The organism is Natronorubrum marinum (assembly GCF_052040125.1).
In the GTDB taxonomy this organism is placed as follows: domain Archaea; phylum Halobacteriota; class Halobacteria; order Halobacteriales; family Natrialbaceae; genus Natronorubrum.
On record NZ_JBPPFV010000001.1, the window covers coordinates 892,334 to 947,708 of the forward strand.

Below are 55,375 nucleotides of genomic sequence, written 5' to 3' on the forward strand. Positions count from 1 at the left end.
GTCGACCAGCGCCGTTGCGCCCTCGTTCGTCGTCACCGCGGACTCGCGCGCGAACGGGAGCAGTTCCTCGTAGCGCCACAGCGAGTCGAACGGCCGGGCGGCGAGCGTCTCCCGATCCAGTTCGATCGCGTCGTAATCGTACGTCGGGTCCAGAAATCCGTCGCAGTCGGGACAGGTGTGGTGCTCCGCCGCGGCGTCGAAGGAAGCCCCGCAGTCGACACAGTCGAGACCGGTAAAAGCGTCCGTCGTCTCCATAGGTGAGTGTTCGCGGCCCGGGACTTGTAGCCACTGAAAGGCGATACGCGTTCGTCCGGGGAATGGCTGTGCTCGCTCGGTGTGGAGCACACCGACCGCCGCGTTCGAGTTCTGTCGATCGCAGACGTCGACAGTCGGGACTCGAGGTCGGTGGAAACAGAAGCGAAGACGGCAGAAACGTCGCGGTCAGTTGTCGCCGGTCTTCTTCTGCCACTCGTAGCTGCGGCGTTTGGCGGATTTGCCGAAGCCACAGGACGAGCAGACTTTCTTCTTCGTGTGGTACGATTTCTCTCCGCAGCGACGGCACTTCGTGTGTGTCGTCGTGTTCTTCTTTCCTTGGCTCGGGGTTCCTGCGCCAGTCATGGAGTGATCGAAACGACGTTATCGCCGCGTATAATGGTTGTGTCTTCGGCCGGCGTCTCTGCGTCCACTTCGCCCTCGAGGGGGATCGTCACGTCCTCGAGCACGAGATTCATGTGCTGATCGTAGCCAGCGAGGTCGCCGTCGTACTCGTCGCCACTCTTAAGTCGTACCGTGACACGTTCGCCGAGCGACGCCTCGAGGACATCCAGCGGTCGTCCACTCATACGAAAGAGCGCAGGTGATGGACACTTAATCGTACCGGTCCTGACTCCATCGAATCCCATTTCAGAGGCGACTAAACCTCGCTTTCCGACCGTGTTGAGAGCGATCGTACTGTCTCGTGCCAACCTTGCGCACACAGTGCGGTTCCGATCCGTAACACCCAGCAAACAGTTTGACATCCTCCTCCGCCTGAAGGCGGAGGAATCCCGAGTCACGCGAATCGGAGATTCGCGTACATCGCAAATCTCCGATTTGCTCAGCGTTGGGATATTAGGGTTTGCAGTCTCCCTGTTCTCTCGTTTTGAACGTCCCGCTCTCGCGGTCGAACAGGAAGACTCCCGGCTGTGCCAACCAGCCGTTACTCATATCCCCCGTCGGGGGACTCTGAGTTATCTTTCGTCGGATATTCACTGCACCGTTCACGTCCGCATTCATCGTCGTTTCGCATGATGAACAGACGTACAGACCACGCTCCACGCGGTTGCGGTCTCGAATCTGCCCGCAACACGAACACGTTTTGCTCGTATTCTCCTCGTCTACGCGGTCAACGAGGATCCCGTGTTCCTCGGCCTTGTATTCGAGCAGGTTCGTGAAGCGGTTGAACTCCCATCCGTGGAGTTTCTTGTTCCCCGACTGGCCCCAGTTCCGCGAGTCACCGTTCTCGTCTTCACGGATGTCGCTGAGGTCGCCAACTGCGATCTTCTCCACGCCTTCTTCGACACACCGATGGACAATGTGTTTTGAGAGCGTGTGGAGGAAGTGGTCTTTGCGCCGAGAGAGTTTCCTCCGGGCTTTCCGCGCACGCTTTGACGGCCCGTTCTCACCTTCGGTCTGGTACTCGTCGCGGGTGAAGTAGTGCTTGTCCTCTTTCAGCACATTCCCCGGATACAACTCCGAAGAGCCGTCTTCGTAGTCAATAGCGAGGTAGTTGCTGATACCGAGATCGATACCCGCCGTGTTGTCGCCGGGAGCGTCTTCGACTGGAATCTCTTTCTTACAGACGAGGTGCAGTTCCCACCCGCCTCCGTTCCAGACGGCACGCACCTGCTGGATGTTCTCGACTTCTACGTCGGGCCGAGTTTCGTACTCGGCGAGGATGAAGTCTGACCGCGACTCTTTCAGGTTGAATCCTTTCGAGAGTCGGAGTTGGCCGTGCTTGTCGTCGTGCTTGATCGCTCGCTTCTTCCAGGTGACGGTGGAGCGTGGGTGGTCGTCGCCACGTTTCCGGTAGCCCGGTGGGTTGTTGCCGTCGTCGGAGTTGTACCAGCCGGTGAACGCCTCAGCAAGTTCCTCGAGAACTCGCTGGCTTGACTGAGAATGTAGGTCACTGTAGCGTTCGTGGTCTTTCAACTCCGATTTTAATTCGGCTTCGTCGGGTATCTCGCCGTCTTCATCCCACCGGCCTTGAATGTAGTAGCGTCCGACGTTCCACAGTTTCGATGCTGCGAACCCGCACTGGTCGAGGTCGTCACGAACCTGACTGTGGTTCGTGATGCGTGCGACGTAGGTGCGGGTCGTCTCCAGCATTAGACTGTGTTCATAACCAGTTATGGAATAGTGTATGTTAAAATCTATGTTTAACGTGGAATATCCGGGTCTGTCGGTGCCGGAGGAATGTGTCACTGAGTGACGGCGCGTATCCACGGCCTGAAGGCCGTGGTATTGAGCCTGTCCAACCTATAAGTGTCCACTCGTCGAACACCGACGCATGGGAAACACCAAATTCACCCTCATCGAGTTGCATCTTGACGGCGACACCCAGTTCGGACTGGGTGCGCTCGATACCGCACTCCCGTTCGGTACCACCGAGGAGTCGACTGAGACGACGGAGTACGAGACCGAAACCGAGGACGAAGCCGACGAAGACGGCTCGGGTGGCAAGGCCATCGGCGCAATCGTCGCGCTCGTCTTGCTCGTCGCCGCCGGCGTCGCCGCCAAGAAGTTCCGCGGCGACGACGAGCCCGAACTCGAGGAGGAAGAGCAGCCGGACGTCATCGTTAACTAATACTGTCGGACAGAACTACGTGAAGATCGGTCGCTCTACTGCGGCCGTCTCCGACGGCGACGTCCGCAGAACGGATGCGTTCTGCTGGGCATCGCAACCCACGGGGTTGCTCAACGGCCGCGAATTCGCGACCGACTTCGTATTGAGTTCTGTCCGACAGTATAACACGATCGGGCGCCATCGATCCGACTCGGCCGAACGCTTTTGCGCGTGCTTCCCGTACCGACGAACGTGAACCTCTATCGTAGCGCCCGGGCCGTTGCCGGGGCGTCCGGTGACGACGTAATCGACTGGCAGTCGGCCGCCGACGCCGCGAAGGCGGTGACCGATCCCGGCTCGCTCGAGCTCGAGTCGGGTGAGCGCGAGGCCTATGCACGCGATGTTCGCGACGCACGGGAAGCCGTGCGAACGGTAGCAGACGTCGAGTTCGACGTCCCCGACACCGTCGAAATCCAGAACCGCCACCACTGGATCGACGCCAACATCGCGACCTTCGAGCGCGTCATGGGCACCCTCGAGAACCAGTTTCAGACCGGCGCCTTCCCCGGCGTCGCCCGGACCGTCAACACGGGGACGATGACCGTCCTCCTCGCCTTCCTCGGCCGGAACGTGCTCGGCCAGTACGATCCGCTCTTGCTCGCGGAGAACCCCGAGGAGAACCACGCGCTGTACTTCGTCCGCCCGAACATCCTCAACGCCGCCGAGAAACTCGACGTCGACGCCGACCGCTTCCGCCGCTGGATCGCCTTCCACGAGGTCACCCACGCCGCGGAGTTCGGCGCCGCACCGTGGCTGTCGGACCACCTCGAGTCGCGCATGGAAGACGGTATCGCCGCACTTTCCGACGGCTCGTTCGACCGGAACGCGTTCCGCGACCTCGACGCCGCGATGACCGTCGTCGAGGGCTATGCGGAACTCCTGATGGACCACGCCTTCGACGACGAGTATGAGGACCTGCGTCGGAAGCTCGACGCGCGCCGGCAGGGTCGCGGCCCGCTCCAGAAGCTGTTCCGCCGGCTGCTCGGACTGGGGCTCAAGGAGCGACAGTACGAGCGCGGAAAGAACTTCTTCGAGACGGTCGTCACGGGCCACGGTCTCGAGACCGCGACGCTGGTCTGGGAGGGGCCCGAGATGCTGCCGACGCAGGACGAACTCGACGATCCGACGCTCTGGCTCCAGCGGATCGATCGATAGTCGTCACCGCGAGCGGCCTCAGCTGGTGCTCGTCCGCATTCTCCCAGGCGAGTATCCAGCGTCGTCCCCGAAATCGAACCCTCGACCGATGCAACCGACGAAGGCGTCGATCAGGAGTTCACCGCTAACGAGGAGTGTGGGAACAGTAGAGTACGCTATCGGACGGATCGCCGATCACGTCCAATAATATCGGAGATAGTAGCCAATAATTGCGACACATAACCCGACACCAAGCCAGAGTACGATGTTTACATGAGCAATAAACAGACGGAGTGCGGTAGCTGCAATTATCACCCCTCCAAACAGTATGATAATGTAGCTAGCTATTTTCTCTGCACTCATAATGTTAGTTATATAACCGTCTCTGATAAACATTCCTATACTATCAATTGAGATATTCGATGCGTGTTATTCTTAACCCAGCCTATCGGTCGATACACGGATCACACTGTCCGGAGTGAACGCACACCCGGACGGTCTCGAGACAGTCTCTGAACGCGATGGCCGGCGAAGACGATGTTCAACGCGGGGTCAATCGCGTACGACTGCCGGCGCTGTGGCTCCAGTGCACCGACCGTCGTCGCTACTCGAGGATCCACAATACGTACCAGAGCAACGCGCCGCCGGCGACGATGCCGACGGTCGACGCCAGTCCGACGGCGGCCAGCGAGGCCCCGCCTTGTACCGCCATCATACCGCCGGAGAGTCCGACGAGCAGGACGAACACCACTTTGAGTCGGGCGGAGGGACTCGTGAATCCGTTCGACTCAGCGTGGCCGCGCTCGTCCGGGTCGCGGCCGGAACCGCGTCTCCCCTCTCTACGGGGGCCGCGTCCCGAACTGCGGCTCATAGTTCGCCGGCCGTGCTGACGTGCATCGTGGCGAACTGCCACTGGTGCTCGCCCGCCCGTGTCGATTTCTCCTCGAGCCGAACCAGCGTGCCGCTCCAACGCGTCTCGAACCGCCGACGGTCACCGCTTTCGATGTCCGTCCAGGCCATCGTCACCTCGTCGGCGAACGTGGCGGCCCCGTCTCGATCCGTCACGGTGAGAGATCGGCTCTCGACGGTCCACTCCGCCGTCGTCTCGGTCTGTTCCTGCAGCGCCTCGTGCACTTCGTCGTCGCCGAACAGCGCCTCGCTGATGCCGAACTTCACCGTCGACTCGTCGGCGAGGAAGTACGGCTCGAGGGGGTCGCCGTTCCGGAGCGCGTCGTAGTAATCGCGGACGACGGATTCGGGACCTTCGGTCATGGACGTACTGTGGTCGTCGTCACGCAAAGGCCCACCGGACGCAGACGCAACTCGCGACTCGAGAGGCTGCACGACCCGATGCGTTGCAGCTGCAGCGCAAACATCCAATTGACGGGTAGTCCGGAGTACCTACCGGAGCCAAGAGACATGTCAGCCACCGCTACCCGACGTCGCCTGCGAGATGTATCGATCAGCGTCGAACGCGAACACCAGCGGTCGATCTCTCTTCAGCGATGACCACGGAAACCGGAGCATTCGACATCGACGAACTGCCGGAACCGGAGTGGGAATCGTCAGACCGGTCCTTGCGGACGAACGTCGGCCGGTTCGAACGCGCGGTCTCCGCCGTCGTCGGCGGCGCGCTCGTGTGGCGCGGACTTCGGCGTCGGTCGCTCGCCACGACGCTCGCCGGCGGTGGGCTGGTCTTCCGCGGCATCAGCGGCCACAGTCGGCTCTATCGCCGACTCGGTGTCGATACCACCGATCACGAGCGGTTGGGCGGCGATTCGACGACCGACAGACCGACGATCACACGCTCGGTTACGGTTGGAAAACCGGCCGACGAACTCGAGGCGTTCTGGCGCGATCCGGAGGAATTGAGCCGCATCGTCGGCGAGTTCGCCGACGTCTCCTCGACGATGGGTGACGGGGATCACCACCACTGGCAGGTCTCGCTCCCCGCCGGTCGACAGCTCGAGTGGCAGACGCGACTCGTGGAGGAAGCGTCCGGCGAACGCTTGCGGTGGGAAACCCTCGGCGGAGCACCGATATCCTACGAGGCGACGATCCGATTTCAGCCGGCCCCCAACGACCACGGAACGGAGGTCACGCTCGAGATTCGGTACGACCCGCCGGGCGGGTCGCTCAGCGACGGCGCGATGCAGCGCCTCGGAATCGTTCCGGAGAGTCTCGCAGGCACCGTCCTCGATCGGTTCAAGAGCCTCGCGGAGACCGGCGGGATTCCGTCGCTCGAGACCAACCCCTCCGATCGCGGGGAGGGAGACCGCCTCTGAGTTCAGTCGGTGGGTCGTTCTTCCGGCCCCTCGAGTTGCTCCGACCGATCGCATCTGGTGGGTCGCTCCCCCGGCCCCTCGAGCGACCACCCCGACTCGGGGCTGCGTTCGCGCGGCCGGCTGGTATCGACCCTGCTACCGCCATCGGCTTCGCGACCGGTATCAGCGCCGCGGCCGATCCCGTATCCGCGTTCGGGTGACGCCTCGCGCGCCGGCGAATCCACGTCCAGCCCAACCCGACCGCTCGTCTCGTCGAAGACGTGGTGGGTGTGGGGATAGGCGATTTCGACGTCCTCGTCCTCGAAAGCGTCCCAGGCTCGCCGGTGGATCGCGGACCGAACCTTCAGTGGGAGATAAGGCGCTTCGATCCAGCACTTGAGATCGATCAGGATCCCGTGATCGGCGAACTCGCGGACGAACGCCTTCGGACCAGCGGGGAACTTCGAGCGACCAACGCGGATCGGCGGGCCGCCGCCGATGACGCCGTCGACGTCCCGAGCGGCGCGCTCGAGCAGTTCGCACGCCCGATCGAGATCGCCCTCGTAGGTGACGCAGACCTCGAGCGAGAGCCTGCTGCGCTCGTCCTCGGCGGAGAGGTTGCGCACGTCGCGCTCGCGCATGGTCTCGTTGGGGATGACTAGAAACGAGTTCTCGAGGGTGTAGACCCGCGTGTAGCCCAGCGTGATATCGTCGACGTAGCCGCGCTCCTCGCGGTCGACGAGTTCGATCATGTCGCCGACCTCGTAGGGCCGGTGGACGAGGATGAACAGGCCGCTGATGTAGCTCCGGCCGACCGGCGCGAGCACCGCACCGAGAACGAGCGAGATGACGGTAAACGAGAGAAAGACGTTCTGGGGCCGGAAGCCGAGCAGACCGGCGATGGGGACGAACGCGTACGCCACGATCGCGATGCGAGCGCCCAGCAAGACCGCGTTGGCGGTCGAGGGCCGGAGCACGCGCTCCTCGAGTCGCGGTCGGAGCCGCTCGGAGAGCAGTCTCGAGCCGAACCACGCGGCGATCACCGCGAAAATTGCGAGCAGCCAGGAGACGTCCACGAGATCGGAAACGCCGCCGAGAATGGCAACGTCGCCGGGGTCGGAGAGCGAGAGTGGGAGCGACGACACTATCCACCCTATCGTCGGCGGCTGAAAAAGGACGAGCGTGGCAACAGCCGGGTCCCTCCCCGTAGCTGATCTCGACCTGCCGCGGCTCCGCGTTCACATGAAGCCGCGGTCGACTTCGTCGGTCTCGATCAGCTCCTCGAGTTCGGCGCCCAGCAGCTCGTCGGCCTCTTCGAACCGGTCGCCGAGCTCCTCGAGCCGATCGGGACGGTCGTACTGGTCGTACTCCATCGGCCCGAACGCGGGGCTCTCGATGGCCTCCATCACGTCGTCGAAGAGATCCTGCGGCCGGGTCGGGGCGTCCGCGTGGGTCTGGAGGACGGTCTCGAGGCGCTTCGAAACCGTCTCGATCTGGTCTTCGTCCTCCGGCGGCGACTGGACGGCGAAGCGGCCGCCCGCGTCCTCTCTGGGGAGGAACGAGCCGATTTCGTCGTCCAGGTTGCGGGCGACTCGCGTGCCGACCCCGCGGACTTCGAACGGGTTCTTCGCGTAGGTCTTCAAGAAGAAGACGCCGGCGCGTGGATGCGCGAGGTACATGTCCTCGCCGACGCCGCCGGCTCGATCGCCGGCGACCGCACGCCACCCTTCGGGATCGACGGGCCGCTCCGTGACGTCCTCGAGTACGTCTTGCCACTCGCGAATCCGCATACGCGACCAATGTGGCGCGGATAGAATGAACGTATCGGTCGTGACGAACGATGCCGGCCACCCGACGCGTCGTCGTCGAAACTGGCCCAAACCGAACCAAAAGGAATAGGATGGTTCCCCCGACAGGATGGGTAACCGACGTTTGACCATGTCCGTCAGCCGACCACTCTCGTTCGTCGAACTGTTTCGGGCCACGCCAGCGACGAGTAGCCTCCTCGCGCTGGGACCGCTTGGGCTGGCAGTCGGGCAGCTCGCGAACGGCTACGTCAACGGCGTCTCTCCGGTCGTCTCGGTCGGATTCGCCGCGGTCATGGTCGCGTTCGCCGTCGTCGCAATGGGCCACCACGCCGCCGAGTACCGATTGCGGCGGCTCGAGACCGAGGGCGGCGGCGAGCGCGAGTCGGCGGGCGACGCGACGCGGTGATCGGCGGGCCGTCAGTTTTCCATCGGTTTCAGGCGCGCGAGGAGTCGGTCGCGACGCGTCGCGCGTCTCGTGCATCGTAGGCGTTGTAGCCGGCCAGCGCCGCGATAAGCAGTCCGGAGCCGAGCGTGCTCCAGAACGGACTTGTCGTCAGCCCCAGTCCCGCCTGCATCTCGAGGAGCGCGGGCGAGACGATCAACCAGATTCCTAGCAGCGCCACCAGCCCCGAGACGCCGACGCTGAGCGGGATATCGTTGACGACGCGGTAGTAGTTGTAGCCGGCCGCGAGGAAGACGACGCTGCCGACGAGGACGTTGTTCCAGAACGCCGCCTGCGAGACGTCGTAGAGGGCGACGACCGAGAGGACGACCCACGCACCGATGACGGCGACGATCGCACTGATCACCGAGACCTTGCGCCGCCGTTCCTCGTTCGCGATCTGCGTGGCGTCGTCGCGCGGGTCGCGGCCGGGATCGTCCCGGTCGCCGGCGCCGGTTCCGGAGTCGACGTCGTCGGCCGGCGCCTCCCCGCGCTCCTCGCGCCCGGTTCCGCCGTGGGTTCCGCTTGCGGTTTCCGGATCGCGGTCGTTGCTGTTCGAGTCGTTCATAGTGCACCCAGCTTCCCCCTCGCTGTCAAAAAACGCCGACGACCGTTCCGTCGCGCGATGGAGATACTCGTCGGTAATCGGCCGTTACGATGGGGCGAACTGCTACGCTGTTCAGTTCGCTAACGACCGGTGTTGCTCCATTTCGAACGGCGAACCCACACGCGACCGATAGCGTTTTTGACGACTCGCTCCTCACGAACACTCGTGCACGTACGCGGAACCGTCGCGGGCGACGTCGAAGTGAAGTCGGTATCGACGAGCTACGGCGAGAGCGATCTCGCCGAAGTGCCGCTGCGACTCGAGCGCGACGGCGACGAATCGACGCGATCGGAACCCGTGTCTCGAGACGCCGCGGGCCAACCCGACATCGCCGACGGCCACGACGTTACCACGGTGACGCTCTGGAACAAGTGGACGGAGTCGGCGGAGTACTTAGAACCCGGACTGGAACTGCTCGTCACGAACGCCGAGGAAAAGGAGTACCGGGGCGAGACCCAGTACTCGACGACAGGCGACTCCTACGTCGTCGTCGAGCCGACCTTTCTGGTGAACGTGACGTCGATCCGCAACTGGGTCGAGTGTCCCCGGCTCTACTTCCTGAACAAGCTCTCGGGGGTGCCGCTGAACTACCCCGTGGTGAAGGGGACGCTGGTCCACGAGGTCTTCGGCGACCTCCTCCGCGGGCGAGAGTTGGAGGAGTCCATCGACGCCCGCGTCGACGAACGCGGTCTCGAACTCGGTTTGCTCGGCGAGACGGCCGAATCCGTCACCGAGGACGTCCGGGAGAACGCGAAGGCGATCGAGAACTGGCTCGAGCAGGGCCGCTTGACCGAGGAAGATAGCTGGCGATCCGAACAGTTGCTCATCAGCGAGACGTTCGGGATCCGCGGTCGCGCGGACGCCATCCGGCGGGGCGCGCCGGTCGAACTCAAGACGGGGAAGAACCTGAAGAAGGAGCCGCGATTCAAAGACAAGGTGCAGGCCGCCTGTTACGCGCTCTTGCTTGAGGAACACGGCGGAAGCGTCGACACGGGAACCCTGCTCTACACCAAGAACTCGGCGCTCGACAGGAACGAGGAGACGGGCGACCTCACCCCCGCGAAGGACTTCTCGATGGGCGACGGCCTGCTGAAGTTCGTCGTTCGGCTGCGCAACGAACTCGCAGCCATGGAGATCAAAGGCGAGATTCCGACGGGCTACGAGGGCTCGGCGAAGTGCGAGTACTGCTTCGAGCAGGACACCTGTATGGTCGTCTCGGGACGGCTCGACCAGGAGTCCAAGGCCGGCCAGATCGGACAGGCCCTGCCCGAGGAGGAACGCGAATACTTCGACCGATTCTACCGCGCCATCGAGGAGGAACGACGAGAGGTCCACCGCGAGTACGCCAAACTCTGGGAGCAAGACGCCCAGGAGCGGGCCGACGACGACCGCGCGCTGATCGACCTCGAGTTCGTCGAGAAACGCCCGCTCGAGGGCGGCCGATGGGAACTGCGAGCGCGTCGGACGAGCGGCGCGAACTCGAAGATCCGGGAGGGCGACTTCGTGCTGGCGAGCGACGGCCACCCGGTCCGCGGGAGTTCGGAGCTCGCGATCATCGAGCGATTAGACGAGGAGGTCGTCCTCACGGCGGACGAGCCGGTCGAAGTGACGCGGCTGGACGTCTATCCCTCCGAACTGACGACCGATCGGCTGCTCGCCGCGATGCACGATGCGCTCTTGAAGGGGGACGAGCGGCGCAAGGACATCTTGTTCGGTCGTGCCGATCCCGAGTTTGACAACCCCGGAGAGACCTTCATCGACAACAACGCGGCCCAGAACGAGGCCGTCACGAAGGCCGTCGGCGCGCAAGACTGCGCGCTGATCCACGGCCCGCCCGGCACCGGGAAGACCTACACCATCGCTCGCGCCATCCGTGCGATGGTCGAACGCGGCGAGCGCGTGCTGCTCTCGGCGTTTACGAATCGCGCGGTGGATAACGCCTTGGAGGCCTTGCTCGAGCAACTCGAGGAACACGGTGAGATCGAAACGGACCGCGTAGTCCGCGTGGGTTCCGAAAGCGGCGTCCGCGAGGACATGCAACCGTATCGCCTCGAGCGCTCGGGCGACCCGGAGGACCGACTCGCCGAACTGCAGAACGCGCAGGTCGTCGCCGCGACGACGGCGACCTGCGGCTCGCGAGTGATGAAAGAGCAAGCGTTCGACGCCGCGTTAGTCGACGAGGCCGCTCAGCTGACGGAACCGGGGACCTGCGCGGCGATCAACCTCGCCGAGCGGTTCGTCCTCGTCGGCGACCACGAGCAGCTACCGCCCGTCGTTCGCGCCGAGAACGACCTCACCGAGTCGCTGTTCGAGCGTCTGGTCGACCTCCACCCCGACGCGGGCGTGATGCTCGATCGGCAGTACCGGATGAACCAGCGCATTCAGGCCTTCGCCTCGCGGGAGTTCTACGACGGCGAGCTTCGACCCGCAGAGCCGGAGGTCGCGGCGCGGACGCTCGACGATCTCGAGGGTGTCTCCCGCGCCGATTTGCCCGACGAGTTCCGAGATCCCGTCGCGTTCGTCGACGTCGAGGGCGACGGCAGCCAGTACACCGACAGCGAGGAGGCCGTGCGAATCGCCGACCTCGTCGACACCTACGCGGCGGCGGGCGTCGAGCGCAGCGATATCGGCGTCATCGCCCCTTTCCGCGCGCAGGTGTCCGAAATCACGAGACACGTTCCCGACGACGTCGCCGTCGACACCGTCGACCGCTTCCAGGGCTCGAGTCAGGAGATCATCATCGTCTCCTTTACCGCGACGGGGTCGCTCGAGGGTCCGATCTTCGAGGACTATCGACGAATCAACGTCGCCTTGACCCGGCCGAAACGCGCGCTTGTACTCGTCGGCGACCCGGCGGCGCTGGCGTCAGATCCGGTGTACGAGCGGATGCTCGAGTGGGCCCGCGGATAGTGGAAACCGGGTCGGGAACGCCGTCTCGATCTCGACCTTCTAGTGGCAGGGTATTTACCGTTCCCGGACAGAACTGAGCGTGATGCGACTCGAGGAGGAGAGTGCGGTCATCCGCGACGCTATTTCGGCCGAATACGCCGACATCGTCGTCGCCGTTACCGAACTCGGCAGTCCGACGACGCTCATGGTGATCCTCGCGGTCCTGTTCTGGTGTGGCAGCCGCCGCCGGAGCGCGCTCGTGATCAGCTACGGCGTCGCGGGACTCGGCTTTATTCTGGCCCTCGAGACGCTGCTCGGACTCCCGCGACCGCCGGAATCGGTCTACCTCACGTCGATCGACGTCGAGGGGTACGGCTTCCCGAGCGGTCACGCCTTCGCGTCGGTCGTCGTCTACGGCGGACTCGTTTCGGCGTACGACCGACTGCGAGATCCGATCGCGCTGCTCGGTGCCGGAACGCTCGTCGTCGCCGTCTCGCTCTCGCGGGTCGTCCTCGGCGTCCACTATCTCGGCGACGTGGTCGTCGGCGCGATACTCGGCGTCGCCTTCGTCACCGCGATGAGCCGCGTCAGCCGCGGCATGCCGACGGTCGGCTTCGCGGTCGCCCTCGCCCTCGCGATTCCCGCCGTCTACGTCACCGGCGCAGCCGCGTACGCGGTCCTCGCGCTCGGCGCAGCCATCGGCGGGCTACTCACTACGGGCTGGATCGATCGGCTACCGCGGCTTCGGTCCCGACTCGAGGGGGCCGTACTCGTCGCCGTCGGTATCGCAGTCATCGTCGCCCTTCGGATCGTCGAAACGATCCTCGACGTCACGCCCCTCCTCGTCGCACTCTACGCGGTGCTCGTGGCGTGGATCGTGTTCGCCCCCGCGCTCGTCGACCGAGTCGGAGAAACGATCCTCGGGCCTTCAAGGACGGATTCGTGAGACTGCGTCGGGGTACACGCCGCGGACGACGGTTCAGACGCGCTCGAGGCAGGTAGCGACGGTCTGTCTTCGCTATCCGATCACTCTTCGCTATCGGCTGCCGCCCAGAGCGGGTAGAGATCGTCTTCGACGGGATCAGTGATCGACTTTCCGTCGAGGACGAGTTCGAACGCTCCCTCGTGAACCGTGCCGATTTCGGCTCCCTCTAGCCCCGCGACCGCGAGCGCCTCGAGGCAGTCGTCGACCGCGTCGCTCGGAACGGTCGCGAGCAGTGCCCCGGAGCCGAAGATCCGGAGCGGATCGACGTCGGCCGCCTCGCACAGCCGTCTCGTCTCGTCGCGAACCGGAACGGCCTCGCGATCGATCTCGAGTCGGACGCCCGAGGCCCGGGCGATCTCGAGTGCGCCGGCTGCGACGCCGCCCTCCGTCGGATCGTGCATCGCGGTCGCGCGGTCCCGGATCGCGCGAGCGTCGGGGGCGACGCTGATCTCCTCGACGAACGTCCGGGCGCGCTCGCAGGTCTCCTCGTCGACCCCGAGTTCGTCGCCGAAATCGGCCGCGAGAATAGCTGTTCCCTCGATCCCTGCAGCCTTCGTCAGGAGAACGCTGTCGCCGGGTTTGGCCCCACCCGTCGGGACGAACGCTTCGGCCGTCCCCATCGCCGTCAGCGAGAGGATCGGTCGCTCGAGTTGGTCGACGTACTCCGAGTGGCCGCCGACGATCGACGCGCCGATATCGCGTGCGGCGGCGTCGAGGTCGCGCGTGATCGCCTCGAGATCGGTCTCCTCGTCGGGGAGCATGATCACGGCGGTCAGCCAGCGCGGATCGGCGCCGGAGGCCGCGACGTCGTTACAGGCAACGGGGACGGCCAGCGTGCCGACCCCTTCGGCCGCGAGCGAGATCGGGTCGGAGCTGACGACGAGCGTCTCGTCTCCCTCGGAGAGTGCGATCGCGGCGGCGTCCTCGCCGTCCGCCGGCCCCTGCAGGACCGTTTCGTCGTCGGCCGCCGTTCCCGTGCGGCCGAAGACGTGTGCGAGCAGGTCATCCGGACTCACCTTGCCGGGCATAGCAGGAACTGGGACGGTTCGATGTTTGTAGCTGTCGGGCCGTCGGCGTCGGTTTGGTTATCGCGATGGCGACACGTCGATTCTTCGTTCGGTAGGGGCGCTGCACATATCATCCAATGCCAAGTACAGTGATGATCCACTACTGTGAGGAACTCAAGAACCGTGTAATGAGTTTGTAGACAATGTAGAGCACGGCGAGATTTAGAATGGCAATGAAAGCAAGTATTAGCAGTTCAAATCCGATATACTCTTGAATATCCATATTATATCTAACATCTAGATGGTACTAATTGATAGGTTTTTTCGTCGAGATGGGTTTTGAGGAGCCAGTCGCTTCGCGTATACCGCGTTCACCAATTATCAGGGTCCGAAGGTCGCCATATCGGCACCCACCGTCGCCAGTGCGTCGGCGGGGTTCGGGTCGCTGTCGGCCAGATGCGTGTACCGGTGGACCGGGATGCTCGAGAGCGCCGTCGTCACGGCCTCGCTATACCTCTCGACGCCCGGTTCCGTCGGATCGTCGCCACCCCAGACGTCTCGGATGACCGTCATCGAATCGATGCGGACCTCCACCCTGCGCGGCTCGTAGCGAGCCAACAGCTCGGCGAGCCCGAGTTGGAGGGCGACGTACTCGGCGGTGTTGTTCCCCGTTCGGGAGCCGACGGGTCGGCCGAGGCGGGCGATCTGGTCCCCCGAAGCGTCCACGATGACAGCGCCCGCCCCCGCGGGGCCGGGATTCCCGCGCGAACTGCCGTCGACGTAGAGGACGAACGCGTCGCTCGTCGGCTCGGGGATGGGTGGCCGACTGAGTCCAGACTCTAAGAGGCTCTCGAGCGCACGACGCAGTTCGGACGAGGTGGTTTCGGGATCGAATAGGCCACCGTATCCGGGGATAGCGTCGTCGACGGCGTCGGTGGCAGCCGCTACCTCGTAGCCGACGCCCGCGAGCACCTCGTCTACGAGTGTAGCCAGCGGCGATCGGTGTTCGGCCGGGAGCGGATCGTTAGTCACGTCACTTCTCCCCTCGAGTTTCGGTTCCAGGAACTCACACTCTCGTTCCCGGGTGATCTCGTCGGCTTGTCGCACCACTGCATATCGGATCTCGGGGGTCGAGCGGGATAATTCCTTCAGGTAGTGTTAAGAAAAGGATGCTGGATATAGAGCAGTAGTGTAGCACAACGACCCGTTTGTTTCGCGCCGAAACTGATGAACTATCTGCTCACGACACCAGAGTACTTTTACACTCTATAGTTGGAAATTTTATATATTCCTGAAAGCACTGCTGAGACGGGAACCCCTCTTTTTCCATCCACCGAATTCTTGTCGCACTACTCACGATAGCGGGCCTCGCTGGACTCTATTTCGCAGTTGGTGTTCTTTTTGTAGGAAGTGGTCTCGTGGATACTCTGCTTGGTTTCGTTGGATTGGTGGTTGCAAGTTCTGCCGCCTACTGGATTTTTCACCTCTATACTAATTTGAAGAACGCCAAGAAGGACAATGTGTGTGCGGAATGAGACTCCTGTACTGGCGGATCACTAATTCTCGCGGATCTCGTCTCAGTCTATACCGCATCTGTGCCCAGTGTTCAGTACACTCGTTCGAATATCTATCAGCCCAAACAAATCGGCTACTCTCCAATGAGCCCCCTCGAGTGAACGCGAGAGTCAGTTCGGTCGTCGACTATCGAACCCGTGTTACCGGCTACGGAGAGGTATCGTATTCAAATTAGCCGTTACACACCGCCTCGAGTCGTGTTCACGACGACGGCGAGAACCGCTGCGTACCTGTCGACGCGGCCGAGCCCGTCGCGGGTGGACTGCCGATTCCGGCGTCAGGACGCGTCGGGTGCGACGGCTTCCATCGTCTGCTTGACCGTGTCTTCGTCAGCCCCGCGCGGGAAACTGATCGCGATCGAATCGAGCCCCTCGACGGCCTCGTAGGCCTCGAGTTGCTCTCGCGTCTCTTCGGGCGTCCCGAACGCACAGAGATCGTCGAGGATGCTCTCGTCGACCAGTTCGAGCGCGCGCTCTCGGTCGCCGTCCTGCCACGCGTCGTGGATCTCGGGAGCCTCCTCGTAGCCCTGGCGCTCTAAGGCGTCGCGGTAGAACGTGCCCATGCCGCCGATGTAGAAGCCGATGTGCTGGCGCGTGAGTTCGCGCGCCCGGTCGGCGTCCTCGAGGGCACAGCAGGTGACGCCGGTCGTGACGTGAACGTCGTCGGGATCTCGGTCCCCGAGTTCCGCACCGCGCTCGATGTCCTCGAGTCGGTCGGCCATTCCATCGGGCGTGAGCATGATGCCGTGCCAGCCGTCGGCGAAGCGACCGGCGAGTTCGACGGCCTTCGGTCCCATCCCGGTGACCTCGATCGGCGGGGACGGCTCCGGCGCGTCACAGCGCAGCCGGAAGCCCGAGAGCTGAAAGTCATCGCCGTCGTAGTTGACCGGCTCTCCGGAGAGCACCTCGCGGACGATTTCGACGGTTTCGCGGGTTCGCCGGAGCGGGTTGCCGTACTCCATCCCGTGCCAGTTCTCGATCACGACGGGGCCGCTCGGGCCGAGTCCGAGGCGGAACCGACCGTCGGAGACCTCCTGCATCGTTGCCGCCGTCTGGCCTAGCAGGGCCGGCGAGCGCGAGTAGGTGTTGAGAATGCTCGAGCCGAGATCGATCGACTCGGTCCGTTCGGCCATCGCGGTCAGGACGACCACGCCGTCTCGGCCCCACGTCTCGGGGAGCCAGGCGCAGTCGTAGCCGCCCTCCTCCGCCAGTGTGGTGTAGTCGACGATCGAGTCGACGGTCGGTTGGGCCGCGACCGGAAGGTGAACGTCTCTGTCTGTCATCGTCTTTCATAGACGAAACGCGGCCTTTTGGGTGTATGGGAACCGGTGGCGACGGAACGAGCGTTGTTTCGGGCTCGAGGCTCCGTTCGGCGCTCAGACGTCCCGCTCTTCGCTGATCTGCGGGACGCCCTGGACGGTGATCGTCTCGCCGACGACGTACGACGAGGCGGGGCTGGCGAGGAACTGCGTGACGTCGGCGATTTCCTCGACGGTGCCGATTCGGCGGGCGACCTCATCGCGGTCGATGTTGTCCGCGGAGACGCCCATCTGGCTCTCGACGCCGGGCGTGGCGACGAAGCCGGGCGCGATGCAGTTGACGCGAACGCCCTCGTCGGCCCACTCGTAGGAGAGCGTCGTGGTGAGGTTGATGACGCCCGCCTTGGAGGCGCCGTAGGGGCTCATCAGCGGCGAGCCGCGCTGGCCGGCGACGCTCGCGAAGTTGACGACGGTGCCGCCGCCGTCCTTGAGGTGCTCAGCGGCGGCGTGCGTGCAGTTGTAGGTTCCGTGGAGGTTGATGTCGACGATGGTCTTCCAGCCGTTCTCCGAGACGTCGTCGAAGTCGGCCATGAACGACGCGCCGGCGTTGTTAACCAGTACGTCCAGGCCGCCGAACTCCTCGACGGTGGCTTCGACGAGCGCCTCGACGGCCTCGCGCTCGGTCACGTCGCACTCGATGGCCAGCGCCTCGCCGGGGCTGTCGCTCGCGTTGATCTCTTCGGCGACGGGGTCGACGTTCTCCTGTTCGCGCGAGCAGACGACGACGTCGACGCCGTCGGCGGCGAAGCGTTCGGCGATGCCGCGGCCGATCCCGCTCGAGGAGCCGGTGATAATGGCGACGTCGCCGTCGACGCTGAACTGGGCGGTACTCATGCGCGGTCACCTGCTAACTGCGGGCGTCGGGTTACCATTGTTAGGTCCACTCGAGGATATGGAGACACTGTTAATAAAGATGGCCGTCGGTACCGAAGAGCGTAGGATTAAGTGAGTGGCAATCGCTGGCACAGATACACAGACAGCGACGGGCTCGCACCGACTATCGGCACGAATTGCCCGTCGCCGGAGCATCCATGACAGACGACACCCCAAAAGACACCCCGCAGTACGGACCAAAGCGACAACAGGACGTGTACCGCAAGGGCATGCTCGAGGGTCAGCCCCCCGAGTTCCCGGTCGCCTACGAGGAGCTGGTCGAGCGCGCCCGCGAGGAACTGAGCGACGAGGCGTTCGCCTACGTCGCGGGCGGCGCGGGCTCGGAGTCGACGGTGCGAGCCAACGACCGAGCGTTCGACGCCTGGCAGATCGTTCCCCGAATGATGCGGGACGTCTCGAGTCGCGACCTCTCGATCGAACTCTTCGGCCGCGAGTATCCGGCCCCGGTCATGCTTGCGCCGATCGGCGTGCAGGGCATCCTCCACGACGAGGCCGAACTCGCCGTCGCCCGCGCGGCCCGCGAGTTCGGGATTCCGATGGTCCTGAGCTCAGTCTCCTCCTACACCTTCGAAGAGGTGGCCGAGGAGCTGAGCGACAGTCCGGGCTGGTTCCAGCTCTACTGGAGTTCCGATCGGGCGGTTGCGGCCAGCTTCCTCGAGCGCGCCGAAGACGCCGGCTACGAGGCCGTCGTCGTCACCCTCGACACGCCGAAGATGGGCTGGCGCGAGCGCGACATCGAACTCGGCTATCTCCCCTTCCTGCAGGGTCAGGGCCTCAAGAACTACTTCGAGGATCCCGCTTTCTGCGACCGACTCGAGGGTAACGACCCGTGGGCCGACCCCGAGGCGTCGATCGAATCCTGGAGCGAGTGCTTCGGCGACGCCTCGCTCACCTGGGACGACCTCGAGTGGTTGGACGAGCAGACGGACCTCCCAGTCCTCGTCAAAGGCGTCCTCCACCCCGACGACGCCCGCGAGGCCGTCGAACGCGGCGTCGACGGCCTGATCGTCTCGAACCACGGCGGCCGACAGGTCGACGGCGCGATCCCCGCGCTCGATGCGCTGCCGGACGTGGTCGACGCCGTCGAGGATGCGACCGACGACGACGAGGACGTCCCCGTGCTCTTCGACAGCGGGATTCGCCGCGGGAGCGACGTCTTCCGGGCCGTCGCACTCGGCGCCGACGCGGTGTTGCTGGGCCGGCCGTACGCCCTGGGACTGGGCATCGGCGGCGAGGACGGCGTTCGGGCGGTCCTCGAGAACCTCCTGGCCGACGTCGACCTGACGGTCGGGCTCTCGGGCTGTGCGAGCATCGACGAGGTCGATCGGTCGACGGTACGGAGGGCGGAACGGTGAGTGATGACGCCCGCGAGAGCGACGGGCTGACTGGCGGCGAGGCCAACGAGACCAGCACTACAGCGTGGGACGCCGTCTTCTGGGACATCGGGGGCGTCATCCTCGAACTCGAGTCTGTCCAGGCCGCTCACGCCGCCTTTATCGAAGAGCTGGTCGAGGAACACGACCTCGAGCCGTCGGTCGAAGAGGCCGTCGACGCGTGGCGGACGGCCGTCGGGGACCACTTCCGGGAGCGCGAGGGCACCGAGTTCCAGTCGGCCCGCGAAGCCTACGCGACGGGCGTCGAGGCCCTCGTCGGCGAGGACCTTCCGCGCGAGCGGTGGGAACCCGTCTTCGAGCGACACGTCCAGTCGTCGATCGAGCCGATTTCGGGCGCCGTCGAGACGATCCGCGAACTCGCTCGGCGCGACGTCCACGTCGGCGTAGTGAGCGACGTCGACGACGACGCGGGCAAGGAGATGCTCGAGGCCTTCGGCGTCCGCAAGGCGTTCGACTCGATTACCACTTCCGAGGAGGTGGGTCGGACAAAACCGGATCCAGCGATATTCGAGACCGCACTCGAGAAGGCCGACGCCGACCCCGAATGGTCGCTGATGATCGGCGACCGCTACGACCACGACGTGAAGGGAGCGGACGAGATGGGCATCCACGGCGTCGCCTTCGGCGCCGAGGACGGTCCCGCCGTGGCGTACCGAATCGAGTCGCTCGAGGAGGTGCTCGAGATCGTCGAACGCGAGCGGCCGGACGGTTGAGGGGCGGACTCGGAACGGGATTCGACTCGAGACGCCGTCGACCGATACCCAAACCCTTTTTTGGATATTTTGCGACGGGAGATGTAACATGGGGGGAGATGCCGACGGCGAACCCGTCGACACCGAGGAGGCGATCATGCGAGCCACGTATCGCGCGCTCTGCAAACACGGCTACGCGAACCTGACGATGCAGGCGATCGCCGACGAGTTCGACAAGACGAAAGGCGTCCTCCACTACCACTACGACACCAAGGAAGCCCTGCTCGTCGCGTTTCTCGAGTATCTCCTCTCGGCGTTCGAGCAGAACATCGCCGTCGAGGGCCGCGGCGACCCCGCCGAACGGCTCGAGGCCCTGATCGATACGCTGCTGTTCGGCCCGCCCGAGCGAGGGACGTTCGACCACTGGGAGCTGACGACCGCGATGCTCGAGGTGCGTACGGAGGCCCCGCACAACGACGAGTTCCGCCGGCAGTTGAGCCGCAACTACGAGACCGTCGAGGCGACCGTGATCGCGATCGTCGAGGAGGGGATCGAACAGGGCGTCTTCCGCGACGTCGACCCGGAACAGGTCGCGACGCTACTGCTGGCCAGCATCAACGGCTCGCGGATCTATCAGGTAACTCTCGAGCGCGACGACGTCGCTGAGATCACCCAGGCGAGCCTCCGGGCGATCGTACACGAGTGGCTCTGTCAGCCCGACTCGGTGGGTGAGGGGACCCGCTGAGGGGGAACGTCGATTCGCCGGCTATTCGGACTCCCGTGGGTCTCGGTTCTCGCCGATCCAGTTCTCTGTTACGTCCTCGAGCGACTCGCCGATCTTGTGTCCCTGGTAGCCGAAGATATCGTCCGCACCGTCGGCGGACATGATGATCGGCCAGAACGGCTCGTCGGCGGTCAGCTCCTCCCCGTCGACGGTCGCGTAGACGGTTCCCTCGGGAACGCGTTCGAAGTTCTCGACGTGTAACTCGTACGACTCACCGTCGGGCTTCGGAACGGGCTCGCCCATGTGGAAGAAGTCCGGATCGGCCTCCGGTGGGTCACCGGGGAGCGCGTCCACACGCTGGAGGAACGCACGAGCCTGGTACTCGGCCGAATCGACCGCCTCCTCGGAGTTCTCCGCGGCGAGTTCGATCTCGACGGTGAAGCCACACGTCGTGATCGTGTGCTCGTTCACCCCCCAGTGATCGACGACGTGCGGAACCGGGAGCTCCGAGGCCAGTTCGAACTCGCGTTCCTGAGCGCTGTGTATCAGCGCGAACGGCGTAGGCCCGGCCTCGGTACCGTGCAGCGAGAGCGATGTGCGACCCCCGACCAGCTCGCAGAGACGGGCGGCGATGCGTTCCTCTCGATCGCCGTCCGGATCGCCGGGGAACACGCGATTGAGGTCCGAATCGAGGTAGCGTTCGCCGGCTTCAATGGCGGCCGGATTGGCGAGGACGAACGCGACGCCACGCTGGAGGTCGAGGTCGGCCTCGCGCAGGCGGCGCACCGCGCGGATGCCACTCATCTCGTCGCCGTGGACGCCGGCGACGATGATGACCTCAGGCTCTCCCGGTCCCCGAACGGTTACGTCGAGTGGACCGAAATCCTCGTCTGATGTACTCATTCTGGTCTCAGCTACAGTAGTCGACAGTCGGTAAAGACGCCGATGCTTGCGTCTGTCGGATACCGCTTCGACGGCCAAACCGTTCAATCGGCGTGTTCCGACGTTCGACTCGACGCGCGAGCGGACTCCTCGAGCACCTGCAGGTTCGGGAGATACCGGCCCGTCTCACGGTAGACGCCGCCGAGCAAGATTGCGCCGGCGACGACGGGGAGTATCGCACAGGCCACGTAAATCGGCCAGAAGCCGAACAGGTCGACGAGCGGGAGGGAGACGATCGGGCCGAGTCCGCCGCCGACGTCCCCGAGGACGTTGTTCGTCCCGACTGCACGCCCCATCCGCTCGTCGGGGGTGAGGTCGGCGAGCAGCGCCATCAGCGGGCCGCTGGTACCGCCCTGTCCGGCGCCGATCAGCAGACACGCTCCCGTAAGCGTGACGAGAGAGTCGGCCATCGCGAGCAGGATGAACCCGACGAAGGATGTTCCGAGAAACACCAGCAGCGTCGGAATCCGCGACTCCGTTCGGTCGCTGACGTAGCCGCCGAGGAACATGAAGATGCCAGCGGCGACGACCGTGACGGCCATGAAGATCCCCGACGAGGCCTGCGCGTCGAAGCCGAAGACGCCGAGACCGTTGTGATCGAGAAAGAGGACGAGCGTCGCGAACAGCGCGCCGATGTAGGCGAACAGCACGGCGAAGTTCACCAGTCCGACGGTCAGGGCCGGAACGCTCGTATCGACGTCCCACGGTGAGACCGAGCGGTGGTCGTCGCCCTCGATGTGGGTCTCCGGGATCGTTGCATAGGCGATCACGCTCGCAAGGACGGCGAACAGCGTCGCGACGGCGAAGGCCGAGACCGTTCCCGAGAGTTCGCTGATGATCCCGCCGACGACGACCCCGCTGGGAAACCCGAAGAGCATTCCCCCGCGGATGAGTCCCATGTTCGCGCCGCGCGAGCTCCCGTCGCTGACGTCGGACGCGATCGTGTACGCGGTCGCGAAGACGGCCGCGCTCCCGACGCCCCAGATGATCCTCGAGCCGAGGAACCACGCCGCGGGAACGTCCGGAAGAAACCACAGTTCGGGCCGTGCCGAGATCATGGCGAGGACGTAGCCGAACGTCGCGACGGACTGGACGATCATCCCGGCGACGAACGGTTTGCGCGTGCCGACGCGGTCGACGAGCACGCCGGCCGGCGCGTTCGCGAACAGCCGCGAAAAGCGGTTCGCGCTGAGGATGAGTCCAACGAGAAACGGCGAGATTCCGAGGACGATGCCGAGGTTCGGCAGGATCGGGAAGATCACGCCGCCGCCGAAGCCGACGAAGAACGTACTCAGGATGACCGCACCGATCACGACGGAGCGACTCGTCTCCGCGCCGCTCACGGCGTCGCGCAGTCGTCGAATGGGATTTGTCGATCCCACGACGCTACGACCTGCGGCTGTTGGTCGCGTTTGATCGATCGACGAGGGCTTGACAACCGGTCGGCCTCGAGTTGCTGGGACCGTCGCTGCGTTTCTTCGTCACTTGACTAACCAGTTAGTCAGTCTCGGTCAAAAGAGTTTGGGATGACGATGGCCGTGTGTAGCGTACTCAGTGAACACCCGTTCGACCGACCTGTCGAAGCGATTAGCGCCTCGACCGTGGACCGTCTCTAAAGCCAGATCGACCACACCGAGTACTTCCACTACGACGCTCCGACGGCCAACTCTACGTCACCGATCACGAGGAGATCGACGCCACCGACGACCGCGTTGCGTTCGAAGCGACAGGTGACGGCGTCCATCGCGTCCGATTCACACTCGAGAGCGCGAGCGGCCACGAGTTCACGGTCACCGAGCGCCTGCACGCGGTCTGACCGCGCACTGTCCGATCACGCGACCGTCCGAGCGGGCACGTCCGCCGTGGGCGACTACGCAGTCACGGGCGATACGCTCACAGACGCCCGACTCGAAACTGACGGGGACAGCATCGACGTGCCGGCCGTGATTGATCCCGACGAGAATCTCGGTGAGCTGCACGTCCAGCCCGACCCGGTACTCTCGGGGAACGACCACGAGTTCGATCTCTCGATCGTCGAAGGGCTATACGAGATGCCGGTCAACAGCAATGTGGCCGTGACGGTTCATCTCGAGAACTACGACCCCGAAAACGCGGTTCATTGGCGAAACGGGGATGCAATCGCCGTCAGCGGAGACGCACGCGACGGCGAAGTGCTCACACGAAACGACGGCGAAAGGCACGTGTTGATGGCCTACACGGACGGCAACGGGGAACGGGAATCTGTCGAGATCACCGAAGACGCCGGCTGGACTGACCGGGTGTGGAACCGACTAAATCGATACCGACGATCACGTGGTTCCCGGCGATCGGCAACGCACTCATAGTGCTCGTCGAGACGGTGCTTACAGTGGCCGCGGAGCCGGCAACGATGACGCGAAGATAATCAGTCGATTCAGTACGGTATAGATGCTACAGATAGTAGTGAGGCAGACCGATTACAATAGAGCATATCAATGGTCGGGTTGAATTATGCTCCGTCGTTATCATAGGGTTTCATAAAAGAATTATATCTGGCGATAACAAATCAGGTATGAGAGGATCATGGGTGCCAATACCATACACGATAATCGAACTGTACAGTACGATTTAGCATCGTGGCTGATAACAGCCGTTGGTGCAGTACTAGGACTCTTCGGGATTGGATATGTCGTTACGCACCCGGAGCCGATGGTCGTCTGGGTAACGGAACTCGCGCTTGTCAGTATACCGGCGGCAACAATTGTGTATGGTGGATACTGGATCGCAGCGCACCACGTTCCTCAAGAAGATGGGTGGAATATCGCAAAGTGGTGTGTTATTGGAGTCGCTGTTGCAGCACTGCTACTTTTTGGATACATTCGTGCTGAGCAAATTGGCGGAGAAGCTGTAATCAACCCCGAACTGCTTGTGATTCTCGGAGCACTCGGTGGAGGAGTAGTAGCACTGTTTGCGGCGATCTCTAACGAGCGATATCATTTAGATATCGCTACTAGCACCCACGATGACGTTCAACTGATCAGTGTTGATTCGGAGCCGTTCTCTACTGAGGCACAGACGCTCGCAAAGCTTGTATTGGATACCCGTTCATGGCATGTAATCCAGCTTCTGCAATTGGCGGAGAAACCTCTCGGGGTGGAATCAATTGCAGGACGCATCGCCTCAATAGAAAATACGGACAGGCAGGATGTGTATATCGATTTAGTTCACAAACACCTCCCAAAGCTGGCCGATGAGGGATTGCTTTACTATGATTCGGATGTTGAGATTGTTAAACTGAGCGACCGAATTGACGCTGTAGCGAACGCGAACAGTGAAATCTCTGAGGCGAGCAGGCAACTCGAGGAGATCGAACAGTAGTTACGCCGAGAACGGCCGTGCATCCGCGAGTTCGAACAGCGGCTGGACGTCCGTTTCGGCGTACTGTTTGAGCGCGGCGCGCATCTCCTCGAATGGCTCAAGATCCGTTGTCACGCTCGGCGAGGTTCGAGTGGTGAACGCGCTTGCTCGGCGTCTCACACTCCACACGCAGACGACGATAATTAGTGTAATAGATTCAACTCGGACGAGAACGTTGGCACCATCTGACACCCCAACGATGTTAGACTAAATCACACCCGAAACTACTTTCGTTAAGCAGAGAAGTAATGGTACCGTACACCATCAGTACGAACCAGCGTTCGAGAGACGACACTGCAGTCGTCCGATCGGACGGAGTTCACCAGCCACTATGAGCGAGAACTACTACGAACGTCTCGTCGACGAGGACGCGCTCGCCGCGCACCTCGAGGAGCATCTCGGTGAGGCGGACGAATACGACGTCGAGCGGCATCAAGAAGGACATTCGAACGAAACGCTGTTCGTCACGTGGGGTGACCGCGAACTGGTCATCCGCCGGCCGCCGCCGGGCGAGACCGCCGACACGGCCCACGACGTTATCCGGGAGTACAACGTCATAAACGCGGTCGCGGACACCGACGTCCCGGTTCCCACCCCGGTGCTCGCCTGCGAGGACCACGACATCATCGGCAGCGACTTCTACGTCATGGATCGACTCGAGGGCGACGTGCTCCGGGAGGACGAACCGGAGCGGTTCGCCGCGCCGGAACAGCGCGAGCGGATCGGCGAGGAACTCGTCGACACCCTCGCGAAGATCCACCGGCTCGACTACGAGGAGATCGATCTCGGCGAGTTCGGCCGGCCTGCCGGCTACACGCAACGGCAGGTCGACCGCTGGGGCAAACAGCTCTCGTGGGCGTTCGAGGTCACCGAAGACGAACGAGAAGTACCCGTCCTCCACGAGGTCGGCGACTGGCTCCGGGACAATGTCCCCGAAGACCACCCCCACACGCTCGTCCACGGGGATTACAAACTCGACAACGTCATGTTCGCATCAGGGACACCGCCAGAGCTGATCGCCGTCTTCGACTGGGAGATGTCCACGCTGGGTGACCCGCGCGCCGATCTGGGCTGGATGCTCTCCTACTGGCGCGACGCGAAGGACCCCGAGCCGTCGATTCCCGAACTCACCACCCAATTCATGGAGCAAGAGGGGTACTCTAGCCGGCCCGAACTCGTTGCACGCTGGGAGGACCTCACCGGGCTCGAGTTCGAACACGAGCGGTTCTACCGCACGCTCGCCGTCTACAAGCTGGCCGGTCTCGGCGAGATGTTCTTCCGACGGTATCTCGAGGGCAACAGCGACAACCCGATGTACCCGAAGATGGAGGAGCGCGTGCCGGCGCTGGCCGATCGTGCGAAGCGGATTATCGACGGCGAGGAGCCGTTGTAACGGGCTTTAGAGCAAATATCTGGCTTTCGTTTTTCGGCCGACTCTACTCGAGCGATCGCAACAAACGCTGTTGGCGCGCTGAACCGCGATCCCCTCGCGGTTCGGATCGCGAGGGATGAGCGAGTGAAACGAGCGTAGCGCAGAACCAACGGTTCCGCGGACCATTCGAACGGGCAGTGCGCGGCGCTATGCACCGCAACTGTCGAGGCGGTGAAACCGCCTCGCAGCGCCCGCGAGAAGAAATTGGTTGGGGAGGGCGTGGCAACCCTAGTGGCCAGGTTGGCTCTGTTGAAATCCTCTTCTTTAGACACCTGATTGCATGAAACTACTGCTCACTACACATGCATATTGAGTGGCCACTTCGAGACACATCAGGTGTATTTTGACCGCTGGCCGACCCAAAACCCGAATAGCATTACGAGTAGTAGACTGACTACTATACCCCAAAATACGAAACTGGTGAATAGTCTGAGAGAGAGCATTTCAGGAGAGAGGACAGCCATCCAAAGTGGAATCCCAATCAATAGCCCTGTCGCGGCGACGAGCATGAATTTAGGATAAGAATCCATTCTTCCTTTCAAGTTACATTCGATTCCTGACATATTTATCCACTGTGCTGAGCGATGTGTGCTTGGCCTGTACTGAACGATACGTTCTTCACCTATACTGATCGGTAGAAGGTTCGGTCGAGATTATGGACGATACACGCACGGGCAAGTTCACGAAACTGCTTCCACCAGCGTCGTGAACGGACGAACGCGCTGTACGTACGCTTGACTCGAGCGTTCACCGTTTCGCTCTGGTTCCGTTAAGGTCAGCATCCAATCGAACGTACCACGTTTTCTGGAGTGGGGGAGAACTCAGGGACTTCAATGTCCTCCTCAGCGGACTCGATCACTTACGGGTCGTCCTTCCCGTCCGCTCTTCACCTCACGCGATATTGCCGGCTGCCCTCACTTTCGTTCGGCAGCCGACAGCGCGTGCCACCGCAAAGTGGTTTTCAGTATTCGATCTATTCAGAGAATTGATACCAATCCGTTCATCGACCCGAGTCCGCTCATCCTGATCTGTATTCGTTACGACATCGTGGAATAAACCCGAGCCACCGTTACCGAAGTTCATCCCAACCCCGAAACTCCGTACGCGCGGAACAACCGGAAACAACGTGCTTAACATTGCTAATTCGCTGTCGGTGGTATTAAGACGATTCCGGTAGACCACACGACCATGTCACTGGACAGCATCGACCGCGTCGCCGTGCTGGGCGCGGGCAACATGGGGCACGGGATCACCGAAGTGACCGCGATGGCCGGCTACGATGTCACGATGCGTGACATCAAAGACGAGTTCGTCGAGGACGGCTACGAGTCTATTCGCTGGAGCTTAGAGAAACTCGAGGAGAAGGCACTGATCGACGAGTCCGCCGACGACGTTCTCGACCGGATCGACATCACTACCGACCTCGAGGAGGCCGTTTCCGACGCCGACCTCGTCATCGAGGCCGCACCGGAGAACCTCGACCTGAAACACGACATCTTCAGCGACCTCGAAGAGTACTGCGACGAGGAGACGCTGCTCGCGACGAACACCTCGAGCCTCCCGATCACGGACATCGCGGAGGCCGTCGACACGCCCGAGCGCGTACTCGGTCTCCACTTCTTCAACCCGCCGGTCAAGATGGACTTAGTCGAGGTCATCTACGGCGAAGACACCAGCGATGAAGCGGCCGAAGCCGGCTACGAGTGGGTCGAGTCGATCGACAAGACGCCGATCTACGTCCGCAAGGACGTCCGCGGCTTCGTTGTCAACACCATCGTCGGTCCGTTCGGCGGCGAACCCGCGTTCATGGTCTCGAACGGAGAGGCGACGATCCGCGAGGCCGACGCGACGATGGTCCACGAACGGGGCTACCCGATGGGGCCGTTCGAACTCGCCGACCTCACCGGCATCGACGTCGGCTACCACGTCCGCAAGGAGGGCGGCAGTCCGATCCCGCCGATCACGGAGGAGAAGGTCGAAGCCGAAGAGCTCGGCCAGAAGACCGGCAAGGGCTTCTACGACTACGAGGACGGCGACGGTGCCGACTACCAGCCAGACGATGCCGGCGACTTCGACTGGCTCCGCGTCGAGGCGCGCATGATCAACCGCGCGGCGTTCCTCGTCGGCGAGGACGTCGCCACGCCCGAAGAGGTCGACACGGGCGTCCAACTCGGGCTCGGCTTCCCCGAGGGCATCTGCCGACGAGGGGATAAGATCGGTCTCGACAAGGTTCTCGAGAAACTCGAAACCCTGTACGAGGAGACCGGCTCCGACCGCTTCGAGCCACACCCCTACCTCAGGGAGCTCGTCGAGGACGGCAAGACCGGCGAAGACGCCGGCGAAGGCTTCTACGAGTACGACGGCGACGACGGCGGACTCGACTCCTATCACGACCTCAACGCGGAACTCGAGGACGGCGTGCTGCGAGTCGAACTCGACCGACCGTCCCGCATGAACGCTCTTTCAGGCGACCTGCTCTCCGAGATCGACGACCTGTTCTCGTCGGTCGACACCGACGAGGTTCGGTGTGCGACGATCGAGGGAGCCGGCGACCGCGCGTTCAGCGCCGGTGCGGATATCTCCGGCTTCAGCGGCGTCGAACCGACCGACCTGATGGACGTCACGCCGGCCTTCGAGACGGTCAACGACTTCCCACGGCCCGTCGTCGCGAACATCGACGGCTACTGTCTCGGTGCCGGACTCGAACTCGCACTGGCCTGCGATCTGCGGCTCGCGACCGAGCGCTCGGAGTTCGGCGCCCCGGAGATCAATCTCGGCCTGATCCCCGGCGGCGGCGGTACGCAGCGACTCCTCCGCGTCCTCGGCGAGACCCGCGCGAAAGAGATGGTCTTCCGCGGCGAGCACATCGACGCCGACCGCGCCGAAGACTGGGGCCTGATCAACCGATCCGTTGATCGCGAGGCGTTCGACGAGACCGTCGAGGAGTTCGTCGACGACCTCCGTAACGGCCCGCCGATCGGCCTCGAGGTCGCCAAGAAGGTCATGAACGAGGGCGAAGACGCGAGCCTCGAGGCCGCCCTGACCATGGAGAGCCAAGGCTTCGGGCTCCTGACCAGCACGGACGACGTGCTCGAGGGAACCATGGCCTTCGCCGAGGATCGCGAGCCCGAGTTCGAAGGCAAGTAAATGTCGCCGGAACCTGAACCGGAGCCGAAACCGGATCCGTCGACCGACTGGCCCGAGTGGGCGTCGTTCGTCGAGCGCCACGGCTACCTGTCGTGGCTCGACATCAGCGTCGACCGACTCGAGGACGGGGCGGCCGTCCTGACCATCGACCACGACGAAGAGTTCGAGAACCCGGTCGGAAACGACGGCTACAATCCGGTCCACGGCGGCATCGTCGCGACCCTGATCGATACCGCCAGCGCGTTCGCGCTGCGGACGACCTTCGAGGAGCCAAGTCGGGCGCGCCTGACGACGACCGATCTCAACGTCTCGTACCTCCGCCCGGCGACGGGTAATCTCCGCGCCGAAGCGTCCGTAGTGCGGGCCGGCGGGACGACCGGTGTCACCGAGGTCTCCGTCACCGGCGCCGACGGCGAGGCGGCCGTCGGTCGGACCACGTATCGACTGTTTCGGGACAGAGACGTGGACGAGAACGAGACGTAACCGAGTCGGACCCCGGACGTTCCGTTTCAGGGACGATGCTCGAGCGTGACGGGGCGTCCTATTCGGACTGTTCTTCCCGTAGGCCCTCGTAGATTCGCGGATCCGTCCGGAACTTCAACACGTTATGGACCGACGAGTTTCGGATGTTCGCGATCACGTCGCCGTGTTCCTTGTAGCAGTTGTGGATCCACTTCGAAATCTGTTCGGAGCCGCGGAACATCATGACGGTTTTCCACTGATACTCGCCGTCCGAGAGGAAGAAAAACAGGGTGTGTTTGTCTTCTTTGATGTGTGTCATCGCGTCTCGCCAGCTGTCGGCGAAGTGTTCGGTGTTGAACTTGAACTCGAACAGCGCGAAGGTATAGTACTCTTCGTTGGGGATAATCGCCTCGCGAAAGACGCCTTCGTCGCGCATTCGGCGGATTGATTCGCTAACGGTAACGTGTGAGACGTCGATGTCGTACTCGGATTTGAGCACGCTCGTCAGCTCCCGCGAGGAGAGCTGTGGATCGTCCGAGAGCTCACACAAAATGGCGATATCGCGGTCTTTAAAGTCCCAGTTCGGCGATTCGTCGTCGGTCATGCTATCGTCACCATCTGTAATCTCTGAGTGTGCAGTCGTTCAATCCAGACCGTCTGAGAACCGATCGCCGCAGGCGGCCGGTCCCGGTCGTGGTTCTACCCGTGTCACATTCCAGATTGGATTTCCATTGTAAAGTTGTTTTGGATGGGTTTCGAGTTGTAGATCGGTCCCTCCACTACTACACTCTCGCAGAACTTCTCCGAATTACAATATCTATATTTATCTGGATAGTAACCTATATACTGAGGGATCTGATAGTTAGTTATATCTCAATCTCTGTCGCTCACGTACTCGTGCCATCCGGGATCGCACAACGTAGCGGTTCGGTTCCGGTGTATGGGATTTGAACGGGATCGTGGCGGAATAGCTCCGGAACATCGACTATTATCTTGTAGATACACCTATTCCGATATTGTGGCGTGATACCTCCAACGTAGTCAGTCAGTCCCAAACGTTCCCAACAATACGGGACCATCTATGGAACTTCGCAAACCTTCTCTCGAGACTCATCCCAAAGTTCTTTCAGATATCATAGTATCATTCTCTTCTAGTAGAAGGAGATAGCAGTCTTGTCGAATGAGCTTCCGGCGTCCGATTCGTGCTAATTATCTGTTAAGATACTGTAGTCGCAGAGCGGAAAGATACCCGCGTCTCTCACCGTCGCAACTGCCTCGCGTGCCCACTCGTCCAATCGGGCCGATGGTGAAATCGTCAATGACGAACAGTTGTACGGAAGTACAAGGAGAAAGCCCCGCCCGAAAAGGTGGGGCTGTCACAGTCGGGTAGGCTATACCGATGGCTCTCCCGGATCGTGACCGCACGGCCTCGTCGGTCACGTCACGTGTGTCACTCCTTTCGCTTGATGAGGAACTTCATGTCGCCCTGGAAGACGACGGTATCGTCCTGATTCGTCATTTCGGTGTCGAGGACGACGATCCCCGCCTCATCGTGGTCGACGTCTTTCGTCTCGCTGACTTCCATCTCGAGTGAGATCGTATCTCCGATGTATACCGGATTCGGGAGGTCCATGTAGTTCATGCCGAGAAACGCGTACGCCGTGCGTTCGACGATCCCGGACCGGTAGACGAAGCCGGTCGCGTGGACGAACGTCATCGGTCCGTGGGCGATTCGGCCGTCGAAGGGGCCTTCCTCCGCGTACTCCTTGTTCGTGTGCAGTTCCGTCCAGTCGCCGGCCAGCGCCGAGTGCATGACGAAATCCGATTCGGTGACGGTTCGGCCGACGCTCTGGAACTCCTGGCCCGCTTCGAAGTCTTCGAAGTGGTGTGGCTCGTAGCTGTATGCCATATGTGCACATCCCAATCGCGGTACAAATAGTTTACTTCGGCGAGAGAAATCGGAGACCCGGCGCAGGATTGATGGCGTGTCTCCCGTTCGAACCGCCAGCGGACGCCACTCATCCGACCGTCGTCGCGGCTATCGGTGGTCGTAGACGCGTTTTACCTTCCCGACTTCCGTCCGTTCGATGCTGTCCGGATCGACGATGTCCAGCTCGTCCGGCGTAAACGAGAGGACGTTCGATAGGCGGGTGAGGATCTGATCGCGAAGGTCTTCGACGTCCCCGTCGAACTCGGGTTCGCGTTCGATCGTGAGCTCGAGGGTGTCTAAGTTGTTCTCGCGATCGAGGTCGATACGGTAGTAGGGGGCAACGGCGTCGAACTCGAGAACCACGTCTTCGATCTCGCTGGGGTAGAGGTTGACGCCGCGGACGATCAGGAGATCGTCGGCGCGGCCGGTGACGTTGTCCATCCGGACCATGGTTCGGCCGCAGTCGCACTCGTCGTACGTTAGCGTCGTCAGGTCGCCAGTGCGGTATCGAAGCGCCGGCAGCGCTTCCTTCGTGAGCGTGGTTAACACGAGTTCGCCCTCCTCGCCCTCGGGGAGCGGTTCGCCGGTCTGGGGGTCGATCACTTCGGGGTAGAAGTGATCCTCCCAGATGTGCAGGCCCTCCTGGGCTTCGTGACACTCGTTGGAGACGCCGGGGCCGATGATCTCCGAGAGCCCGTAGATGTCGATGCCGGTCACGTCGAGTCGCTCTTCGATCTCCTCGCGCATCGGATCGGTACAGGGTTCCGCGCCGAAGAGCACCGTCGACACTGGGAGATCCTTGACGTCGATACCCATCTCCGCGGCCGTCTCCGCGAGGTACAGCGCGTACGACGGCGTACAGGTGAGGACGTCGCTCTCCAAGTCCTGTAACAACTCCACCTGCCGCTGGGTCTGTCCGCCGCCGATCGGGATCACCGTCGCGCCGAGTTCTTCGATCCCGTAGTGGAGCCCGAGGCCGCCCGTGAATAGGCCGTAGCCGTAGCCGTTCTGGACCGTATCCCCCGGCTCGACTCCCGATGCGGCGAGACAGCGAGCGACGACTTCGCTCCACACGTCCAGATCGCCCTGGGTGTAGGAGACGATCTTCGGTTTGCCGGTCGTTCCCGAGGAGGCGTGGATCCGCCGGAGTTCGTCGTCGTCGACGGCGAACAGGCCGTCCGGGTACTCAGCGCGGAAATCCTCTTTCGTGGTAAACGGTAGCTTGTCGATGTCGTCGACCGTCTGCACGTCCTCGGGTTCGACGCCCGCCGCATCGAGTGCCTCGCGGTAGTAGTCGACGTTCTCGTAGGCGTGGCGCACCGTTTCACGGAGTCGTTCGTTCTGCAACTCCCGAATCTCCGTTCGTGGGGCTGTCTCTATCTGCTTATAACTCATCCTCACTCAACAATCCGGAGCGCCTCGAGATAAATCATGGGGTGTGCACACGTGGCACTGATTAACACTGAGAGTGATAGAACGCAGTCGGCCGAGCGCTCACTGTCGATTCCGAGAGGACACACAAACATCGTTTATCCCACCGCCCGAACCCGGCCGCAAGAGCATATCGACGTCTAGTTCGTCGGCTGCCGCGATTAGCTCCGGTGTCGGCTCGCCGCTCGTGAACCGGGACCGTCCGTTGGACGCGTGCGAGCGCTGTCTGTTGTTATGTCAGAACGAGTGATGGTACCGTAGTGAGCCGGTGAGCACAGATATCTGCATGTTGTTGGGTGACCCTTATACGGTCAACATATACTTATAAAACCACCATAAAACGGGGTCGATTTTTATAGTCGGCTATACTCTACAGAGGGTATGACTCGAGGTGGCAAGTCACAGGGGCGTAGACGTGATATTCTCAAGGCGATTACCGCTGGTGGGGTCGCCGGAATCACCGGGTTGGCCGGCTGTGTCGGCGATCCGGACGAAATGGGTGACGAAGACGACGAGGACTTCGATACGGTGCAGTTCGGAGTCCTCGAGCCGTTCACGGGGGAGTTCGCCGACCTCGCCAAAGAACGACATCAGGGCACCGAACTCGCGATCCAGGAGATCAACGAAAGCGACGAGTATGATTTTACGATCGAGTACAGCGAATACGACACGCAACTCGATCCGGCGACGGCGACCCAGCGGGCCGAACAGGCGGTCCAGTCCGACGGGGCGCAGTTCATCACCGGCTGTATTTCGAGTTCGGCCGCGCTCGCGATCAACGACTTCGCACTCGAGAACGAGGTCGTCTACACGCCGGGCGCGGCGGACACGTCGATTACGGGTCAGAACTGTAATGAGTACGTGTTCCGATTCGAGACGAACACCGCACAGATCGCGGAGGTAATGGCCCAGTGGACTGCCGACGAACTCGGCGACCAGATCGTCTACCACATCGCCGACTACGCCTACGGGGAATCGGTCCTGAACGAGGTCGAGACGCGGATGGAGTCGATCAGCGACGAGTACGAGCAGGTCGGTCTGACGCGCTCCGATCCGGGGTCGACGGACTTCGAGGCGTTCATCAGCCAGATCGCGGACGTCAGCGACGAGGCCGACGCGCTGGTCGTGGGAATGACCGGAGCCGACCTCGCAATCTTCCTCTCGCAGGCCAGCTCACGCGGACTGCAGGACGAACTCCCCATCGTGACGACGACCGGTTCGTTCCGAGCCGTTCGGGCGGGTGCCGGCGAAGGAGCCTACAACACCTACAGCGGCGTTCGGTACATTCCAGAGATCGAAACCGGTGACAATCAGGAGTTCGTCGAGGCCTACGAATCCGAGTACGATGATCCGCCGGACAACTTCTCGCGCGTCGGCTACGAATCGATCCGGATGGTCGCGAACGGCATTCGGGAGGCCGGATCGCGGAATCCGTCGACGGTCGCGGAGACCCTCCCGGGGATGGAACACGAAACGATCTTCGGCCCGAACGAGTTCCGCGAGTGCGACCACCAGGCGATGAACCCGGTCTGGATGGGCGAATGTACTGAACCGGACTCGGGCGAACTCGCCGAGGTCGAACTCCTCGAGGAACTGTCCGGCGAAGAGGCCGCACCCGACTGTGAGGAGACGGGCTGTGAACTGTAAGACGAGCGTTCGCCTCCCGATTCGGTAAACCTATGATTGGCTCACTCTCGCAGGCGCTGTTCGACGGGTTGACGATCGGTGTCGTATACGTGCTGTTGGCCGCCGGACTCTCGGTGATTTTCGGTGTCATGCACGTCATCAACTTCGCACACGGCGAACTGTTCGCGCTGGGTGCGTACTTCGCACTGGCGCTGGTCGTTCCGTTCGGTGGAACGGCGTTCTTCGTCGCCCTGTTCGTCGCCCCGTTGCTCGTCGGCATCGTCGGCGTCGCGATCGAACGATACACGGTTCGGCCGCTGTACGGGCGAAACCCGCTGTATCACATCCTGCTCACGTTCGGACTCGTACTGGTAATAAACGACCTGATATACCTGGTCTGGGGGCCCGGGAGCGTCAGCCTCCCCGTTCCGACGATCATCACGGGAACGATCGACATTCTCGGGATCAACGCCAGCGTCTACAACACGTTCATCATCGTCTTCGGCGGCGCGATGGCGCTGGCCGTCTGGGCGATGCTCGAGTACACGAAGTACGGGCTGATTATCCGCGCCGGTTCGCAGGACCGACAGATGGTCCGCAACCTCGGGATCGACATCGACCGGTACTACTCGCTCGTGTTCGGCATGGGTGCGGCGCTCGCCGCCTTCGCCGGGATCATCCTCGGCGGCTACCAGACCGTCAGTCCCGAGATGGGGATGTCGGTCATTATTCCCGCGTTCGTCATCGTCGTCCTCGGCGGGCTGGGGAGCTTCAAGGGTGCCGTCGTCGGCGGTCTCGCTGTCGGTATCATTCAGACGCTCTTGCGCTATTACGCGCCGATCTTCGAAGGGTTAGTGATATTCCTGCTGATGATCGCCGTGCTCCTCTTTCGGCCCCGCGGGCTGTTCGGCGTCGAAACGGAAGAGGAAGGTGGCGACTTGCTGACCGGTACCGACGGCGGACTCCTCACCAATCGGACCCGGAAACGGCTGGGAATCGCCATGGTCGCCCTGTTAGCGCTGGTTCCCCTCGGTGCGGGGACGTTTTACTCGGCGTACGCCGTCACGTTCATGATCGAGATCATCATCTGGGGCCTGTTCGCGCTCAGCCTGGATTTCGTCATGGGCTACACGGGACTGGTGTCGCTCGGTCACGCGCTGTTCTACGGGCTCGGCGCCTACGCCGTCGCGATCACGCTGTTACACGTGAGCCAGTCCGCGTTCGTCGCGATCGGTCTCGCCATCGTCATCTCCGCGGCAATCGCGTGGTTCGTCGGCTTCCTCTCGATCCGGGTCGGCGGCGTCTACTTCGCGATGATCACGCTCGCGTTCGCGGAGCTGTTCTACAACATGCTCTACCGGGATCCGTTCGGTCTAACCGGCGGCTCGGAGGGGCAGTTCGGCCTCTCGACGTACTACGGCCTCGCCGGGATGGGGATCGAACTCCACGACATCGGAATCTTCGTCGGTCCGGTAGCGCTGACCGGCCGGTCGCTGTTCTACTACATCGCGCTGGGAGCGCTCGTCGGCTCGTTCCTGCTCACTCGCCGGATGCTCAACTCGCCCTTTGGCTCCGTACTCAAATCCATCCGGGAGAACGAGCAGCGAGCCACGTTCATCGGCTACGAAACGACCATCTACAAGCGACGCGCGTTCGTGATCAGCGGCGCGCTGGCCGGTCTGGCCGGCGGGCTCTTCACGCTCAACTCGGGCTACGCGACGCCCTCGTTCGCCTACTGGCTCCACTCCGGTGAAGTGATCGTGATGGTCATCCTTGGCGGCATGGGAACGCTGTACGGACCGATCATCGGTGCGGGCGTCTTCTTCGGCCTCGAGGAGATCCTCACCGGCTTTACGGCTCGGTGGCGGCTGGTCCTCGGGACGATCTTCGTCCTGTTCGTGATCTTCCTCCCGCGGGGGCTGGTCTCGTTGCCGGCCCAACTCGCACCCTACGTGTGGGGTGGGTCCGGACCCGGTTCGGAAACTGAACCAGCACCGGACGAATCGAGCGTCAGAGGTGACGACTAATGGCGATGGAAACCACCGAAACGAATCCGCGAACCGCCGGAGAGACGATCCTCGAGACGGAAGAGCTGGTCAAGAAATTCGGGCAGTTCACGGCGACGGATCGGATCAACCTGACGGTCGAACACGGCGAGTTCCGGAGCATTATCGGCCCGAACGGCGCCGGAAAGACGACGCTGTTCAACCTCATCACCGGCGCACTCCCCGCCACCGAGGGCGCGGTGTACTTCGACGGCGAGGACATCACGACGCTCTCGCCGTCCGAACGCGTCCGCCGAGGCATCGGTCGCTCGTTCCAGATATCGAACATCTTCGGCGGGCTCACCGTCCGCGAGAACGTCAGGCTGGCCTCCCAGTCGCTCGACCGCGACCAGTACAACTTCCTCCAGTCGCTGTTCAAACCGACCGACCGGTACGACCAGATGAACGATCGAACCGATCGCGTCCTCGAGCGGATCGGACTCCAAGCCGTCGCCGACGAAACGGCGGATGCACTCCCCTACGGCGACAAGCGACGCCTCGAGATCGGCGTCGTCCTCGCGACCGAGCCCGAGCTCGTGCTGTTCGACGAGCCGACGGCGGGCATGAGCGTCGAGGAAACCCAGGAGACGATCGAACTGATCGAGGAGGTGCTGGTCGATCAGACGCTGTTGCTCATCGAACACGACATCGAACTCGTCATGGAACTCTCGGACCGCATCACCGTGTTGAACCGGGGCGAGATCCTCGCCGAGGGAACGCCCGACGAAATCGCCGCGGACGGGGACGTCCAGGACGCCTATCTCGGGGGGATGATGGAATGAGCGCTCCGCCGCTGCTCGAAATCGAGGGTATCTACTCGGGATACGGCGAGACGCAGGTCCTGCGAGACCTATCGCTGTCGGTCGCCGAGGGAGAGATCGTCTCGCTCGTCGGCCGCAACGGGGCGGGCAAGACGACGACGCTCCGGACCATCATGGGCATTCTCACGCCGACGGGCGGCCGCGTCACCTACCGCGACGAGGACATTTCGACCCTCGAGGCCACGGAAACGGCGAAGAAGGGACTCGCACTGGTTCCGGAGGAGCGCCAGATCTTCCCGGAGCTGACCGTCCGCGAGAACCTCGAACTCGCCGCCTACGGCGGCGCGCCGAACGTCGACTCGCTCTCGGTTGGCGAGGCCCTCGAGATGTTCGAGAACCTGCAAGCGCGGGCGGGAAACGCCGGGTCGTCGCTGTCGGGCGGCGAACAACAGATGCTCGCGATCGCCCGCGCCCTCGTCGGCGGCGCCGATCTCATCCTGCTCGACGAACCGACCGAGGGGCTCGCTCCCTACATCGTCCAGGACGTGATGGATATCATCACCGAGCTCAACGACCGGGGAATCACCGTCTTACTGGTCGAACAGAACGTCCACGTCTGTCTCGAACTCGCCGACCGCAACTACGTCATCAATCAGGGCGAGGTCGTCTACGAAGGCACCTCCGAGGAGTTGCGAGCGGACGAGGAGATCCTCGACAAGTACCTCGGCGTCACCACGTAGGGAGCGGTTCGACGAGATTGCCTGTTTTTCCGTCGTCCGACGGGAACGCTACGGCTTGTACACCCGTCCGCGGAAGGTCGCGATACGGTCGTCGTCCTCGTCGGTGACGACGACTTCGTACTCGGCGGTTCGCGTGCCGCCGTGGGTTTCCTCGGCCGTCGCGGTCAGCACGGTTCCCACCTCGACGGCCTCGAGATAGGAGACGTTCGTCTCGAGCGCGACCGCCGTCTCTCCGTCAGCGTTCGAGGCGGCGGCGAAGGCCGCGTCGGCGAGCGAGTAGATCGCCCCGCCGTGGGGCGTTCCGTGAAAGTTCGTCAGGTTTTCGGTGACCTCGAGTCGGGTACTCGCCGTCCCCGGCTCGAGCGAGACGAGATCGATCCCGAGCATGTCGCAGTAGGCGTCGCTCTCGATACGCTGGCGAACGGCGTCTGTATCTGCCATACGGTATCACACCGCATCAGGAATCAAGTAGTTAGCGAAGCCAGAACCTCAACTGAAGATCTGCCGGAACAGCGCCGCCTCGCCGCGCCGGAGCCGCTCGAGAAACGCCGATTTGCTGATCCCGAGTTCGTTGGCGACCGCCTCCGAGGTGGTCTCCCGCGGAATCGAGAAGTAGCCCAGTTCGAGGGCCGCGCGGATGCACTCCTCCTGGGCCGGCGTGAGGTCCCACCGATGGCTGGGCGATTCCTTCGCTTCGGACTGGAGGGGATAGACGCGCTCGAGTTTGACGCCGACGGTTTCGCCGGCCGCCTCCATGACGCCCTTGAGGACGTCGCGGCCGACGACCGCGCCGAAGATCATCGCCGCGCCGTCGCGGTACCGCAGCGTCTCGACGATGAGGCCCCCGTCGATCAGCCGGTGGACGACGCAGGGCTCCTTGGAGAGACAGCGATACCGGTAGCGACCGTCGGTCCTCGAGACGTGCAGGTACGAGATTCGGTCGTCGTCGTCGAGGACGCGAGTGAGTTCCTCGCTCTTCGGCGACCCGAACTGGAGCAGATCGTAGCCGTCGCTGCGGTGCTGGGGTGGCTGGGCACCGACCTCCACATCGACCGCTCGAGTCGCGTCCGAAAGCGGGCAATCGTCGTTCCGAACGCGGAATTCGACCGCGAGACACTCGTCGATCATGCGGACGTATGGATTCCGTTACCAGCCACCAATATATAAAACCTCGTTATATGGCGGTCAATTTCTAAGGGCGTATACAGCGTTCATTCGGATGAAACGATGGACCTGGACACAGTCAAAGAACGCGCGGGGCCGCGGGAGTTTAGCCCCGCCGACGACCTCCCCGAGGAGTACCGGAAGGCGGCGACCCGGATGATCGAATTCCACGCGAACAGCGAGATCATGGGCGCGTACTTGGAGCGTCCGTTCATCCGGCAGGCGCCGAGTATCGATCGAAAGCTGGCGTGTTCCGCGAAGGTTCAAGACGAAATCGGCCACGGGCAGTTGCTCTACCGCGCTGCGGAGTCCCTCGGCGTCAAGACCCGAGAGGAGATGCTGGACGACCTCGCGAACGGCGACGGCAAGTTCCTGAACTGCTTCCATTACGAGATGACCGACTGGGTCGAAACGCCGATGATCGCCTTCTTCGTCGACGGGGCGGCGATGCGCCGACAGGCGACGCTCCGCCGAACGAGCTGGGAGCCCTACGCTCACGCGATGGACAAGGTGTGTTTCGAGGAAGGGTTCCACGTCAAACACGGCGAGGACATCCTCCGCGAACTCATGTCGGGCTCGAAGAAAGAACAGGAACTGACCCAGTCGGCCTTCGAGGAGTGGTGGCCCCGCATCATCCAGTTCTTCGGACCGACCGACGACAAGAGCACCCACCACGACTTCGCGGCCTCGGTGGGACTCAAACAGCAGTCCAACGACCAACTGCGCAACGCCTTCCTCGATCAGTACATTCCGAAGGCGCGAAGTTACGGCCTCGAGATTCCCGACGAACCGCGCATCCGCGAACTGGACGACGGCACCTACGAGGTCGAAGAGGGCGACCTCGACTGGGACGAGTTCTTCACGATCGCGAAGAACGATTACGAGCCCGGCCTCGGCCAGATCAACGGCCGCAAGGCCGCACAGGAGGCCGTCCAGTGGGTCCGTAACACGATCGAAAGCGACGCCACCGCCGCCGGCGGCCACGCGCCGCAGGCGGCCGACTGACCATGATTTGGGAAGTGTTCCGTCAGGAGAAGACCGGCCAGTATCACACCCACTGCGGCAACGTCCACGCGCCGGACCGCGAGATGGCGAAGCAGTTCGCCGCCATCCAGCACGGCCGACGCAAGCCGACTAACAGCCTCTGGGTCGTGCCCAGAGACGAGGTCGGCGAGATCGACGCCGAAGACGTCGCGTTCGGCGGGACGACCGACAAGGCCTACCGCTGGGCGACGACGTACAAGACGACCGGCGAGGACGCCCGCGAGGTCGTCGAATCCGAAGACGAGCAGGCGACCGCCGAGCGACAGCGGGGTGACGACTGATGGCGACGAGCCTCGAGAACCCCAACGAACTGGACGAGCGCGAGCGAACGGCCCTCGAGACGCTGCTGAAACGGCTGGCCGACGACGAGTTCGTGCTGGCCGAGCGCTACACCGAGTGGCAGGTCCGCGCGCCGACGCTCGAGTCCGACCTCGCGCTGGCGAACAACGCTCAGGACGAACTCGGCCACGCCCGCCTGTGGTACGACGTCCTCGGCGACGTCGGGCTCGAAGAGCGCGAACTGGTCTACGAGCGCGATCCGGCCGACTTCCGGCACAGTACGCTCGTCGAACGCCCCTTCGAAGACGGAGACTGGGCCGACGCCATCCTTCGGTCGTACCTGTACGACGTCGCCGAAGCGATCCGACTCGAGGCGCTCGTCGACTCCACCCACCCGAAGATCGCCGACCGCGTCGGTAAGATTCGCAGCGAGGAGGAGTACCACTTAGAGCACGCCCAGAACTGGCTCGAACGGCTCGCCGACGGCGACGAGGGCCACGAGCGCCTGCAGGACGCACTCGACCGGCTGTTCCCGTACGCCTTTACGCTCTTTGAACCGGTTGATCCCGCTGTCGAGGAAGATATCGTCGACCTCGGCCTTCGCGACGCGACCCTCGAGGAGATGGGTGAGGAGTGGCTCTCGATCGTCGTGCCGTATCTGGAGTCGCTCGACCTCGAGCTACCGGCTGACGGCCGCGTGGGCGACGATACCGACGAGTTTGAGTTCGAAGTAACCGAGGAGATGCTCCCCGAGGAGCGCGGTCGTGACGGAACCCACACCGACGCGTGGTTCGACCTGTACGACGAGTTTACCCGCACCTACCGCGAACTCGGGCGCACCGAGACGACCAGAATCATGGACAAACCAGAGTAACCGTAATGAGTAGCAATATCCCGGACGACACCGACGCCACGCCCTGTGCGTACACCGACTACCGCGAGGGCGAGGCGAGCGACGACCTTCCCGCGACCGGCGACGACGCGACCGGCCTCGCGGCCGACGTGTGGGACGCCCTCTACGGGATCGAAGACCCCGAGATGCCGATCAGTATCGTCGATCTCGGCCTGATCTACGGCGTCAGCGTCGACGACGGCGTCGTGACCGTCGACATGACGCTTACCTACTCGGGCTGTCCCGCTCGAGACATGCTCACGGGAGACGTCGAAGACGCGGTCGCCGCCGTCGACGGCGTCGACGACGCCGAGTTGCGACTCGTCTGGAGTCCGGAGTGGACCGTCGAGATGGTGACCGAACGGGGCAAAGACAACCTGCGAGAGTTCGGGCTCAGTATATGAGACGGGATCTCGATCCGAGCGTCACGACCAGCGGGGAGACCACGGGTGCCGAGTGTCCCTACTGCGAGTCGACCGACACCGTCCGCGAGCACCCGAAGGGACCGTCGCTCTGTCGGTCGATGCATTACTGCAATAGCTGCGACCAGCCGTTCGAAAAGTTCGAGTGAACCGCTTGGGGTATCAGTCCGGCCACTCGTTACGTTCACTTGTCATTTCCACTCTCCAGTTCGCTCAGCGAGCGACCGTAGGTCCATCGCCCCCTCGAGCGATCGATAGCGTCGTCCGCACCGTTTTTCCCGTGCCACTCGACCCCGTAATGCGCCTCGACTACCGAAGATGACGGCCGAGCCGTCGAAAAACCAAATTCTTTGGTACTCGATACCGTCCCTCGAGTACGGGCACATGGCAGACACTACCCAGTACAGGTCTCGCGACGAACTGCGGGAGTTGCAGTCGGATCGGCTTCGTGACACCGTCGAGTACGCCTTCGAGAACGTGCCGTTCTACCGGCGGGCCCTTGACGACGCCGGGATCTCCCCCGCGGACGTCGGCTCGATCGATGACATCCGGTCCCTGCCGTTTACGACGAAAGCCGACTTCCGCGAGACGTATCCCGACGGTCTGTTCGCCGTCGACGACGACGAACTCCGGCGGATCCACGCCTCCTCGGGGACGACCGGGAAACCGAAGATCGTCTCCTACACAGAGGGCGACCTCGAACTGTGGAGCGAGGTGATGGCCCGCTCGATGGCCGCGGCGGGGCTCGATGCGAGCGACACGGTACAGAACGCCTACGGCTACGGCCTGTTCACGGGCGGCCTCGGTTTTCACGGCGGCGCCGAGGAACTCGGCGCGACGGTGATTCCGACCGGGAGCGGCAACACGCAACGGCAGGTCGAACTCGCACGCGACCTCGAGAGCGACGCGCTCGCGTGTACGCCGTCCTACGCCCTCTACTTCGCCGAGACGGCCGCGGAGATGGGCGTCGACCCGCGCGAACTCCCGCTCTCGACGGTGCTCTACGGCGCCGAGCCCTGCACCGAGCCGATGCGCGAGGCGATCGAGGACCGACTCGGCGTCAGGGGGTACGAGAACTACGGCCTCTCCGAACTGATCGGTCCCGGCGTCGCCGTCGAGTGCGAGGCCCAGGCCGGCATGCACGTCTGGGAGGATCACTTCTACCCAGAAGTGATCGATCCGCGGACCGGCGAGGTGCTTCCCGAGGGCGAGGAGGGCGAACTCGTCCTGACGTCGCTGACGAAGGAAGCCCTGCCGGTGCTTCGGTACCGCACCGGCGACCTCACGACGCTCACGCGGGCGCAATGTGACTGCGGCCGGTCGATGGCCCGCATGGACGGCGTCACCGGCCGCGCCGACGACCTCCTGATCGTCCGCGGCGTCAACTGCTATCCCAGTCAGATCGAGGCCGTCGTCCTCGAGTTCGACGCCGTTGCCCCCTACTACCGCATCGACCTCGACCGCGAGACCAACCTGGACACTCTCGAGTTGACCGTGGAACTCGCCGAGGGGTTCGACGGCGACGTCGACCGACTCCGCGACGAGGTTCTCGGACGGTTACAGAACGCCCTGTCGGTTACGCCCGACGATCTCGAGCTGGTCGAGTACGGGACGATCGAACGCACGGAAGTCGGGAAGGTAAAACGGGTCCACGACCACCGCTGACAGCGCGACCAAACTCGAGCGACGGTCGGTCACTCCCCTGGTAGCCGCACCGTCGGTCGTTCGCTCGCCCTGGTACTTTTATTATGACTCGTGGGAAACGAGTCACGCATGGACACCGAAGCGTTCTTCGAAGGCATGCCCTTTGCATCCCTGCTCGGAATCGACGTCACCGACTGCGCCGACGGCCACGCCGAGGGTCGTCTCGAGATGACCGAGGAGCTCTCCTGGAACGAGGACCGGTTGATGGCCCACGGCGGCGTCACGTTCACGCTGGCGGACACCGTCGGGGGCGCGGCGCTGGTTTCGGAGGTCGACCAGCCCGTGCCGACGATCGACATGCGGATCGACTATCTCAGCGCCGGCACCGGCGACCTCTACGCGGAGGCGGACGTCGTTCGCTGCGGCAGCGACGTCGGCGTGGTCGACGTGGACGTCTACGCTGAAGACGATGAGACGCTGATCGCGGACGCTCGCGGCGTGTACAAGACGGGATAGCTCGCATCGACGTGTTCTCGCGGTTGCTCGACCGGAAGCGACGCGTCGAATGGTCGCCGAATTTTGCTCCAGATTCCCGATCCCCGATAACCGGTCCCCGGTTCCCGGTCCGTGAACCGATTTCTCGTCGATCGGCTTCGTTCGGTACCCGTTCGACGGTCGCCGCGTCTCGCGCAACTATTAAGTGTTATCTCCACAATTGTAGACGATATGGCAACCGCCAGGAGCCAGGAAGGGCGCGCCGTGACCGAGCGACTCCGACATCTCGTCACCGATTTCAGCGCGACATTCCCCGTTACATTTACCCTGGCGGCCGACGCACCGATGCGAGGCGACACACGCGCTCGCGTCGGTCACACGCTCTGGTCCTGACTCGCGGGCGTCGTTCTCACCGATCCCCGGGTCATCCAGACCGACCGTGGTACAGCATTACGAGCAGCCACCGGTCAGCTACCACCAACCAATGAGCACGCACGAAGACGTAGATGCGAGTAAGGCGAACGAACTCACGCAAACCGATGACGAACCGATTCGGATCTTAGACGGGGACGGGAAGGTCCTGCCGAACGCGTCGGCGCCCGACCTCTCGGCCGAGGAACTCCGCTCGATGTACGAAGACATCGCGCTCGCGCGCCGATTCGACGAGCGGGCGATCAGCCTCCAGCGGCAGGGACGAATCGCGACCTACGCGCCGATGACGGGACAGGAAGGCGCACAGGTCGCGACGAGTTACGCCCTCGAGGACCGAGACTGGCTGTTCCCCACCTATCGGGAACACGCGGCCAAGTACGTCCACGGGATGTCACTCGAGTCGCTGTTGAAACCGCTTCGCGGCCACCGCGACGGCTACGCGATTCCGGACGACGTCAACGTCCTCCCGGAGTACATCCCGATCGCGACGCAGTTGCCACAGGCCGTGGGGATGGCCTGGGGCCACCAGCTACAGGGCCGGGTCGAGGAGGCCGTGCTGTGTCACTTCGGCGACGGGGCGACCTCCGAAGGCGACTTCCACGAGGGGCTGAACTTCGCGGGCGTCTTCGACGTGCCCGCGGTGTTCGTCTGCAATAACAACCAGTGGGCGATCTCGGTCCCCCGCGAGCGCCAGACGGCGAGCGCGACGTTAGCGCAGAAGGCACAGGCCTACGGAATCGAGGGCGTGCGTGTCGACGGACTCGACCCGTTGGCCACGTACGAAGTCACGCGGGCGGCCCTCCAAAAGGCGAAAGAGCCAACCGACGGCGAGCGGCGGCCGACGCTCATCGAGGCGGTGCAGTACCGGTACGGCGCGCACACGACCGCCGACGATCCGTCGGTCTATCGCGAGGACGACGAAGGCGACGCGTGGCGGGAGAAGGATCCGCTCGAGCGCCTGCGAAACTACCTCTACGCCGAGGGGCTCCTCGACGACGAGCGCGACGACGAGATCACCGAGCGCGTGGAGACGAAAATCGACGACGCGATCGCCGCGGCCGAGTCGGCAGCGACCGATCCCGATAGCCTCTTCGACCACGTCTACGACGAACCGCCGGCGCGCCTCCGCGAGCAGCGAGCGGAGCTGAACGCGCTCCGCGAGAAGTACGGTGACGACGCGTTCTCCGAGGTGCTAGAATGAGTTCGGCCGACTCCGCCGAGTCCGACCGCTCCGGCAAGTCCACCGAGTCGGACGGCTCCGGTGGGTCCACCGAGTCCGATGCGGAGCGTCTCACCCTCGTCGAAGCGGTTCGCGACGGACTCTACACGGAGATGTCGGCGGACGACCGCGTCGTCGTGCTGGGCGAGGACGTCGGCAAGAACGGCGGCGTCTTCCGCGCCACCGAGGGCCTCTACGAAGAGTTTGGCGGCGATCGGGTCGTCGACACGCCGCTGGCGGAGTCCGGAATCGTCGGCACGGGGATCGGACTGGCGCTGTCCGGCATGCGGCCGGTCGCGGAGATACAGTTCATGGGCTTTTCCTATCCCGCGTTCGATCAACTCGTCAGTCACGCCGCCCGGTTTCGCAGTCGGAGCCACGGCGCGTACACGGTACCGATGGTCGTTCGGATGCCCTACGGCGGCGGGATTCGAGCGCCGGAACACCACTCCGAGTCAAAGGAGGCGTTCTTCGCCCACGAGCCCGGACTGAAAGTCGTCGCCCCGAGCACGCCGGCCGACGCGAAGGGGCTGCTCACCGCGGCGATCCGGGACCCCGACCCGGTCGTCTTCCTCGAGCCCAAACTGATCTATCGCGCGTTTCGGGAGGCCGTTCCAACGGGATCCTACGAGGTCCCGCTGAGCGACGCCGCGATCAGACGGGAGGGAAGCGACGTCACGGTGTACGCGTGGGGCGCGATGACCCGGCCGACGCTCATCGCCGCGGACAACGTCGCCGACGAGTACGGCGTCGACGTCGAGGTCGTCGACCTGCGGACGCTGTCGCCGCTGGACATCGAGACCATCGTCGATTCCTTCGAGAAAACCGGCCGAGCCGTGATCGCCCACGAAGGGCCGAAGACCGGCGGTCTCGGCGCCGAAGTAGCGGCGACGATCCAGGAGCGCGCGGTTCTCTACCAGGAGGCGCCGATCAAGCGCGTAACCGGCTTCGACGCGCCGGTCCCGCTGCACGCGCTGGAGGACTTCTACCTGCCACAGGCGGTTCGCATTCAGGACGGCATACTCGAGACCGTCGCGTTCTGACGGCACGAGTGCCAGTTCCGTCGCCGGAAACGACTCGAGTACCGGCCACGCTCACGGAAACAGTTCGAGAGCGGCGTCACCGAAGCTGCGGAGCGACCTCGCTTCCGAGCCGATGGACGCAGTCGATCATCTCGTCGGTGCCGACGCCCGGATGGTACGTCCGGAAGATGAAGTGGATATCGTCGTCGAGCGCGTCGCGATAGCGCTCGAGTTCGTCGACAACCTGTGCTGGCGTGCCGAAGATGGCTTGCTCTTTCAGTTCGCGCTTGCGTTCGTCCTCGAGTTCGTCGAGGGACTCGCCCGAGAATATCTCCGCGTAGCGTCGCTGAATGTAGAAGTAGCCGTCGCGCATCGTCTCCCAGGCGTCCTCGCGGGAGTCGCCGACCCAGCCGTGCTGGAGGACGTAGATCGTGAAGTCGTCGTCCCCGTCCGCGAGGCCCTCCTCCTCGCGAACTCGTCGAATATCCTCGACGCGCTTGCGGACGCCCTCGATCGAGAGCGAGGAGGGAGCACACCAGCCGTCCGCCGTTCGCGCGGCGCGCCGGACGGCGGGTTTCGCACCGCCGCCGAGCATGATCGGCACCGACCCGTCGGTCGGTTTCGGCGTGATAGAGACATTCGGGGGCACGTCGTGAAACGGCGACTCGTAGTCGAGATCACCCTCGCCCCAGCCGGCCCGGAGGAAGGGGACGAGGTCGGCGAGGCGGTCGGCGCGTTCGTCCCGCGGCACGCCGAAGACGTCGAACTCCCGCGGGTTCGAGCCGATGGCGAGCCCGAGCGTCAGTCGGCCGTCGGCAAGCAGGTCGACGGTCGCGGCGTCCTCCGTGAGCCGAATTGGATCGTACAGCGGCCCGAGCGCGACGCAGCTACCGATCTCGAGGTCCTCCGTCTCGGCGGCCATCGCCCCCAGCGTCGGCATCGTCGCGGAGAGATAGCCGTCGTCGGCGAAGTGGTGTTCGGACACCCAGGCGCTGTCGAGCCCCGCGGCCTCGATCTCGCGGCTCAGCGTCAGGATCTCGTCGTACAGTTCGCTCGCCTCGCGGTCGTCGTCGGGCCGCCGCTGGGCGGTGAACAGGCCCGTCCCGAGTTTCATATGCTCGATATCACGCGGAATCGGCTTAATTGTTGGTACGCCGGCTAGTCGTCGGACTCGAGTTCGGTGTCGAGTTCTTCCGAACGATCGAGACCACCACGAAAGCCCCTGGCACGCTCGACCCTCCGGGGCTTGCTGCGGTCCTCGCTTCGCTGCGGTCCTTACTGCGCCCGGGAGGGATCGACCGTACCAGCCCCTTTCAGACCCACCGTATCGGCTGATCGGGCAGGCCACCGCGGGTGGGACTGAAAGGGGCTGGCGCTCTCGAGCGATCCGTCGCCGAAATAGCTCGCACCTCACTCACGAAGTTTGACGGAAACACCCGTTCCAAGGCGGTCAGTGATCGATAACCGTAATCTCCTCGACGGGCCACTGGCTGAGGATCTCGACGCCGTTCTCGCGGACGACGACCATCTCCTCGACGCGGACGCCCTGTCGACCGGCGGGCTCCTGGGTCTCGACGGCCATCGTCATCCCCTCCTCAATTTCGATCGGATGGTCGGGCGAGAGACCGCGCCAGATCAGCGGCACCTCGTACAGCTGGAGCCCGAGCCCGTGGGCCCAGTGGTTCGTGGTCATCTGCCAGTGGTCGTCGGCGTCGTAGTAGTCGGCGTGTTCGCCCTCCATGTCCGGGAACGCCCGTGCGATTTCGTCGGTCGTCGCGCCGGGTTCGATGCGCTCGAGGACGTCGTAGAGGTTGTCTCGAGCCGTCTCGTACGCCTCTCGTTGCTCCTGGGTCGGCTCGCCCATCGAGAACGTGCGGTAATAACACGATCGGTAGCCGAGGTAGCCGATATTGTAGAAGTCGGCGTAGACCAGATCCCCCGGCCGGATCGCCCGGTCGGTGGTGTTGGCCTGGTGTTTGGGCCAGGTGTTCGGCCCGGAAGTGAGGTAGCCGCCGCCGACGAACGCACCGTGGCGCCACAGTTCGCGGACGGCCTCGCCCCAGACCTCCGTCTCTCGTTTGCCCGGCTCCGCGGCGTTTGTGATGGTCTGAAAGCCAGCCTCGCAGATCGATGCGACCATTCGCAGACACTCGATCTCGTCTTCGGTTTTGATCTTGCGGGCGTCCTCCATGATCGCGTTGCAGGTCTCGACGTCGGTCTCGAGGCCCTGGTCCTCGAGCGCGGCGAGCAGTCCCCGGTTGCCCACGTCAACGCCGAGTGTCTCGTCGGCGACGCCGTGGTCGTCCATCGCCTCGTGGACGCCCTCGGCCATCGTCGAGAGCAGGAAGTCGCGGGCCGAATCGCGGCCGGACGCCCGCGGAACGTTGCCGAGACCGGGACAGGCGTAGCGGATGTCGTGCAGCCAGGGGCAGTTGAACCGCTGGTTGCTCGCGTGGTCCGCGGTGTCCCAGTGGACGATATCGCCGTTCTCGGTCAACAGCGTGTAGTGGTCCGCGCCGCTGCCGCCGGTCATCGCCAGCCCCGTCACGTAGCGAATGTTGGGGTCCGAGACGAGGAGCATCGCGCCAAGGTCGGTTTCTTGGAGGCGCTCGAGGGCCTTCTCTTTTCGTTCCTCGCGAAGCCGTTGCGTGTCGATCCGCTGCTCCCAGTCGACGGCCTGCGTGCCGCGCGTGCCTTCCATGAACTCCCGCTCGTAGAACGTCATGCGCTGACGTATCACTGGCACCCACTAAATCGTACCGCTGGCGGCGACCGGCGACGGCCACCGGACTATAAGGGAGATAGCGTGCTACTACTGTACATGCCTATCCCCGGCTACGATCCCGAAGACATCGACGAACAGCTCGAGTCGCGCCTGGACGACGAGGAGATCGAGGATCGATTGTCCGACTCGGAACTCGAGGCCTACCGCAACGGCGACGCGAACCTAATGGACTTCCTCGACGAAGACGAAATCGGAGGGATTCTCGATCGCTAGTAGCGTCTCTGCCTGCTGCAGTACGAACGCGAGTGGATAGCTCGCTCGAGTTCCGGGTGGAAGGAAGAATCACAGCGTTCTGCAGTTGCTGGCAACGATGAGCGCCACGTCCTCCCCAACCGATTCGCTCTCAAGCTCGCTCATCCCTCGCGTGGTGTCGAGCGGCGACTCACCGATCGTTCGTCGCCGCTCAGCACGCGCCACCGTGTGTGGTCGGACGCCAGATCGCGGCAAAATCGGGTTGGCCACCGACGATCAGTCGTCGTCGGCGTCCGCCTCACAGCCGCCGTGACCGTGTCCCGGCACGTCCTGGCCCTCGATCGCGTGCTGGGGCGGGACGTCGATCGCCGGGCTCTCGTCGAAGAAGTTGGCTGGCTGAAGTTTGAAGCTGTAGACCTGCACCGGGAGGATCGGCCAGTCCTCGGGCCGAGTGACGTGGTTCACGCCGAGGGTGTACCAGCAAACGAGGTCCTCTTCCTCGAGGTCGCGATCCTGCTCGGTCCAGGCTGGCAGCCCCGCACCGCCGGGGTGCTGGTTCGGGTACCGTCCCGACGGGTAGCGCTCGTCCTCGCGGAACGGCGTCGCCCACAGGTGGTACTTGATAAATCCGGAGCGCTTCATCACGCTCGAGTCGGACTGCACCGCCGCCTCGACGTTGTCGCCGGGCACGAGCCGATACCCCGTCGGTTGCCCGAGACCGTTCTCTTCGGTCGGGTTCTCGATCTGCCAGTATCGACCCTTGAGGGAGTCGATCAAGTCCTTCGCCCCCTCCTCGCTCGTCAGTTTCTCGCGCTTCGCGTAGAAGGCGTTTCCGCCGGGGTTGTGCGTTCGATCGTCGGCCTCACCCATCGGATCGAGGCCGCCCGGACCGGACGGAACCTGCTGGTTCTCGACGCGGTAGAGCGTGTTCGGGCCGCCGTCGACGTTCAGGTCGAGCCGGAAGTTGAAGAAGTGCTGGTGGATCGGCCCCGTCAGCTGCGGGGCGACGAGTTCGCCGTAGCCCGACGGATCCTCGTCCGGTCCGACCGCGGAGACGCTGTCGATCCCCGTCAGGCGGACCTCGACTTCGATCGAGGCGTCCTGGTAGAAGTACCAGTTGAAGATGTAGTCGTAGTTGCCCACGGCGGCGACGAACGAGACCACGAGGCGACGTCGCCGCCGGACCTCGTCGCTCCCCGTCCGCCAGTCGCTGCGCTCCCAGAGCGTTCCGTTGTCCTCCTCGTGGAGGCAGATGGCGTTCTCGAGCACGTTCGGATCGCCCGCCGCGGTGTTCATCACGGCGTCCCAGTAGTGCATGTGCCCCAGACAGTCACAGCCGTTCGTCAACGACTTCGCGAGGCGGCCGATGTTGTACTCGCCGACGTCCATCGCGTTCTTGAACCGATCGTTGATATCGGTCGTGCCGTACGGAACCGCCATCTCGGCGCAGGAGGCCCGATCGATGATCGAGCGGACCTCGCCGTCGTCCTCGTAGCCGATATCGTGGAGGACGAGCCCCTCGCGCTGGGTCCAGCCCACGCGCATGTGCCAGCCCTGCCACTCGAGTTTCCGGCCGTCGACGGTCCAACTCGGCCCGTCGGGCTGATCGACGTTGTACGGCGTCAGGTCGTCCCGGGGGTCGACATCGCCCTCGCGATAGGCCATCCCATTGGGCGGCAGCGGCTCGTCCTCGTCCGGTGGCCCGTAGTCGACGATCTTCACCACTTCCATCCGATCGAGGTCGACGAACGTGTGGATGCCCGTCAGCGGCTTCGCGTACCCCTCGTCGCCGGCCTCCTCGCTCGGTCGGAGGAAGGACAAGCCGTGAGCCAGCCGCTTCGATCGGTCCACGTCCTCGGGGACGAACTCGTGGCCGACCGACCACGGGTCGACCATCGCCCGGTCGGTGTTCTCGACGCCGCGTCGCTCGACCGCTTCCTGCCACTCCGCGTTGGCTTTCACCGTCTCCTCGCAGGCGATAAACTCCTCGATGGCGATCGACGGCTGTGCCCCCTCGACGTGCTCCCACGAAACGACGGACTCCTCCTCGAGCGAGACGACCGCCTCGATCGTCTGTCGGTCGCTCCCGTTTCTGACGACGATTCGGGCTCGCCGGTCGGGAACGTCACCGCCGTCGTCGTACGCTGCGAGCGCCTCCTTCGACGGTTCGGCCAGTTCGATCTTGATACAGAGACTCTCCGAACCGACGTCGCGCTCGTCGGTCAGTATTTTGTACGCCGTCTCGATCGCTTCGGGCTCGAGCGGGTCGAGCGGGTGGTCGGCCTCGGGAATGGTTTCCGTTGCCATGGTACGGTACTACACGACCTGGTATAAGAAACTTCCCGGCGCTGACAGTTGCTCGACCCAGCCGTTCAGTTCGATCAACCCAGTTGACTCGGTCGATCCGATCAGGTCGGTCCGCCTGATCGGCCCGATCCGCCTACTCAGCCTGACCGCACGATTAGCCGCGGTACCGGTCGGAACTGACGGCGGACGCGGCGCTACACCGTTTCGAGTCCTGCCTCCTCTCGCAACACGTTGATGTACTTCCGGAAGCCGGACTCGAGGTCGTACTGCACCTCGTAGCCCAGATCTTCCTGGGCCTTCGTCATGTCGAGGTTCTGGGTCCAGGGGAGTTCCCCCTCGTCGGAGACGTCGATGTCGGCGTCGGGCAGCACGCTCTCGACGGCCTCCGCGGCCTCCCGGACAGTCGCGAGTACGCCGCGGACGTTGTAGACGCGCTGGGTCAGGTCCGATTCGGGCGTGAACGCCGCTTTCCGGAACGCTTGGGCGATGTCCTCGACGTGCTGCCAGTCGATCGCCTGATCGCCGTACTCGACGCTGTAGGACTCGCCGAGGGCGGGCTTCTCGATGATATTCGCCAGAAACGCCGAGCCGCCGGTCTCGCGGTAGGGCCCGTAGGCGACCGTCGGCCGCAACGCGACGTGGTCAAGGCCGTAGTCCTCGTGGTAGACCCGCGCCTGGTGTTCGTTGTACTCCTTCGTCGCGCCGTAGAGCGTGTCGGGATAGACGAGTTCCGTCTCGTCGACCCACTCCGCGTCGTAGTTGTGCGGCGGGGCGTAGGCCGCTGCCGAGGAGGCCCACGCGACGCGCTCGACCTGATCGTCGAGCGTGCGTGCGGCCTCGAAGACGTTGTTCGTCCCCAAAATGTTCACGTCGGCTGCCGCACGCGGGTTCTCGCGCGCGGTCGTCGTCAACAGCGCTGCGAGGTGGACGATGTGCGTCGCGCCCGTCTCCTTGACCGCGCGGATCACGTCGGTCGGCTCGGCAACGTCGCCGCGTCGCACCTCGATATCGTCGGCGACGCCGAGTTTCTCGAGGATCTCCGTGTCCGTCGAGAGGTCGTAGGCCACGACGTCGTGGCCGTGTTCCAGCAGATCCTGTACGACGTACGAGCCGATAAAGCCGGTTCCGCCGGTTACCAGCACTGTCGTCTCATCGGTCATGTGTGCCTCGTATTCGGTTCAGTCATGTATAGATTGGTGATCGTTCGAGTCGGTCCGGTTCGATTCGTTTCCGTCCGATTCCTCCGCCGGGGCTCGCTACTCATGCAGTCCTCCGATCGATTCGTAGAACGAGGAGGCCAACGTGTCGGCCATCTTCTCCTCGCGGTCGATCCGGACGTCGATGACGTGGGGCACGTCCGCGGCCTTGCCCTCCTCGAGCGCCTCGACGAACTCGTCGGGTCTGGTCACGCGCGTGCCAACGGCGCCGAAGGCCTCGGCGATTTTGACGAAGTCCGTGTCGTGGAACTCGACGCCGGCGATATCGCCGTCTTCGTGTTGCATCTGCCGGACCATTCCGAGACTGGTATCGTTGAGGACGACGAACGTCGGCGCGACGCCGTACTCGACGGCGGTCTCGACGCTGTTCATCGTCATCGAGAACCCGCCGTCGCCGGCGACCGCGATCACGTCCTTGTCGGTGGTCAGCGCCGCCGACACCGCGGCCGGGTTCGCCCACCCCATCCCGCCGACGCCGCCGCTCCCGAAGTAGGTCCGTACCGCGGGCGTCTGCAGGTAGTACAGCAGCCAGAACCGGTTGTTCCCGGAGTCGGCGGTGACGATCGTGTCCTCGTCGACGACCGACTCGATCGTCTTCGCCGCGCGCTGGGGTTTGATCGGCGCCGAGTCGTCCGCAGACTCGGGCGCGTCGAACCACTCTCGGGCTTTCGTCGCCCGCTCTCTCGCCCAGCCGTTCGACGCACTGCCCGAGGCCGCGTCAGCGAGCGCGGCCAGGCTCTTCGTCGCGTCGCCGATGAGGCCTACGTCCGCGGGGTAGACCCAGCCGGCGTTGCGCGTGTCGACGTCCGCGTGGATGATCGTCTGCTCCTCGGGCCGAATGAACTCCGGTGCTTGCCAGTTGGTATCCATCGGGTTCAACCGACAGCCGGCGACGAGCAGCGTATCGGCCTCGCTGACGATCTGGTTCGCCCCCTCGTGGCCGAACGAGCCGATGACGCCGCCGGCGCGCTCGTCGGTCTCGGGATACGTGGATTTGCCGAGATAGGAGGTGACGACGACGCAATCGTAGGCGTCGGCAACCGTCGCGAGTTCGTCGTACGCCTGCGCAGCGTGAACGCCATTCCCCGAGATGATCACCGGCCGGTCGGCGTCCTCGAGCGCCTCGGCAGCCGTCGCGACGTTCGCCGCGGTCGGCGCGGCGTCCCACGTTCGCGTCTGCTCGCGCGCGTCCCACGCGGTCGGCGTCGGATCGTCGGGGATGTCGTCGGTGATCGCGCCCCCGTCGAGGATGATCGCCGTGGGGCCGGGACGGCCGGCGACGGCGTGTTTGAACGCCAGTTGCGTCGATCGAAGGGTTTCAATCGGCGTGCGCGGGAACCACCACTCCTTGGAGACGCCGTCGAGGATCGAAGGGAGGCTGAATCCCCCGTAATCGCCTCTGGCCTGCTGGTACGGCGCCAGCGTCGAGTACTCGCCGCGCTCGGAGGCCTCAGTGAGGACGACCATCGGCGACGACGACAGCCGCGCCTCCATCTGGCCGATCATCCCGAGGCTCCCGATCCACGGGCCCTGGCCGGTGAGAACGCCCGGTTCCCCCGTCAATCGACCGCGCATCTCGGCCATGACGCTCGCCTCGCGTTCGTCACGCGGACGGACGAGCGTCACTGCCGAATCGGGGAGGTCCTCGAGCAGTTCGATCACTCGACCGCCCGGGTAGCCGAAGACGTATTCGACGCCGAGTTCCTCGAGCGTGTCGACGAGTGCGGACGCG

At 63.6% G+C, this 55,375-nt stretch carries 56 protein-coding genes and 1 pseudogene (2 of these 57 cut by a window edge); 29 read left to right on the plus strand and 28 right to left on the minus strand.

Annotation, left to right across the window (positions count from 1 at the left end):
* From ACSFC5_RS04510 to ACSFC5_RS04525, 4 genes are all read right to left on the minus strand, one after another.
* On the minus strand, positions 1-255 hold the beginning of the coding sequence (locus ACSFC5_RS04510) for a threonine synthase (protein ID WP_440764056.1). 939 nt of this gene lie to the left of the window's left edge; the window shows 255 of its 1,194 coding nt (coding positions 1-255); it begins with the start codon at positions 253-255; the stop codon falls past the left edge of the window.
* 186 nt (positions 256-441) lie between these two features.
* Complete coding sequence (locus ACSFC5_RS04515) at positions 442-618, minus strand: 50S ribosomal protein L37e (RefSeq protein ID WP_006090391.1); 177 nt, start codon at positions 616-618, stop codon at positions 442-444.
* Positions 615-842 (minus strand): LSM domain-containing protein, encoded by a 228-nt coding sequence (locus tag ACSFC5_RS04520; RefSeq protein ID WP_006090390.1) that lies wholly within the window; start codon positions 840-842, stop codon positions 615-617. The genes ACSFC5_RS04515 and ACSFC5_RS04520 overlap by 4 nt, the downstream gene beginning before the upstream one ends.
* A gap of 268 nt (positions 843-1,110) precedes the next feature.
* On the minus strand, positions 1,111-2,367 hold the full coding sequence (locus ACSFC5_RS04525) for an RNA-guided endonuclease InsQ/TnpB family protein (protein ID WP_440765021.1): 1,257 nt from the start codon (positions 2,365-2,367) through the stop codon (positions 1,111-1,113).
* Positions 2,368-2,548: 181 nt separating this feature from the next.
* Here ACSFC5_RS04525 and ACSFC5_RS04530 point away from each other — a divergent pair, with 181 nt between their 5' ends.
* Together ACSFC5_RS04530 and ACSFC5_RS04535 are read left to right on the plus strand one after the other, a co-directional pair.
* Positions 2,549-2,845 carry a hypothetical protein gene (locus ACSFC5_RS04530; RefSeq protein ID WP_440764057.1) on the plus strand — a complete coding sequence of 99 codons (297 nt, stop codon included), beginning with the start codon at positions 2,549-2,551 and terminating at the stop codon, positions 2,843-2,845.
* Positions 2,846-3,076: 231 nt separating this feature from the next.
* Positions 3,077-4,039, plus strand: a complete 963-nt coding sequence (locus ACSFC5_RS04535) for a zinc-dependent metalloprotease (protein WP_440764058.1) — start codon at positions 3,077-3,079, stop codon at positions 4,037-4,039.
* A gap of 174 nt (positions 4,040-4,213) precedes the next feature.
* On the opposite strand, the gene ACSFC5_RS04540 is transcribed toward ACSFC5_RS04535, so the two are convergent.
* From ACSFC5_RS04540 to ACSFC5_RS04550, 3 genes are all read right to left on the minus strand, one after another.
* The gene (locus ACSFC5_RS04540; protein ID WP_440764059.1) at positions 4,214-4,381 is read right to left on the minus strand and encodes a hypothetical protein; all 168 of its coding nucleotides are present in this window, start codon (positions 4,379-4,381) and stop codon (positions 4,214-4,216) included.
* A gap of 241 nt (positions 4,382-4,622) precedes the next feature.
* Entirely contained in the window at positions 4,623-4,889 is a 267-nt protein-coding gene (locus tag ACSFC5_RS04545; protein ID WP_440764060.1) for a DUF8527 family protein, read from the minus strand.
* A complete protein-coding gene (locus ACSFC5_RS04550; RefSeq protein WP_440764061.1) occupies positions 4,886-5,290 on the minus strand; it encodes a nuclear transport factor 2 family protein in 405 nt (134 codons plus the stop codon). Before ACSFC5_RS04550 ends, ACSFC5_RS04545 begins: the two co-directional genes overlap by 4 nt.
* A gap of 233 nt (positions 5,291-5,523) precedes the next feature.
* On the opposite strand from ACSFC5_RS04550, the gene ACSFC5_RS04555 reads away from it, so the two are divergent.
* A complete protein-coding gene (locus tag ACSFC5_RS04555) occupies positions 5,524-6,303 on the plus strand; it encodes an SRPBCC family protein (protein ID WP_440764062.1) in 780 nt (259 codons plus the stop codon).
* 2 nt (positions 6,304-6,305) lie between these two features.
* Here ACSFC5_RS04555 and ACSFC5_RS04560 read toward each other — a convergent pair whose 3' ends face one another.
* Together ACSFC5_RS04560 and ACSFC5_RS04565 are read right to left on the minus strand one after the other, a co-directional pair.
* On the minus strand, positions 6,306-7,427 hold the full coding sequence (locus ACSFC5_RS04560) for a mechanosensitive ion channel family protein (RefSeq protein ID WP_440764063.1): 1,122 nt from the start codon (positions 7,425-7,427) through the stop codon (positions 6,306-6,308).
* Positions 7,428-7,520: 93 nt separating this feature from the next.
* Positions 7,521-8,072 carry a hypothetical protein gene (locus ACSFC5_RS04565; RefSeq protein ID WP_440764064.1) on the minus strand — a complete coding sequence of 184 codons (552 nt, stop codon included), beginning with the start codon at positions 8,070-8,072 and terminating at the stop codon, positions 7,521-7,523.
* A gap of 148 nt (positions 8,073-8,220) precedes the next feature.
* Between ACSFC5_RS04565 and ACSFC5_RS04570 the strand changes: the two genes are divergently transcribed.
* Positions 8,221-8,496 (plus strand): hypothetical protein, encoded by a 276-nt coding sequence (locus ACSFC5_RS04570; protein WP_440764065.1) that lies wholly within the window; start codon positions 8,221-8,223, stop codon positions 8,494-8,496.
* Positions 8,497-8,524: 28 nt separating this feature from the next.
* On the opposite strand, the gene ACSFC5_RS04575 is transcribed toward ACSFC5_RS04570, so the two are convergent.
* Positions 8,525-9,100, minus strand: coding sequence for an SPW repeat domain-containing protein (locus ACSFC5_RS04575; protein ID WP_440764066.1), 576 nt, complete (start codon positions 9,098-9,100; stop codon positions 8,525-8,527).
* Positions 9,101-9,304: 204 nt separating this feature from the next.
* Between ACSFC5_RS04575 and ACSFC5_RS04580 the strand changes: the two genes are divergently transcribed.
* Together ACSFC5_RS04580 and ACSFC5_RS04585 are read left to right on the plus strand one after the other, a co-directional pair.
* Positions 9,305-12,049, plus strand: a complete 2,745-nt coding sequence (locus ACSFC5_RS04580; protein WP_440764067.1) for an AAA domain-containing protein — start codon at positions 9,305-9,307, stop codon at positions 12,047-12,049.
* Between the two features lie 82 nt (positions 12,050-12,131).
* Positions 12,132-12,974, plus strand: coding sequence for a phosphatase PAP2 family protein (locus ACSFC5_RS04585; RefSeq protein WP_440764068.1), 843 nt, complete (start codon positions 12,132-12,134; stop codon positions 12,972-12,974).
* Between the two features lie 80 nt (positions 12,975-13,054).
* Here the strand turns inward: ACSFC5_RS04585 and ACSFC5_RS04590 are convergent, their stop codons facing one another.
* From ACSFC5_RS04590 to ACSFC5_RS04605, 4 genes are all read right to left on the minus strand, one after another.
* Entirely contained in the window at positions 13,055-14,041 is a 987-nt protein-coding gene (locus ACSFC5_RS04590; RefSeq protein WP_440764069.1) for an AIR synthase family protein, read from the minus strand.
* A gap of 360 nt (positions 14,042-14,401) precedes the next feature.
* Positions 14,402-15,052, minus strand: a complete 651-nt coding sequence (locus ACSFC5_RS04595; RefSeq protein ID WP_440764070.1) for a ribonuclease HI family protein — start codon at positions 15,050-15,052, stop codon at positions 14,402-14,404.
* Positions 15,053-15,872: 820 nt separating this feature from the next.
* Positions 15,873-16,877 carry a TIGR04024 family LLM class F420-dependent oxidoreductase gene (locus ACSFC5_RS04600; protein WP_440764071.1) on the minus strand — a complete coding sequence of 335 codons (1,005 nt, stop codon included), beginning with the start codon at positions 16,875-16,877 and terminating at the stop codon, positions 15,873-15,875.
* 93 nt (positions 16,878-16,970) lie between these two features.
* On the minus strand, positions 16,971-17,747 hold the full coding sequence (locus ACSFC5_RS04605; RefSeq protein WP_440764072.1) for an SDR family NAD(P)-dependent oxidoreductase: 777 nt from the start codon (positions 17,745-17,747) through the stop codon (positions 16,971-16,973).
* 197 nt (positions 17,748-17,944) lie between these two features.
* On the opposite strand from ACSFC5_RS04605, the gene ACSFC5_RS04610 reads away from it, so the two are divergent.
* The 3 genes from ACSFC5_RS04610 (at position 17,945) to ACSFC5_RS04620 (ending at position 20,638) form a co-directional block, all read left to right on the plus strand.
* Positions 17,945-19,162, plus strand: a complete 1,218-nt coding sequence (locus ACSFC5_RS04610; RefSeq protein WP_440764073.1) for a lactate 2-monooxygenase — start codon at positions 17,945-17,947, stop codon at positions 19,160-19,162.
* 26 nt (positions 19,163-19,188) lie between these two features.
* Positions 19,189-19,914 carry an HAD family hydrolase gene (locus ACSFC5_RS04615; protein WP_440765022.1) on the plus strand — a complete coding sequence of 242 codons (726 nt, stop codon included), beginning with the start codon at positions 19,189-19,191 and terminating at the stop codon, positions 19,912-19,914.
* Positions 19,915-20,002: 88 nt separating this feature from the next.
* The gene (locus ACSFC5_RS04620) at positions 20,003-20,638 is read left to right on the plus strand and encodes a TetR/AcrR family transcriptional regulator (RefSeq protein WP_440764074.1); all 636 of its coding nucleotides are present in this window, start codon (positions 20,003-20,005) and stop codon (positions 20,636-20,638) included.
* A 21-nt stretch (positions 20,639-20,659) separates the two neighbouring features.
* Here ACSFC5_RS04620 and ACSFC5_RS04625 read toward each other — a convergent pair whose 3' ends face one another.
* From ACSFC5_RS04625 to ACSFC5_RS04635, 3 genes are all read right to left on the minus strand, one after another.
* A complete protein-coding gene (locus tag ACSFC5_RS04625) occupies positions 20,660-21,520 on the minus strand; it encodes a M14 family metallopeptidase (protein WP_440764075.1) in 861 nt (286 codons plus the stop codon).
* Between the two features lie 83 nt (positions 21,521-21,603).
* On the minus strand, positions 21,604-22,941 hold the full coding sequence (locus tag ACSFC5_RS04630; RefSeq protein ID WP_440764076.1) for an MFS transporter: 1,338 nt from the start codon (positions 22,939-22,941) through the stop codon (positions 21,604-21,606).
* Between the two features lie 263 nt (positions 22,942-23,204).
* Complete coding sequence (locus ACSFC5_RS04635) at positions 23,205-23,339, minus strand: hypothetical protein (RefSeq protein WP_440764077.1); 135 nt, start codon at positions 23,337-23,339, stop codon at positions 23,205-23,207.
* Between the two features lie 82 nt (positions 23,340-23,421).
* Between ACSFC5_RS04635 and ACSFC5_RS04640 the strand changes: the two genes are divergently transcribed.
* From ACSFC5_RS04640 to ACSFC5_RS04650, 3 genes are all read left to right on the plus strand, one after another.
* Complete coding sequence (locus ACSFC5_RS04640) at positions 23,422-23,904, plus strand: hypothetical protein (protein WP_440764078.1); 483 nt, start codon at positions 23,422-23,424, stop codon at positions 23,902-23,904.
* A gap of 217 nt (positions 23,905-24,121) precedes the next feature.
* A complete protein-coding gene (locus ACSFC5_RS04645) occupies positions 24,122-24,916 on the plus strand; it encodes a DUF7344 domain-containing protein (protein ID WP_440764079.1) in 795 nt (264 codons plus the stop codon).
* Positions 24,917-25,286: 370 nt separating this feature from the next.
* Positions 25,287-26,348 (plus strand): phosphotransferase family protein, encoded by a 1,062-nt coding sequence (locus ACSFC5_RS04650; RefSeq protein ID WP_440764080.1) that lies wholly within the window; start codon positions 25,287-25,289, stop codon positions 26,346-26,348.
* A 661-nt stretch (positions 26,349-27,009) separates the two neighbouring features.
* On the opposite strand, the pseudogene ACSFC5_RS04655 reads toward ACSFC5_RS04650, so the two are convergent.
* Positions 27,010-27,197 (minus strand): annotated as a pseudogene (locus ACSFC5_RS04655) (IS5/IS1182 family transposase); the annotation flags it as partial.
* A gap of 378 nt (positions 27,198-27,575) precedes the next feature.
* Here ACSFC5_RS04655 and ACSFC5_RS04660 point away from each other — a divergent pair.
* Both ACSFC5_RS04660 and ACSFC5_RS04665 read left to right on the plus strand, forming a co-directional pair.
* Complete coding sequence (locus tag ACSFC5_RS04660) at positions 27,576-29,534, plus strand: 3-hydroxyacyl-CoA dehydrogenase/enoyl-CoA hydratase family protein (RefSeq protein WP_440764081.1); 1,959 nt, start codon at positions 27,576-27,578, stop codon at positions 29,532-29,534.
* Positions 29,535-30,017: a PaaI family thioesterase gene (locus ACSFC5_RS04665; protein ID WP_440764082.1), complete on the plus strand. Its 483-nt coding sequence runs from the start codon at positions 29,535-29,537 to the stop codon at positions 30,015-30,017.
* Between the two features lie 58 nt (positions 30,018-30,075).
* Here ACSFC5_RS04665 and ACSFC5_RS04670 read toward each other — a convergent pair whose 3' ends face one another.
* The 3 genes from ACSFC5_RS04670 to paaK (ACSFC5_RS04680) form a co-directional block, all read right to left on the minus strand.
* Complete coding sequence (locus tag ACSFC5_RS04670; RefSeq protein WP_440764083.1) at positions 30,076-30,600, minus strand: winged helix-turn-helix domain-containing protein; 525 nt, start codon at positions 30,598-30,600, stop codon at positions 30,076-30,078.
* Positions 30,601-31,446: 846 nt separating this feature from the next.
* Entirely contained in the window at positions 31,447-31,905 is a 459-nt protein-coding gene (locus ACSFC5_RS04675; protein ID WP_090303263.1) for a MaoC family dehydratase, read from the minus strand.
* Between the two features lie 129 nt (positions 31,906-32,034).
* Positions 32,035-33,321: a phenylacetate--CoA ligase PaaK gene (gene paaK / locus ACSFC5_RS04680; protein WP_440764084.1), complete on the minus strand. Its 1,287-nt coding sequence runs from the start codon at positions 33,319-33,321 to the stop codon at positions 32,035-32,037.
* Between the two features lie 417 nt (positions 33,322-33,738).
* On the opposite strand from paaK (ACSFC5_RS04680), the gene ACSFC5_RS04685 reads away from it, so the two are divergent.
* From ACSFC5_RS04685 to ACSFC5_RS04700, 4 genes are read left to right on the plus strand one after another with little or no spacing between them, the layout of a single operon-like run.
* Complete coding sequence (locus ACSFC5_RS04685) at positions 33,739-35,004, plus strand: ABC transporter substrate-binding protein (RefSeq protein WP_440764085.1); 1,266 nt, start codon at positions 33,739-33,741, stop codon at positions 35,002-35,004.
* Positions 35,005-35,036: 32 nt separating this feature from the next.
* Entirely contained in the window at positions 35,037-37,010 is a 1,974-nt protein-coding gene (locus tag ACSFC5_RS04690; protein ID WP_440764086.1) for an ABC transporter permease, read from the plus strand.
* Positions 37,010-37,810: an ABC transporter ATP-binding protein gene (locus ACSFC5_RS04695; protein WP_440764087.1), complete on the plus strand. Its 801-nt coding sequence runs from the start codon at positions 37,010-37,012 to the stop codon at positions 37,808-37,810. The genes ACSFC5_RS04690 and ACSFC5_RS04695 overlap by 1 nt, the downstream gene beginning before the upstream one ends.
* Positions 37,807-38,529: an ABC transporter ATP-binding protein gene (locus ACSFC5_RS04700; protein ID WP_440764088.1), complete on the plus strand. Its 723-nt coding sequence runs from the start codon at positions 37,807-37,809 to the stop codon at positions 38,527-38,529. The genes ACSFC5_RS04695 and ACSFC5_RS04700 overlap by 4 nt, the downstream gene beginning before the upstream one ends.
* 48 nt (positions 38,530-38,577) lie before the next feature.
* Here the strand turns inward: ACSFC5_RS04700 and ACSFC5_RS04705 are convergent, their stop codons facing one another.
* Entirely contained in the window at positions 38,578-38,970 is a 393-nt protein-coding gene (locus tag ACSFC5_RS04705) for a PaaI family thioesterase (RefSeq protein ID WP_440764089.1), read from the minus strand.
* Between the two features lie 48 nt (positions 38,971-39,018).
* A complete protein-coding gene (locus ACSFC5_RS04710; RefSeq protein WP_440764090.1) occupies positions 39,019-39,657 on the minus strand; it encodes a helix-turn-helix domain-containing protein in 639 nt (212 codons plus the stop codon).
* A 99-nt stretch (positions 39,658-39,756) separates the two neighbouring features.
* On the opposite strand from ACSFC5_RS04710, the gene paaA reads away from it, so the two are divergent.
* The 10 genes from paaA (at position 39,757) to ACSFC5_RS04760 (ending at position 47,163) form a co-directional block, all read left to right on the plus strand.
* Positions 39,757-40,698: a 1,2-phenylacetyl-CoA epoxidase subunit PaaA gene (paaA, locus tag ACSFC5_RS04715; protein WP_440764091.1), complete on the plus strand. Its 942-nt coding sequence runs from the start codon at positions 39,757-39,759 to the stop codon at positions 40,696-40,698.
* A gap of 2 nt (positions 40,699-40,700) precedes the next feature.
* Positions 40,701-41,018 carry a 1,2-phenylacetyl-CoA epoxidase subunit PaaB gene (gene paaB / locus ACSFC5_RS04720; protein WP_090303273.1) on the plus strand — a complete coding sequence of 106 codons (318 nt, stop codon included), beginning with the start codon at positions 40,701-40,703 and terminating at the stop codon, positions 41,016-41,018.
* Positions 41,018-41,890: a 1,2-phenylacetyl-CoA epoxidase subunit PaaC gene (gene paaC / locus ACSFC5_RS04725; RefSeq protein ID WP_440764092.1), complete on the plus strand. Its 873-nt coding sequence runs from the start codon at positions 41,018-41,020 to the stop codon at positions 41,888-41,890. Before paaB ends, paaC begins: the two co-directional genes overlap by 1 nt.
* 5 nt (positions 41,891-41,895) lie before the next feature.
* A complete protein-coding gene (paaD, locus tag ACSFC5_RS04730; protein ID WP_440764093.1) occupies positions 41,896-42,312 on the plus strand; it encodes a 1,2-phenylacetyl-CoA epoxidase subunit PaaD in 417 nt (138 codons plus the stop codon).
* Positions 42,309-42,479 carry a 1,2-phenylacetyl-CoA epoxidase subunit PaaE gene (gene paaE, locus ACSFC5_RS04735; protein WP_175529220.1) on the plus strand — a complete coding sequence of 57 codons (171 nt, stop codon included), beginning with the start codon at positions 42,309-42,311 and terminating at the stop codon, positions 42,477-42,479. Before paaD ends, paaE begins: the two co-directional genes overlap by 4 nt.
* A gap of 235 nt (positions 42,480-42,714) precedes the next feature.
* Positions 42,715-43,995 carry a phenylacetate--CoA ligase PaaK gene (paaK, locus tag ACSFC5_RS04740; protein WP_440764094.1) on the plus strand — a complete coding sequence of 427 codons (1,281 nt, stop codon included), beginning with the start codon at positions 42,715-42,717 and terminating at the stop codon, positions 43,993-43,995.
* Positions 43,996-44,103: 108 nt separating this feature from the next.
* Entirely contained in the window at positions 44,104-44,490 is a 387-nt protein-coding gene (locus tag ACSFC5_RS04745; protein WP_090303276.1) for a PaaI family thioesterase, read from the plus strand.
* Between the two features lie 210 nt (positions 44,491-44,700).
* On the plus strand, positions 44,701-44,862 hold the full coding sequence (locus ACSFC5_RS04750; RefSeq protein ID WP_440764095.1) for a hypothetical protein: 162 nt from the start codon (positions 44,701-44,703) through the stop codon (positions 44,860-44,862).
* Positions 44,863-44,953: 91 nt separating this feature from the next.
* Entirely contained in the window at positions 44,954-46,102 is a 1,149-nt protein-coding gene (pdhA, locus tag ACSFC5_RS04755) for a pyruvate dehydrogenase (acetyl-transferring) E1 component subunit alpha (protein WP_440764096.1), read from the plus strand.
* Entirely contained in the window at positions 46,099-47,163 is a 1,065-nt protein-coding gene (locus tag ACSFC5_RS04760; RefSeq protein WP_440764097.1) for an alpha-ketoacid dehydrogenase subunit beta, read from the plus strand. The genes pdhA and ACSFC5_RS04760 overlap by 4 nt, the downstream gene beginning before the upstream one ends.
* Positions 47,164-47,239: 76 nt before the next feature.
* Here the strand turns inward: ACSFC5_RS04760 and ACSFC5_RS04765 are convergent, their stop codons facing one another.
* Complete coding sequence (locus ACSFC5_RS04765) at positions 47,240-48,256, minus strand: LLM class flavin-dependent oxidoreductase (protein WP_440764098.1); 1,017 nt, start codon at positions 48,254-48,256, stop codon at positions 47,240-47,242.
* A 336-nt stretch (positions 48,257-48,592) separates the two neighbouring features.
* The gene (locus tag ACSFC5_RS04770) at positions 48,593-49,867 is read right to left on the minus strand and encodes a M24 family metallopeptidase (protein ID WP_440764099.1); all 1,275 of its coding nucleotides are present in this window, start codon (positions 49,865-49,867) and stop codon (positions 48,593-48,595) included.
* 96 nt (positions 49,868-49,963) lie between these two features.
* Here ACSFC5_RS04770 and ACSFC5_RS04775 point away from each other — a divergent pair, with 96 nt between their 5' ends.
* Positions 49,964-50,140, plus strand: a complete 177-nt coding sequence (locus tag ACSFC5_RS04775) for a DUF8027 family protein (protein ID WP_440764100.1) — start codon at positions 49,964-49,966, stop codon at positions 50,138-50,140.
* Positions 50,141-50,395: 255 nt separating this feature from the next.
* Here the strand turns inward: ACSFC5_RS04775 and ACSFC5_RS04780 are convergent, their stop codons facing one another.
* From ACSFC5_RS04780 to ACSFC5_RS04790, 3 genes are all read right to left on the minus strand, one after another.
* Positions 50,396-52,426, minus strand: coding sequence for a primary-amine oxidase (locus tag ACSFC5_RS04780; protein ID WP_440764101.1), 2,031 nt, complete (start codon positions 52,424-52,426; stop codon positions 50,396-50,398).
* Positions 52,427-52,620: 194 nt separating this feature from the next.
* Positions 52,621-53,586: an NAD-dependent epimerase/dehydratase family protein gene (locus ACSFC5_RS04785; protein ID WP_440764102.1), complete on the minus strand. Its 966-nt coding sequence runs from the start codon at positions 53,584-53,586 to the stop codon at positions 52,621-52,623.
* A gap of 96 nt (positions 53,587-53,682) precedes the next feature.
* Positions 53,683-55,375 carry the 3' portion of a thiamine pyrophosphate-binding protein gene (locus ACSFC5_RS04790; protein WP_440764103.1) on the minus strand. It continues 11 nt past the right edge of the window, so 1,693 of the gene's 1,704 nt are visible here — the last part of the coding sequence; the start codon falls outside the window, past its right edge — the gene reads right to left on this strand; it ends in the stop codon at positions 53,683-53,685.

Excerpts from the sequence above, each read along its gene's own strand:
- ACSFC5_RS04515 (WP_006090391.1), bottom strand. The coding sequence starts at position 618 with ATGACTGGCGCAGGAACCCCGAGCCAAGGAAAGAAGAACACGACGACA.
- ACSFC5_RS04520 (WP_006090390.1), bottom strand. The coding sequence starts at position 842 with ATGAGTGGACGACCGCTGGATGTCCTCGAGGCGTCGCTCGGCGAACGT.
- ACSFC5_RS04525 (WP_440765021.1), bottom strand. The coding sequence starts at position 2,367 with ATGCTGGAGACGACCCGCACCTACGTCGCACGCATCACGAACCACAGT.
- ACSFC5_RS04530 (WP_440764057.1), top strand. The coding sequence starts at position 2,549 with ATGGGAAACACCAAATTCACCCTCATCGAGTTGCATCTTGACGGCGAC.
- ACSFC5_RS04540 (WP_440764059.1), bottom strand. The coding sequence starts at position 4,381 with ATGAGTGCAGAGAAAATAGCTAGCTACATTATCATACTGTTTGGAGGG.
- ACSFC5_RS04545 (WP_440764060.1), bottom strand. The coding sequence starts at position 4,889 with ATGAGCCGCAGTTCGGGACGCGGCCCCCGTAGAGAGGGGAGACGCGGT.
- ACSFC5_RS04550 (WP_440764061.1), bottom strand. The coding sequence starts at position 5,290 with ATGACCGAAGGTCCCGAATCCGTCGTCCGCGATTACTACGACGCGCTC.
- ACSFC5_RS04555 (WP_440764062.1), top strand. The coding sequence starts at position 5,524 with ATGACCACGGAAACCGGAGCATTCGACATCGACGAACTGCCGGAACCG.
- ACSFC5_RS04565 (WP_440764064.1), bottom strand. The coding sequence starts at position 8,072 with ATGCGGATTCGCGAGTGGCAAGACGTACTCGAGGACGTCACGGAGCGG.
- ACSFC5_RS04570 (WP_440764065.1), top strand. The coding sequence starts at position 8,221 with ATGTCCGTCAGCCGACCACTCTCGTTCGTCGAACTGTTTCGGGCCACG.
- ACSFC5_RS04575 (WP_440764066.1), bottom strand. The coding sequence starts at position 9,100 with ATGAACGACTCGAACAGCAACGACCGCGATCCGGAAACCGCAAGCGGA.
- ACSFC5_RS04585 (WP_440764068.1), top strand. The coding sequence starts at position 12,132 with ATGCGACTCGAGGAGGAGAGTGCGGTCATCCGCGACGCTATTTCGGCC.
- ACSFC5_RS04590 (WP_440764069.1), bottom strand. The coding sequence starts at position 14,041 with ATGCCCGGCAAGGTGAGTCCGGATGACCTGCTCGCACACGTCTTCGGC.
- ACSFC5_RS04600 (WP_440764071.1), bottom strand. The coding sequence starts at position 16,877 with ATGACAGACAGAGACGTTCACCTTCCGGTCGCGGCCCAACCGACCGTC.
- ACSFC5_RS04605 (WP_440764072.1), bottom strand. The coding sequence starts at position 17,747 with ATGAGTACCGCCCAGTTCAGCGTCGACGGCGACGTCGCCATTATCACC.
- ACSFC5_RS04610 (WP_440764073.1), top strand. The coding sequence starts at position 17,945 with ATGACAGACGACACCCCAAAAGACACCCCGCAGTACGGACCAAAGCGA.
- ACSFC5_RS04620 (WP_440764074.1), top strand. The coding sequence starts at position 20,003 with ATGGGGGGAGATGCCGACGGCGAACCCGTCGACACCGAGGAGGCGATC.
- ACSFC5_RS04625 (WP_440764075.1), bottom strand. The coding sequence starts at position 21,520 with ATGAGTACATCAGACGAGGATTTCGGTCCACTCGACGTAACCGTTCGG.
- ACSFC5_RS04645 (WP_440764079.1), top strand. The coding sequence starts at position 24,122 with ATGGGTGCCAATACCATACACGATAATCGAACTGTACAGTACGATTTA.
- ACSFC5_RS04650 (WP_440764080.1), top strand. The coding sequence starts at position 25,287 with ATGAGCGAGAACTACTACGAACGTCTCGTCGACGAGGACGCGCTCGCC.
- ACSFC5_RS04660 (WP_440764081.1), top strand. The coding sequence starts at position 27,576 with ATGTCACTGGACAGCATCGACCGCGTCGCCGTGCTGGGCGCGGGCAAC.
- ACSFC5_RS04665 (WP_440764082.1), top strand. The coding sequence starts at position 29,535 with ATGTCGCCGGAACCTGAACCGGAGCCGAAACCGGATCCGTCGACCGAC.
- ACSFC5_RS04670 (WP_440764083.1), bottom strand. The coding sequence starts at position 30,600 with ATGACCGACGACGAATCGCCGAACTGGGACTTTAAAGACCGCGATATC.
- ACSFC5_RS04675 (WP_090303263.1), bottom strand. The coding sequence starts at position 31,905 with ATGGCATACAGCTACGAGCCACACCACTTCGAAGACTTCGAAGCGGGC.
- paaK (WP_440764084.1), bottom strand. The coding sequence starts at position 33,321 with ATGAGTTATAAGCAGATAGAGACAGCCCCACGAACGGAGATTCGGGAG.
- ACSFC5_RS04685 (WP_440764085.1), top strand. The coding sequence starts at position 33,739 with ATGACTCGAGGTGGCAAGTCACAGGGGCGTAGACGTGATATTCTCAAG.
- ACSFC5_RS04690 (WP_440764086.1), top strand. The coding sequence starts at position 35,037 with ATGATTGGCTCACTCTCGCAGGCGCTGTTCGACGGGTTGACGATCGGT.
- ACSFC5_RS04695 (WP_440764087.1), top strand. The coding sequence starts at position 37,010 with ATGGCGATGGAAACCACCGAAACGAATCCGCGAACCGCCGGAGAGACG.
- ACSFC5_RS04700 (WP_440764088.1), top strand. The coding sequence starts at position 37,807 with ATGAGCGCTCCGCCGCTGCTCGAAATCGAGGGTATCTACTCGGGATAC.
- ACSFC5_RS04705 (WP_440764089.1), bottom strand. The coding sequence starts at position 38,970 with ATGGCAGATACAGACGCCGTTCGCCAGCGTATCGAGAGCGACGCCTAC.
- ACSFC5_RS04710 (WP_440764090.1), bottom strand. The coding sequence starts at position 39,657 with ATGATCGACGAGTGTCTCGCGGTCGAATTCCGCGTTCGGAACGACGAT.
- paaA (WP_440764091.1), top strand. The coding sequence starts at position 39,757 with ATGGACCTGGACACAGTCAAAGAACGCGCGGGGCCGCGGGAGTTTAGC.
- paaB (WP_090303273.1), top strand. The coding sequence starts at position 40,701 with ATGATTTGGGAAGTGTTCCGTCAGGAGAAGACCGGCCAGTATCACACC.
- paaC (WP_440764092.1), top strand. The coding sequence starts at position 41,018 with ATGGCGACGAGCCTCGAGAACCCCAACGAACTGGACGAGCGCGAGCGA.
- paaD (WP_440764093.1), top strand. The coding sequence starts at position 41,896 with ATGAGTAGCAATATCCCGGACGACACCGACGCCACGCCCTGTGCGTAC.
- paaE (WP_175529220.1), top strand. The coding sequence starts at position 42,309 with ATGAGACGGGATCTCGATCCGAGCGTCACGACCAGCGGGGAGACCACG.
- paaK (WP_440764094.1), top strand. The coding sequence starts at position 42,715 with ATGGCAGACACTACCCAGTACAGGTCTCGCGACGAACTGCGGGAGTTG.
- ACSFC5_RS04745 (WP_090303276.1), top strand. The coding sequence starts at position 44,104 with ATGGACACCGAAGCGTTCTTCGAAGGCATGCCCTTTGCATCCCTGCTC.
- ACSFC5_RS04750 (WP_440764095.1), top strand. The coding sequence starts at position 44,701 with ATGGCAACCGCCAGGAGCCAGGAAGGGCGCGCCGTGACCGAGCGACTC.
- pdhA (WP_440764096.1), top strand. The coding sequence starts at position 44,954 with ATGAGCACGCACGAAGACGTAGATGCGAGTAAGGCGAACGAACTCACG.
- ACSFC5_RS04760 (WP_440764097.1), top strand. The coding sequence starts at position 46,099 with ATGAGTTCGGCCGACTCCGCCGAGTCCGACCGCTCCGGCAAGTCCACC.
- ACSFC5_RS04765 (WP_440764098.1), bottom strand. The coding sequence starts at position 48,256 with ATGAAACTCGGGACGGGCCTGTTCACCGCCCAGCGGCGGCCCGACGAC.
- ACSFC5_RS04770 (WP_440764099.1), bottom strand. The coding sequence starts at position 49,867 with ATGACGTTCTACGAGCGGGAGTTCATGGAAGGCACGCGCGGCACGCAG.
- ACSFC5_RS04775 (WP_440764100.1), top strand. The coding sequence starts at position 49,964 with ATGCCTATCCCCGGCTACGATCCCGAAGACATCGACGAACAGCTCGAG.
- ACSFC5_RS04780 (WP_440764101.1), bottom strand. The coding sequence starts at position 52,426 with ATGGCAACGGAAACCATTCCCGAGGCCGACCACCCGCTCGACCCGCTC.
- ACSFC5_RS04785 (WP_440764102.1), bottom strand. The coding sequence starts at position 53,586 with ATGACCGATGAGACGACAGTGCTGGTAACCGGCGGAACCGGCTTTATC.